The sequence below is a fragment of the Enterococcus sp. AZ109 genome (genome assembly GCF_051714625.1).
GTDB lineage: Bacteria > Bacillota > Bacilli > Lactobacillales > Enterococcaceae > Enterococcus_A.
Genome location: NZ_JBIOSF010000001.1, coordinates 986,201 through 1,043,871, shown reverse-complemented (window position 1 = coordinate 1,043,871; position 57,671 = coordinate 986,201). Strand labels below are relative to the sequence as shown.

General features: G+C 39.2%; 59 protein-coding genes, 1 tRNA gene and 1 other annotated feature (2 of these 61 running past the window's edge). Of the genes, 47 read left to right on the top strand and 13 right to left on the bottom strand.

Annotated elements, in window-relative coordinates; genetic code table 11:
- Positions 1-30, bottom strand: partial view of an FAD-dependent oxidoreductase gene (locus tag IGI42_RS05060; protein WP_438714676.1) — the beginning only. Its footprint begins 1,896 nt before the window's first position; only the first 30 of its 1,926 coding nucleotides appear in the window; it begins with the start codon at positions 28-30; its stop codon lies beyond the left edge, outside the window.
- A 662-nt stretch (positions 31-692) separates the two neighbouring features.
- Here IGI42_RS05060 and IGI42_RS05055 point away from each other — a divergent pair.
- The 16 genes from IGI42_RS05055 to dhaM all read left to right on the top strand — a co-directional run bounded on the left by IGI42_RS05055 (position 693) and on the right by dhaM (position 14,726).
- The gene (locus IGI42_RS05055; protein ID WP_438714674.1) at positions 693-1,736 is read left to right on the top strand and encodes an alcohol dehydrogenase catalytic domain-containing protein; all 1,044 of its coding nucleotides are present in this window, start codon (positions 693-695) and stop codon (positions 1,734-1,736) included.
- Between the two features lie 61 nt (positions 1,737-1,797).
- Entirely contained in the window at positions 1,798-2,274 is a 477-nt protein-coding gene (locus IGI42_RS05050; protein ID WP_438714672.1) for a nuclear transport factor 2 family protein, read from the top strand.
- A gap of 86 nt (positions 2,275-2,360) precedes the next feature.
- On the top strand, positions 2,361-3,116 hold the full coding sequence (locus tag IGI42_RS05045) for an SDR family NAD(P)-dependent oxidoreductase (protein WP_438714670.1): 756 nt from the start codon (positions 2,361-2,363) through the stop codon (positions 3,114-3,116).
- A gap of 64 nt (positions 3,117-3,180) precedes the next feature.
- Positions 3,181-3,648, top strand: a complete 468-nt coding sequence (locus IGI42_RS05040) for a nuclear transport factor 2 family protein (protein ID WP_438714668.1) — start codon at positions 3,181-3,183, stop codon at positions 3,646-3,648.
- Positions 3,649-3,661: 13 nt separating this feature from the next.
- The gene (locus IGI42_RS05035) at positions 3,662-4,123 is read left to right on the top strand and encodes a nuclear transport factor 2 family protein (RefSeq protein WP_438714666.1); all 462 of its coding nucleotides are present in this window, start codon (positions 3,662-3,664) and stop codon (positions 4,121-4,123) included.
- 206 nt (positions 4,124-4,329) lie between these two features.
- The gene (locus IGI42_RS05030) at positions 4,330-5,691 is read left to right on the top strand and encodes a Y-family DNA polymerase (protein WP_438714664.1); all 1,362 of its coding nucleotides are present in this window, start codon (positions 4,330-4,332) and stop codon (positions 5,689-5,691) included.
- Positions 5,684-6,226, top strand: a complete 543-nt coding sequence (locus IGI42_RS05025) for a hypothetical protein (protein ID WP_438714662.1) — start codon at positions 5,684-5,686, stop codon at positions 6,224-6,226. Before IGI42_RS05030 ends, IGI42_RS05025 begins: the two co-directional genes overlap by 8 nt.
- Positions 6,227-6,240: 14 nt before the next feature.
- Positions 6,241-6,810, top strand: a complete 570-nt coding sequence (locus IGI42_RS05020) for an SOS response-associated peptidase (RefSeq protein WP_438714661.1) — start codon at positions 6,241-6,243, stop codon at positions 6,808-6,810.
- Positions 6,811-7,048: 238 nt separating this feature from the next.
- Entirely contained in the window at positions 7,049-7,753 is a 705-nt protein-coding gene (yycF, locus tag IGI42_RS05015) for a response regulator YycF (protein ID WP_438714659.1), read from the top strand.
- A gap of 8 nt (positions 7,754-7,761) precedes the next feature.
- Positions 7,762-9,588 carry a cell wall metabolism sensor histidine kinase WalK gene (gene walK / locus IGI42_RS05010; protein ID WP_438714658.1) on the top strand — a complete coding sequence of 609 codons (1,827 nt, stop codon included), beginning with the start codon at positions 7,762-7,764 and terminating at the stop codon, positions 9,586-9,588.
- A complete protein-coding gene (locus IGI42_RS05005) occupies positions 9,585-10,910 on the top strand; it encodes a YycH family regulatory protein (protein ID WP_438714656.1) in 1,326 nt (441 codons plus the stop codon). Before walK ends, IGI42_RS05005 begins: the two co-directional genes overlap by 4 nt.
- Positions 10,911-11,759, top strand: a complete 849-nt coding sequence (locus tag IGI42_RS05000; protein WP_438714654.1) for a two-component system regulatory protein YycI — start codon at positions 10,911-10,913, stop codon at positions 11,757-11,759. It begins immediately after the preceding gene.
- Positions 11,760-11,807: 48 nt separating this feature from the next.
- Positions 11,808-12,617 carry an MBL fold metallo-hydrolase gene (locus tag IGI42_RS04995; RefSeq protein WP_438714652.1) on the top strand — a complete coding sequence of 270 codons (810 nt, stop codon included), beginning with the start codon at positions 11,808-11,810 and terminating at the stop codon, positions 12,615-12,617.
- Positions 12,618-12,763: 146 nt separating this feature from the next.
- Positions 12,764-13,747 (top strand): dihydroxyacetone kinase subunit DhaK, encoded by a 984-nt coding sequence (gene dhaK, locus IGI42_RS04990; RefSeq protein ID WP_438714651.1) that lies wholly within the window; start codon positions 12,764-12,766, stop codon positions 13,745-13,747.
- A 39-nt stretch (positions 13,748-13,786) separates the two neighbouring features.
- Entirely contained in the window at positions 13,787-14,365 is a 579-nt protein-coding gene (dhaL, locus tag IGI42_RS04985) for a dihydroxyacetone kinase subunit DhaL (protein WP_438714650.1), read from the top strand.
- A complete protein-coding gene (dhaM, locus tag IGI42_RS04980; protein WP_438714649.1) occupies positions 14,358-14,726 on the top strand; it encodes a dihydroxyacetone kinase phosphoryl donor subunit DhaM in 369 nt (122 codons plus the stop codon). Before dhaL ends, dhaM begins: the two co-directional genes overlap by 8 nt.
- A 121-nt stretch (positions 14,727-14,847) precedes the next feature.
- On the opposite strand, the gene IGI42_RS04975 is transcribed toward dhaM, so the two are convergent.
- Both IGI42_RS04975 and IGI42_RS04970 read right to left on the bottom strand, forming a co-directional pair.
- The gene (locus tag IGI42_RS04975) at positions 14,848-15,477 is read right to left on the bottom strand and encodes an NAD(P)-dependent oxidoreductase (RefSeq protein WP_438714648.1); all 630 of its coding nucleotides are present in this window, start codon (positions 15,475-15,477) and stop codon (positions 14,848-14,850) included.
- Between the two features lie 71 nt (positions 15,478-15,548).
- A complete protein-coding gene (locus tag IGI42_RS04970) occupies positions 15,549-16,193 on the bottom strand; it encodes a lysostaphin resistance A-like protein (RefSeq protein WP_438714647.1) in 645 nt (214 codons plus the stop codon).
- A gap of 199 nt (positions 16,194-16,392) precedes the next feature.
- On the opposite strand from IGI42_RS04970, the gene groES reads away from it, so the two are divergent.
- The 12 genes from groES (at position 16,393) to IGI42_RS04910 (ending at position 33,095) form a co-directional block, all read left to right on the top strand.
- Entirely contained in the window at positions 16,393-16,677 is a 285-nt protein-coding gene (gene groES, locus IGI42_RS04965) for a co-chaperone GroES (RefSeq protein WP_438714646.1), read from the top strand.
- Between the two features lie 22 nt (positions 16,678-16,699).
- Complete coding sequence (groL, locus tag IGI42_RS04960; RefSeq protein ID WP_438714645.1) at positions 16,700-18,325, top strand: chaperonin GroEL; 1,626 nt, start codon at positions 16,700-16,702, stop codon at positions 18,323-18,325.
- A gap of 385 nt (positions 18,326-18,710) precedes the next feature.
- On the top strand, positions 18,711-19,649 hold the full coding sequence (locus IGI42_RS04955; protein WP_438714644.1) for an FAD:protein FMN transferase: 939 nt from the start codon (positions 18,711-18,713) through the stop codon (positions 19,647-19,649).
- A 57-nt stretch (positions 19,650-19,706) separates the two neighbouring features.
- Positions 19,707-22,616, top strand: a complete 2,910-nt coding sequence (locus tag IGI42_RS04950; RefSeq protein WP_438714643.1) for an FAD-dependent oxidoreductase — start codon at positions 19,707-19,709, stop codon at positions 22,614-22,616.
- A gap of 345 nt (positions 22,617-22,961) precedes the next feature.
- A complete protein-coding gene (locus IGI42_RS04945) occupies positions 22,962-23,315 on the top strand; it encodes a DUF1827 family protein (RefSeq protein ID WP_438714642.1) in 354 nt (117 codons plus the stop codon).
- Positions 23,316-23,403: 88 nt separating this feature from the next.
- On the top strand, positions 23,404-24,873 hold the full coding sequence (locus IGI42_RS04940; RefSeq protein WP_438714640.1) for a nicotinate phosphoribosyltransferase: 1,470 nt from the start codon (positions 23,404-23,406) through the stop codon (positions 24,871-24,873).
- A gap of 1 nt (position 24,874) precedes the next feature.
- Positions 24,875-25,699, top strand: a complete 825-nt coding sequence (gene nadE, locus IGI42_RS04935) for an ammonia-dependent NAD(+) synthetase (protein ID WP_438714639.1) — start codon at positions 24,875-24,877, stop codon at positions 25,697-25,699.
- A 183-nt stretch (positions 25,700-25,882) separates the two neighbouring features.
- Positions 25,883-27,037, top strand: coding sequence for an NAD(P)-dependent oxidoreductase (locus IGI42_RS04930; protein WP_438714637.1), 1,155 nt, complete (start codon positions 25,883-25,885; stop codon positions 27,035-27,037).
- Positions 27,038-27,097: 60 nt separating this feature from the next.
- A complete protein-coding gene (locus tag IGI42_RS04925) occupies positions 27,098-28,930 on the top strand; it encodes an LTA synthase family protein (protein ID WP_438714635.1) in 1,833 nt (610 codons plus the stop codon).
- A gap of 2 nt (positions 28,931-28,932) precedes the next feature.
- Positions 28,933-29,697 carry a tRNA 2-thiocytidine biosynthesis TtcA family protein gene (locus tag IGI42_RS04920; RefSeq protein ID WP_438714633.1) on the top strand — a complete coding sequence of 255 codons (765 nt, stop codon included), beginning with the start codon at positions 28,933-28,935 and terminating at the stop codon, positions 29,695-29,697.
- A 232-nt stretch (positions 29,698-29,929) separates the two neighbouring features.
- Positions 29,930-32,602, top strand: coding sequence for a cation-translocating P-type ATPase (locus IGI42_RS04915; protein ID WP_438714632.1), 2,673 nt, complete (start codon positions 29,930-29,932; stop codon positions 32,600-32,602).
- 73 nt (positions 32,603-32,675) lie between these two features.
- Positions 32,676-33,095: a hypothetical protein gene (locus tag IGI42_RS04910; protein WP_438714630.1), complete on the top strand. Its 420-nt coding sequence runs from the start codon at positions 32,676-32,678 to the stop codon at positions 33,093-33,095.
- A 232-nt stretch (positions 33,096-33,327) separates the two neighbouring features.
- On the opposite strand, the gene IGI42_RS04905 is transcribed toward IGI42_RS04910, so the two are convergent.
- Both IGI42_RS04905 and IGI42_RS04900 read right to left on the bottom strand, forming a co-directional pair.
- A complete protein-coding gene (locus IGI42_RS04905; RefSeq protein ID WP_438714629.1) occupies positions 33,328-33,489 on the bottom strand; it encodes a hypothetical protein in 162 nt (53 codons plus the stop codon).
- A 15-nt stretch (positions 33,490-33,504) separates the two neighbouring features.
- Positions 33,505-34,524, bottom strand: a complete 1,020-nt coding sequence (locus tag IGI42_RS04900; protein ID WP_438714627.1) for a lactonase family protein — start codon at positions 34,522-34,524, stop codon at positions 33,505-33,507.
- A gap of 105 nt (positions 34,525-34,629) precedes the next feature.
- Here IGI42_RS04900 and IGI42_RS04895 point away from each other — a divergent pair, with 105 nt between their 5' ends.
- Both IGI42_RS04895 and IGI42_RS04890 read left to right on the top strand, forming a co-directional pair.
- The gene (locus tag IGI42_RS04895) at positions 34,630-34,974 is read left to right on the top strand and encodes a PTS glucitol/sorbitol transporter subunit IIA (RefSeq protein ID WP_438714626.1); all 345 of its coding nucleotides are present in this window, start codon (positions 34,630-34,632) and stop codon (positions 34,972-34,974) included.
- A gap of 11 nt (positions 34,975-34,985) precedes the next feature.
- A complete protein-coding gene (locus tag IGI42_RS04890) occupies positions 34,986-36,155 on the top strand; it encodes an AI-2E family transporter (RefSeq protein ID WP_438714625.1) in 1,170 nt (389 codons plus the stop codon).
- A 64-nt stretch (positions 36,156-36,219) separates the two neighbouring features.
- On the opposite strand, the gene IGI42_RS04885 is transcribed toward IGI42_RS04890, so the two are convergent.
- The 3 genes from IGI42_RS04885 to IGI42_RS04875 all read right to left on the bottom strand — a co-directional run bounded on the left by IGI42_RS04885 (position 36,220) and on the right by IGI42_RS04875 (position 38,006).
- Positions 36,220-36,840 (bottom strand): NAD(P)H-dependent oxidoreductase, encoded by a 621-nt coding sequence (locus tag IGI42_RS04885; RefSeq protein WP_438714624.1) that lies wholly within the window; start codon positions 36,838-36,840, stop codon positions 36,220-36,222.
- 148 nt (positions 36,841-36,988) lie between these two features.
- Positions 36,989-37,297 (bottom strand): rhodanese-like domain-containing protein, encoded by a 309-nt coding sequence (locus IGI42_RS04880; protein ID WP_438714623.1) that lies wholly within the window; start codon positions 37,295-37,297, stop codon positions 36,989-36,991.
- 319 nt (positions 37,298-37,616) lie between these two features.
- On the bottom strand, positions 37,617-38,006 hold the full coding sequence (locus tag IGI42_RS04875) for a DUF805 domain-containing protein (RefSeq protein WP_438714622.1): 390 nt from the start codon (positions 38,004-38,006) through the stop codon (positions 37,617-37,619).
- Between the two features lie 328 nt (positions 38,007-38,334).
- On the opposite strand from IGI42_RS04875, the gene IGI42_RS04870 reads away from it, so the two are divergent.
- The 3 genes from IGI42_RS04870 to manA all read left to right on the top strand — a co-directional run bounded on the left by IGI42_RS04870 (position 38,335) and on the right by manA (position 41,307).
- Entirely contained in the window at positions 38,335-39,156 is an 822-nt protein-coding gene (locus tag IGI42_RS04870; protein WP_438714620.1) for a VOC family protein, read from the top strand.
- A gap of 161 nt (positions 39,157-39,317) precedes the next feature.
- Positions 39,318-40,346: a serine hydrolase domain-containing protein gene (locus tag IGI42_RS04865; RefSeq protein ID WP_438714619.1), complete on the top strand. Its 1,029-nt coding sequence runs from the start codon at positions 39,318-39,320 to the stop codon at positions 40,344-40,346.
- Positions 40,347-40,359: 13 nt separating this feature from the next.
- Positions 40,360-41,307, top strand: a complete 948-nt coding sequence (gene manA / locus IGI42_RS04860) for a mannose-6-phosphate isomerase, class I (RefSeq protein ID WP_438714618.1) — start codon at positions 40,360-40,362, stop codon at positions 41,305-41,307.
- A 43-nt stretch (positions 41,308-41,350) separates the two neighbouring features.
- Here the strand turns inward: manA and IGI42_RS04855 are convergent, their stop codons facing one another.
- The 3 genes from IGI42_RS04855 to IGI42_RS04845 all read right to left on the bottom strand — a co-directional run bounded on the left by IGI42_RS04855 (position 41,351) and on the right by IGI42_RS04845 (position 44,904).
- Positions 41,351-42,043, bottom strand: a complete 693-nt coding sequence (locus IGI42_RS04855; RefSeq protein ID WP_438714617.1) for a type 1 glutamine amidotransferase — start codon at positions 42,041-42,043, stop codon at positions 41,351-41,353.
- Positions 42,036-43,388, bottom strand: coding sequence for a MurT ligase domain-containing protein (locus IGI42_RS04850; protein WP_438714616.1), 1,353 nt, complete (start codon positions 43,386-43,388; stop codon positions 42,036-42,038). Before IGI42_RS04850 ends, IGI42_RS04855 begins: the two co-directional genes overlap by 8 nt.
- A 118-nt stretch (positions 43,389-43,506) precedes the next feature.
- Positions 43,507-44,904 carry a TrkH family potassium uptake protein gene (locus tag IGI42_RS04845; RefSeq protein WP_438714615.1) on the bottom strand — a complete coding sequence of 466 codons (1,398 nt, stop codon included), beginning with the start codon at positions 44,902-44,904 and terminating at the stop codon, positions 43,507-43,509.
- A gap of 235 nt (positions 44,905-45,139) precedes the next feature.
- On the opposite strand from IGI42_RS04845, the gene IGI42_RS04840 reads away from it, so the two are divergent.
- From IGI42_RS04840 to upp, 6 genes are all read left to right on the top strand, one after another.
- Positions 45,140-45,721: a thymidine kinase gene (locus IGI42_RS04840; RefSeq protein ID WP_438714613.1), complete on the top strand. Its 582-nt coding sequence runs from the start codon at positions 45,140-45,142 to the stop codon at positions 45,719-45,721.
- Entirely contained in the window at positions 45,722-46,795 is a 1,074-nt protein-coding gene (gene prfA / locus IGI42_RS04835) for a peptide chain release factor 1 (protein WP_438714612.1), read from the top strand.
- Positions 46,788-47,618 carry a peptide chain release factor N(5)-glutamine methyltransferase gene (gene prmC / locus IGI42_RS04830; protein WP_438714611.1) on the top strand — a complete coding sequence of 277 codons (831 nt, stop codon included), beginning with the start codon at positions 46,788-46,790 and terminating at the stop codon, positions 47,616-47,618. The genes prfA and prmC overlap by 8 nt, the downstream gene beginning before the upstream one ends.
- Positions 47,619-47,815: 197 nt before the next feature.
- Positions 47,816-48,832, top strand: coding sequence for an L-threonylcarbamoyladenylate synthase (locus IGI42_RS04825; protein WP_438714609.1), 1,017 nt, complete (start codon positions 47,816-47,818; stop codon positions 48,830-48,832).
- A gap of 66 nt (positions 48,833-48,898) precedes the next feature.
- Positions 48,899-50,137, top strand: coding sequence for a serine hydroxymethyltransferase (gene glyA, locus IGI42_RS04820; RefSeq protein WP_438717012.1), 1,239 nt, complete (start codon positions 48,899-48,901; stop codon positions 50,135-50,137).
- 70 nt (positions 50,138-50,207) lie between these two features.
- Positions 50,208-50,837 (top strand): uracil phosphoribosyltransferase, encoded by a 630-nt coding sequence (gene upp / locus IGI42_RS04815; protein ID WP_438714607.1) that lies wholly within the window; start codon positions 50,208-50,210, stop codon positions 50,835-50,837.
- 23 nt (positions 50,838-50,860) lie between these two features.
- Here the strand turns inward: upp and IGI42_RS04810 are convergent, their stop codons facing one another.
- The gene (locus IGI42_RS04810; protein WP_438714605.1) at positions 50,861-51,100 is read right to left on the bottom strand and encodes a hypothetical protein; all 240 of its coding nucleotides are present in this window, start codon (positions 51,098-51,100) and stop codon (positions 50,861-50,863) included.
- Between the two features lie 134 nt (positions 51,101-51,234).
- Between IGI42_RS04810 and IGI42_RS04805 the strand changes: the two genes are divergently transcribed.
- From IGI42_RS04805 to IGI42_RS04770, 8 genes are all read left to right on the top strand, one after another.
- Positions 51,235-51,307, top strand: a tRNA-Thr gene (locus IGI42_RS04805).
- Positions 51,308-51,463: 156 nt separating this feature from the next.
- Entirely contained in the window at positions 51,464-52,090 is a 627-nt protein-coding gene (locus IGI42_RS04800; RefSeq protein WP_438714604.1) for a DUF1361 domain-containing protein, read from the top strand.
- Between the two features lie 88 nt (positions 52,091-52,178).
- A complete protein-coding gene (locus IGI42_RS04795) occupies positions 52,179-53,372 on the top strand; it encodes an FtsW/RodA/SpoVE family cell cycle protein (protein ID WP_438714603.1) in 1,194 nt (397 codons plus the stop codon).
- On the top strand, positions 53,365-53,721 hold the full coding sequence (locus IGI42_RS04790; RefSeq protein ID WP_438714601.1) for an arsenate reductase family protein: 357 nt from the start codon (positions 53,365-53,367) through the stop codon (positions 53,719-53,721). Before IGI42_RS04795 ends, IGI42_RS04790 begins: the two co-directional genes overlap by 8 nt.
- Before the next feature lies 1 nt (position 53,722).
- Positions 53,723-54,055 (top strand): glycine cleavage system protein H, encoded by a 333-nt coding sequence (locus IGI42_RS04785; RefSeq protein WP_438714599.1) that lies wholly within the window; start codon positions 53,723-53,725, stop codon positions 54,053-54,055.
- A 63-nt stretch (positions 54,056-54,118) separates the two neighbouring features.
- Positions 54,119-54,372 (top strand) — a binding site (T-box leader).
- 55 nt (positions 54,373-54,427) lie between these two features.
- The gene (locus IGI42_RS04780) at positions 54,428-55,462 is read left to right on the top strand and encodes a methionine ABC transporter ATP-binding protein (RefSeq protein ID WP_438714598.1); all 1,035 of its coding nucleotides are present in this window, start codon (positions 54,428-54,430) and stop codon (positions 55,460-55,462) included.
- The gene (locus IGI42_RS04775; RefSeq protein WP_438714597.1) at positions 55,455-56,141 is read left to right on the top strand and encodes a methionine ABC transporter permease; all 687 of its coding nucleotides are present in this window, start codon (positions 55,455-55,457) and stop codon (positions 56,139-56,141) included. The genes IGI42_RS04780 and IGI42_RS04775 overlap by 8 nt, the downstream gene beginning before the upstream one ends.
- A 22-nt stretch (positions 56,142-56,163) precedes the next feature.
- Positions 56,164-57,012, top strand: a complete 849-nt coding sequence (locus IGI42_RS04770) for a MetQ/NlpA family ABC transporter substrate-binding protein (protein ID WP_438714595.1) — start codon at positions 56,164-56,166, stop codon at positions 57,010-57,012.
- Positions 57,013-57,254: 242 nt separating this feature from the next.
- On the opposite strand, the gene IGI42_RS04765 is transcribed toward IGI42_RS04770, so the two are convergent.
- Positions 57,255-57,671, bottom strand: partial view of a DUF2922 domain-containing protein gene (locus IGI42_RS04765; RefSeq protein WP_438714593.1) — the 3' portion only. It continues 225 nt past the right edge of the window; the window shows 417 of its 642 coding nt (coding positions 226-642); the start codon falls outside the window, past its right edge — the gene reads right to left on this strand; its stop codon occupies positions 57,255-57,257.

Sequence of the window (57,671 nt, the reverse complement as noted above, 5' to 3'; positions counted from 1 at the left end):
TGCAAGTTCAGTTCGATCAAATAAATGCATGTGTACTACCTCCTGCTGTTTTGTTTATATAAAATAAATTTTTCTTCAAACCAGTTCTATTAGAAGCTGGAAATGGCTGAGGATCAATTTTATTTTTTAGTAGATGAAGAATCATAATTAGTGGATAGGTTAGCTAAGGTATATGTGAAACTAACTGTACATTTTAGTGTTTTTTTGTAGGTTAATGGTCAAAACTAGTGGTCATATTTAGATAGTTACAAATTTAATGAAAGTTGAGGTTGTAGTTTGATACGAGCACAGTCACTTATAAAATTGACTTTGAAAACTAACTGCTAGTGATAGTTTGATAAAAATAGATATAGCTGTATGAATATAGATTAATGGAAATAAATAGAGGGGTACCAAAGAACATTCTTTTTAGAAGTTTTTCTTGAAACATTTTTTTAAAAGTGTATGAATTAATAGGCGAGACATATTTACGTGTTCATTATAAAAAATAAATCGATATTATGCAAGGGTTTTCGTTTTACATTTTTTATATAAAAGAGTATATTAACAATGGATGAATAGTTTGGATCGATTATATTTTTATAAATAGAATTATTCGTGGGGAGTTCTTTTGTAAGCCTTTTCTGGGTAAAAGGAGGGATGAATTAACCTTTACATCTGGTTAAAGCTAGGAACAAGGAAGGGGTTTTTGAATGGAACAAGGACAAATGATGAAGGCATATCGGTTAAAGAAATTAGGCGAAATGCCGGTTATTGAAGAAGTTAAGGTGCCGGAACCTGGATTTGGTCAGGTGCTAATTAAGATGGCTGGTGCTGGACTGTGTCATACCGATTTATTAATGACGGATGAAGGCGTTGAATTGCAACCGTGGATTGGTGAATTTACTTTAGGCCATGAGAATGCTGGCTGGATAGAAAAAAAGGGTCCGGGAGTAAAGGATTTTGAGATTGGAGAATCAGTGGTTGTTTGTGCGACTGATTCATGTGGATACTGTGAGGCATGCTTAAGTGGCCATGATAACTTCTGCCTAAATGTAAATGCACGAGGCTGTCAAGCTGGAAGGGATGGCGGGCTTGCTGAATACATGGTAGCTCCTGCTAGACAGTTAGTCTCTTTAGGGAGTTTGAATCCAGCTCAATTTGCAGTATTGACAGATGCCGCTCTTTCACCCTATGCATCGATTGTAAATGCCAAAAATAATATTCCGGCAAATGGATATTGTGTCGTGTTGGGCGTTGGCGGTTTAGGAAGTTATGCCGTTCAGTTATTAAAGCTGACCACTTCAGCTAAGGTGATAGCAGTTGATATAAATCCTGAAAGAAGAGCGTTGGCTGAGCGGTTAGGAGCGGATTGCGTATTCGATTTTGACGAAAAATTAGTAGATAACATCATTGAATTTACTGAAAATAGAAAAGTGAATGCTTATTTTGATTTTGTTGGCAGCAGTGAAAGTATGAATGTGGGAGCTGCTGTTACAAAAGAATTAGGTATGATTACGGTCAATGGTTTAGCTGGAGGCACTATGGATTTTACTTGGGGGAAAGTACGACCAGGAGTAGATGTTCGTTTTAGTTCGAATGGAACAATTATTCAATTAGGCGAACTGGTAGACCTTGCCAAACGTGGGGACTTAATTATTGAAACACAAGAGTTTAGGTTTGATCAAGTTCCCGAGGCTTTGGATGAATTACGTCATGGAAGATTACGTGGCCGAGCATTGATCGTATTTGATTGATAGTGATTATGCGGCATAAAGTAGCCGATCTGCTTTTAAGCAAAAATTTAGGAGGATTATTATGGACGAAAAATTACAGGAATTACTGGATAAAAAAGAAATTGAAGAGTTGCAATATAAGTATGCACACGGTGTTGACCGTAAAGATTTTGAGCTGTTTGCTTCCTGTTTCACAGAGGTTATTTCAACGGATTTATCTAGCTATATGCCTGACCTAAAATTTACCGAAATGACTATTCCTGAATGGGTCGATATGGTTAAAAAATTAATTGGGCATACGAAAGCTACGCAGCATCAAATGACTAATATGCTAATTGACATCAATGGTGATACAGCAACTGCCAAAATTGCCTTACGGGCGCAACACTACGTTCCAAATGATTTTGGAGACAATTTCTTAGAATGCGGCTGTCATTATGATAACCAATATACGAAAGTAAATGGTAAGTGGAAAATTAGTGGTGTCAAGGTAACCTTTGATTTTTGGGATGGAAATCAGTATGTTCTTTCTCAATCTACTCAACAAGTACCTGACTAAAGAAAGTTGATGGGACAAAAATAGAGTAGAAGCTTTGAACGTATTCTGCTCTATTTTATCCAATCTATTGAAAAGGAGCATATGATTTGTTTGATTTAACCAACCAGATTGCCGTGGTTACCGGAGCATCCGGTGGATTAGGGAGACAATTTGCTTTAGCCTTAGCAAGACAAGGGGCAACTATTGCGATCTTAGCTAGAAGAAAAGAAAAAATGGTGCAGGTTGCTCAAGAAATTCAAGCGTTGGGAGTAGAATGCTTACCCATTACTTGTGATGTTACTAAACTAGCTGAAGTAGAAAAAGCTGCCGAAATGGTCATTGAAAAATATGGAAAAGTAGACATCCTCATAAATAATGCGGGTGGAGGAGCGAATGCACCTTTAGCTGAAATGACAGATGAAATGTGGCAGCATACCATTGATATTGACCTCACAGCGGTCTTTCGCTGCACTAAAATATTTGGACAGCATATGCTAAAAGCAAATTATGGGCGCATCATCAATATTTCTTCAATCATGGGAATGGTAGGAAGCAGCCAATTATCGGTAAGTGGCTACCAAGCTGCTAAAGCTGGAGTACTGAACTTTACCAGAGCAGCAGCAGCTGAATGGGCAAAATCAGGAATTACAGTGAACGCATTATGTCCGGGCTTCTTTCCTTCTGAAACAATTAATGAAGCGTATTTAAAGACATTAGAGCCGATAATCATTTCTAATACACCGATGGAAAGAGCTGGAAGAACGGGTGAATTGGATACAGCTATTTTGTTTTTAGCTGCGAAAGAATCCAGTTATGTAACTGGAATCGTCCTGCCGGTTGACGGTGGTTGGACTGCAATATAAGTGAAAAAGATCGCTTGAATAGTACCGATTATTGAGTTAAATAAAGGACTGGAGGGAATTATTCGTGGAAGAAGAATTAAGGAAACTGATTGAAGAAGATAAAATCAGGAAATTACAATACCGCTATGCCCGGGGTGTTGATATGCATGATTATGAATTATTGAGAAGTTGTTTTGCAGATACGATTGAGGTGGATTTTACTGATTATCTACCTGAAGCTAAATACAATAATTTGCCGGCCGAAAAATGGGTAGAAATGGTTCGTCAGTTGACAGAAACGATGGATGCTACACAACATACTATGACCAACATCGATGCAGAATTCAACGGGGATACAGCTAAAGCGGTTGTTTATTTAAGAGCTATGCATTATTTACCCAATAATCGAGGGGAAAATCATGCCGAATGTGGTGGGTACTACGAGAACACATACGAAAAGATAGCGGGTGAATGGAAAATAAAATCCATGAAACTAACCTATAGTTTTTGGCTGGGAAATCAATATGTAGCTACCATTAGTTCTCAAAAATAAAAGGAGAAAAAGTATGGATAAATTGCAGGAATTAGTCGCCATTGAAGAAATAAAACAAGTAAAAGCTAAATATTGGCGCTTAATTGACACTAAGGATTTTGATCAACTAAATACAGTTTTTACAGACGATGCAGTCTTTGACTCAGTGGAGGCAACGTATGATCCTGTTCTTGGACAAATGCCAGGAACCCAACCCGCTGAGATTTGGGAAACGAGACAAGGTATTGTGGAAGGAGTAAAGCAATCCATGCCTCCAGAAATGCAAAGTGTCCATATGGGTCATATACCCGAAGTGACAATTCTAGCTGAAAATAAGGCAACAGGCATCTTTCCCTTCAATGACCGAATTAAAATTCCTAATGGCTTGAGCTTCAATGGTTTTGGCTATTACCATGAGGAATATGAAAAAGATGATACGGGTTGGAAGATTAAAAGGAGTATCATTAAGCGATTACGTGTAGTTTTTGACGAATAGAAAAATAATCTGACAGAAGTTAAAGCATCCAGACGTAGCGTAAATCTCAAAACGAAAGTAAGCCAGAGGCGTTTAAACCCGCTTTTGGCTTATTTTTTTCGTTTGAAATACAACGGACAGTTCAATATAAAAAAAGTAGTTTGTTCCTCTTTACAAAAACAAACATACGTTCGTATAATGGTGTTGTAGAGATTGGAGCGATTAGTATGTATGAAACGGACTTAATCTTTGATATTAGAAAGGAACCCAGCCGAGACGTTTTGTGCCTGGACTGTATTAGTTTTTATGCCAGTGTCGAATGCATCGAACGAGGACTCAATCCTTTGGAAGCAAAATTGGTGGTAATGTCTTACCCTTCCGATGATCCGGCTTTACGCGGCAGCGGCTTGATTCTTGCCTCATCAAGGATGGCAAAAAAAGCTTATAACATCAGCAATGTTAGTCGAGCACGGGATTTGCCTTTTCCTTATCCACCAGATTTAACGGTTGCGGCACCTCGGATGCTGTTGTACATGAAAAAAAATCAAGAAATCAACAACATTTACAAAAAATATGCTGATGAAGCCAACCATCATGTCTATTCGGTGGATGAAAGCTTTTTAGATGTAACAAATTCAATCAAACTTTTCGGTTGTCAAAATGCGTATGAGTTGGCGTTGAAAATCCAAGAAGATGTTCGCAAGAGTACCGGTATTTACGTGACGATTGGGATAGGCGATAATCCCTTGTTAGCAAAATTAGCCTTAGATAATGCTGCCAAGCATACCAAAGACATGATCGCAGAATGGCGGTATGAAGATGTGCCGAACACACTTTGGAAGATAAAAAACATCACTGATTTTTGGGGAATCGGCAATAAAACGGCGATCCGACTCAATCGACTGGGGATTGAATCGGTTTACGATTTAGCTCATACAAACTATTACGTTCTCAAAGAGTACCTTGGAGTTATGGGAGCTCAGTTATATGCACACAGCTGGGGGATTGATCGCTCGTTTTTAGGGGATTCAGTTCAGCCTGTCTCCAAATCGATTGGAAATAGTCAAGTTTTGGACAAAGATTATACGTATCGCAGTGAAATTGAAATCGTTCTTTTAGAGATGGCTGACCAGGTAGCCACACGCCTCAGAAGAAGCGGTGCTAAAGCGCAAGTTGTCAGTCTGTTTTGTGGGTACAGTATTGGCTATCTCGATAAGGAGGGAAAACGGGGCTTTCATCAACAAATGAAGGTACCAGCAACAAATTCGTCTAAGGAAATCAACCAATATTTGCGGCAAATTTTCGACAAGCAGTATAAATATCAAGACATTCGTACTATCGGTGTAAATACAGGGGGCCTAATTTATACTGATGCGCTCCAACTAAATTTATTTGAAGATATCGAGGAACAAGTCGATCGAGCAAAGCTTGAACATGTGGTGGATACCATTCGTGATAAGTTTGGCTTTAAATCGATCGTTCATGCCGTAAGTCTGCTGGAAGGTGGTCGAGCGATTGCTCGTTCTTCATTAATTGCTGGTCACGCTGGAGGGATGGCGGGAATTGAAAGTGGTGAATCACATGGTTAAGCGTACTGAGAAAAAATTTAGCGACTACAACGATTATCACGATAGAGGATTTATGAAGTGGGTTACAGCTTTCGCAATGGATGAACTAATCAAAAGTATTGAACGCAACAAGGCAGAAGCGTTAAAAGATATTCCCCTCCTTCCACAAATGAGTCAGCAAGAAATCGATGAAGCTTTAACCGAAGCTTTTAACTTCAAAAAGCCTGTTTCTGTCCAATTAAATCGCAAAGACAAGTTCGGTCGGCAAACTGAATCGGTTCTGGGAGAGTTCAAAGGCTACTTGCGCGACGAAGAGCTGATGATTGGTGACGAATGGATTTTGTGGGATGAGATCCGTCATATTCACGTAGTTTACGACGAAAAGTGGTTCAATGTTGAATTGTTTAAGCGAGACCAAAAAAAAGCAGAAATGGACTATTACCAGAAAGAACGTGATCCATTTGAAATTTCCGAAGAAAAAGAGATTCGTTACTCGTTAGAATCAGACCTATCTTTTATAAATGATTTTGACCAAACAGCAAACTGGATTGAATAAGAGGAGGTATAATTATGTGCGGACGAATCAAGTTGACACTTCAAGAAGAAAAAGATTTACAAGCAATTATTAGAAACGTAGAAAAGAATGGTTATCAGTATAAACAAGAAGAAATTTTTCCTTCAGATGAAGCAGCGGTGTTAATTAATGACGGAACCAATAAAGTGAAAGCCATCAGCATGGTCTGGGGTTTCAAGATACCTAAGAAGAAGCAACTCTTGATTAATGCCCGTTCAGAGACCGTCCTAGAAAAGCCGCGCTTTGCGCAAGCCTTCAAAGAAAATCGTTGTGTCTTTCTTTCCACAGGATTTTACGAATGGGATCGCAAAAAACGAAGCATCTTGTTTAGGAGCAGAAATGGTGGCGCTCTCTATCTCGCAGGTTTTTACCAAAAGTTTGATGATGGGAACAGAGGCGTTGTCTTGACTACTCGAGGGAATGAATCGGTACTTTCAGTTCATGAAAGGATGCCGGTGATATTGAAGAAAGAACAAGTTCGAAATTGGCTAATCGATTACGTTTACTCCAGAGAATCACTTAGCCAAAAGATGCCAGACTTAATTGCTACGGTGAGTGAGGGATAGATACTTTACAACTATGATTAAAGTGGGGAGTTTCTGTAAATGTTTCTTTCAATAATTAACGCCTATTTATGGGTGGTTTTTTACGTCTAGATCAAAAATCTTTTTTTATTCTTATTCATTTTTTCATAAAAGAATCCCCAGAAAAGGTTGGAAAACATCGAGAGGATGAAACACATCCCGAAATAAGGTATAATGAAGAGGCATAGAAATTAGACGAAAAAGTTTGAGGTGACTCTTAGTGAAGAAAATTTTAGTTGTAGATGATGAAAAGCCGATTTCTGACATCGTTAAATTTAATTTAACGAAGGAAGGTTATGAGGTGTTTACCGCTTATGATGGTGAAGAAGCATTGGAAAGAGTCGAAGAAGTCCAGCCGGATTTGATTTTACTTGATTTAATGCTGCCAAAAAAAGACGGATTAGAAGTGGCGCGTGAGGTTCGTAAAACCCACGATATGCCTATCATTATGGTAACTGCCAAGGATTCTGAAATTGATAAGGTACTAGGCTTGGAATTAGGAGCCGACGATTATGTAACCAAACCTTTTTCCAATCGGGAGTTAGTTGCCCGGGTTAAAGCAAACCTGCGCCGTGGAGGACAACCACCGAAAGAAGAGGACGACATGACGCAAGGTGACTTGACGATTGGTGATCTAACTATTCATCCAGATGCTTATATGGTATCTAAACGGGGTGGGACCATCGAGTTGACTCACCGCGAATTTGAATTGCTGCATTATTTAGCAAAACACATTGGACAGGTTATGACGCGTGAGCATTTATTGCAAACCGTTTGGGGCTACGATTATTTTGGGGATGTACGTACAGTAGATGTAACTGTTCGTCGCCTAAGAGAAAAAATCGAAGACAACCCAAGCCATCCGACTTATCTAGTAACAAGAAGAGGCGTGGGCTATTACCTGCGTAACCCTGAACAGGAGTAATGAACTAAATGAAAAATAAAGTCCGTTTTTTTCAATCAGTGAATTTTAAGATTGCCTTTTCGTTTATCTTGATTCTATTGATTTCGATTGAAATTATTGGGGCGTACTTTATTCGTGGATTAGAAAAAGAAACCATTAATAACTTTACCAAAGATATGAATCAGCGCGTGTCTATTTTGGCGAACACCTTAGGGACTACAATGCAAGAAGCGGATAGTGGAGCTGAAGGGATTCAACGATTACTAGAAAATAATCGAGCTTCAGATATTCAAGAAATGCTTGTTGTTGACGATAAAGGTATCGTACTGGCAACGAATGATGTGGGTCGTAAGGACGCTATCGTTGGTAAGAAGAATGAGTACAATGATATTGATGATTTTTCTATGAAGCAATATGTCGCGCTTGATGACAATAATAAACGGGTATATATCAATATTCAGCCAATACAGTCCCCGACAGGCGATTCAGCCGTGATCGGGGCTCTTTATGTTCGAAGCGATATTGAGCAAAAATATACCGAAATAAGTAATACTGCCATCATTTTCTTCACCGCTTCTTTAATAGCGGGTATCATTTCGATGATTGTGGCGTTATTAGTGGCGCGCTCCATTACTAAACCGATTGAAGAAATGCGCCAGCAGGCAATTAAGATTGCCCAAGGAGATTATTCTGACAAGGTGGAAATCCACGGTCACGATGAGTTAAGTCAATTAGCGGAAACCTTCAATAAACTATCAGATCGAATTGAAGATGCCCAAGATACGATGGAAGCAGAACGAAATCGCCTAGATAGTGTCTTGACTCACATGACCGACGGCGTAATCGCAACGGATCGTCGAGGGAAAGTTATTACTATCAACGAAATGGCGATATCCCTGCTAGATGTAAAAAATGAAGATGCGATCGGTGAATCCATCTTAACCCTTTTAGATTTAGAAGAAGAGTACACGTTGCGTAAATTGTTGGAAGCACAAGAAGAACTTTTATTGGATCGATCAAAATCTGACTTGGAAGAAGATCGGATGATTTTGAGAGCTGATTTTGCAATGATCAGACGAGAATCTGGGTTTATCAGTGGATTGGTTGTAGTCTTGCATGATGTTACGGAACAAGAAAAGACTGCCGAAGAACGGCGTCAGTTCGTTTCGAATGTTTCTCATGAATTACGGACGCCATTAACCAGTGTGCGAAGTTATCTTGAGGCTTTAGATGAAGGGGCTTGGCAGGACGAAGAAGTTGCACCTGGATTCATTCAGGTAACGCTTGGGGAAACGGATCGAATGATTCGGATGATTAATGATCTATTGAATCTTTCCCGCATGGATTCTGGTAATCAGCAAATGGATCTTGAATTTGTAAACTTTAATGAGCTGGTGGATTATGTTTTAGATCGTTTTGATATGATGGTAACCAATCAGGAAAAAAAATATACGATTGTCCGAGATTTTACTGAACGGGATTTATGGGTAGAGATTGATACAGATAAAATTATGCAAGTGATCGACAATATTATGAACAATGCCATCAAGTATTCACCTGATGGGGGCAAAATTACAGTTCATTTGTTAGAAACCCATAACAATGTTGTATTGAGTATTACCGATGAAGGCTTAGGAATTCCTAAAAAGGATTTAGATAAAGTCTTCGAACGGTTTTATCGCGTAGACAGAGCGCGTGCTCGTAAACAAGGTGGTACTGGTTTAGGTTTAGCAATATCCAAAGAAGTTATCAAAGCCCATAAAGGATATATTTGGGTTGAAAGTGTTGAAGGTAAGGGATCGACCTTCTCCTTCTCCTTACCTTATGAACCTTATGAGGAGGACTGGTGGGAATGAGTTTTTCTGAAAAATTTATGCGGCTGATTTTAGCGGGATTAATCTTGTTAAGCTTGTTTTTCACCTACTCTATCTGGATCAGCCCTGCAGGTCGTACACCAAGTATAGACTCAAGCTCACAGGTGCTTAATAATGAACAAAACTATACAAAAGCAACGGATGCTTTTCTACCATTAAGAGGTATCTGGGATTTAGATGGTGGGCATTTTCAAACCAACAGTGAAAATCTGCTGGCAACGCTGCAGGCTCGTTTGACTGAAAGTACGTATGGGGAATTGAAAATAGTAGCTAATTCAGAAACTGAAGCGGCTGAGTATTATCAGCTGGCAAATGGCGTTGAATTGAATTATGAAGGTCCTTTTTCATTGGCTGAATATGTGAAGGTATTTGATATTCCTTTGGACTTAAGCGGAATTGACGACGAAGAAACGATTACCTTTGGGAAAATACAACTTGATTCGGATAATCAAAAAATTCGTTTCTTAGATTATCAGAAACATGTCGTTTATGAAGCGTCCATCTCAACTGATTTTCAGAAGATCCAAGAAATCTATCATCAAAATGCAGATCGTTATTTAACTATGACGCCGGAAAACCAATTGGTTCCGCGTTTAATGCAGACACAAGATACTGTTCGCTTAAAAAGATACAGTTATATACTGACTACTCAATCTTATTCGCTGTTTCGGAATGCGTTTTTCCAAGAGCCTGAGCAGGCCAGAGGGGAACAAGATGAGAGTAATTCACGATCGTTTGTCAGTGGTCATGAAGAATTAACGATGGATGACGAAGATCGTTTAGTAAAATTCTCTGGTGAATTACCAACAGAATTAGCAGATCAAAGCCTGTATACTCAAAGCTTTAGCTATGTAAGCCGCTTAGGAACAGCTGTTGGGAATCTTAGGTACTTTGATCGCCAAAACAATCAAGTGAATTACCGAATTTTTGTAGAAGGCTACCCTATTTTTAGCCAATCTTCAAAAGGTAAAATGAGTATATCGATTGATCCAGCCCAAAACGATCAACCGGATCAAGTCGAAATTGAAACCAGTATGGACACTGTCCAAGTACCAATTCCCTCTGAAGACGAGGTAGAATTGCCAAGTTCTAGTGGAATGGAAGGGCAGCTAATGGCAGCTGGTGTAGACCTTAGTTTAGTTCAAAGTTATATCATTGGTTACACTTGGCAAGATGTTGACAGTGGAAACGGTGTGTATCGCGTCGTAGCATTAACGCCAGAGTGGTATGTGAAATTTAATGACCAATGGTATACTTTCAACGAATTGCTGCAAGGAAACTTAGTAGAAATGGGGGCGAGCTAAGTGGATTTTCGCAAAATTGAATGGATTTTCTTAATCGCCTTTTTGGGAATCAATATTTTCTTGTTCAGTGTCTATTGGAATAGTCAGCATGAGCAAAGCTTGGTCACCAATTCTAACCAAAGAGAAGATATCACACAGCGCTTGCAAAATGATGACATTCATTACAAAGGAACGATTTCTGATCAGCATTTAGAAGGCTACTATTTAAGTGCGGAACAGGTTGATTTAAATGAGCAGTTGCAACAGCAAACTAACCCAGTCGTTTCTAATTCTTATTCGATAACAGATCGAATTTTAACAGTTATTCCGATTGAAAATCGGGAGTTTGACGTTAAGGACAGGAAGCAGAGTTTTGAAACGCTGATGAAAGATCCACAATTTATTCTGTCTGGTGATCAGTATACTTACGTGCCCAGCATCTCGCGAAATGATGACGAAGGGATAAAAATTGTGGGCGCCCAATCCTATGAAAGAATCCCTTTTATTGACGAAACGTCGCGGGTTACATTAGATGTTGACAGTTCGGATGACAGTGACCATTCTGTTACTAGGTACACGCAAACAATGTTAAAAGATATCGAACCTTTGCGGGAAAAGATGAATTTGTATTCTGAAAAAGAAATCCTGAATACTTTGTATATTAATAATAATATTCCAAGTGGTGCGACTATTCAGGAAATCTATTTAGGTTATTTCCGTACCTTGGAAGTTCGTGAAAAAAATGTGTATGTTCCCGTTTGGTTTGTCCGAATCGAAAGTGCGGATAAAGTAGTACAAGTGGAAAAAGTGAATGCCATCAGTAATCAGGTTATTTCTAATAATTTGGTGCCAAAGGTGGAAAATCCATAAAAAGGGTTGTATACTAAGAGCAGTTTTACTAAGAGAGGACAATCACTTATGTTGGAAATGAATCACGCCTTTCAAATTAGTGTTTTAGCCAGTGGCAGTACAGGCAATTCATTGTACTTAGAGAGCGCTGAAAAGAAGGTATTAGTGGATGCTGGATTAAGCGGTAAGAAAATAACTTCACTGCTGGCGGAAGTAAATCGCAAGCCAGAAGATCTGGACGCTATTCTAGTTACTCATGAACATCGTGATCATATTCATGGGGTAGGCGTTCTAGCACGAAAATATAAACTACCCGTGTATGCTAACGAAAAAACCTGGGAAGCAATGGACTCATTAATTGGTAATGTAAGTCTTGAACAAAGACACATTTTTGAAATGGGTAAAGTAATGACTTTTGGCGATATGGATATTGAAAGTTTCGGCGTATCACACGATGCGGCGGCGCCTCAATTTTATCGTTTTTACAAAGATGGACGTTCTTTTGTTATGCTGACAGATACTGGTTATGCCAGTGATCATGTGAGAGGAACGATTCGTAATGCGGATGCCTATCTGGTAGAAAGTAACCACGATTTGGAAATGCTGCGCATGGGGCCGTATCCTTGGAGCTTAAAGCAGCGGATCTTAGGAGACCGTGGTCATTTATCCAATGAAGATGGTGCACTAGTGATGACCGATATCATTGGTGACAATACAAAACGAATTTACTTAGGTCATTTAAGTAAAGAAAACAATATGAAGGAATTGGCTCATATGACGATGGAAGAAACCTTGACTCGTTATGATTTAGGTGTTAATTATCAATTTAATGTCTATGATACTGATCCTGAATGTTCAACTGAATTATTTGCAATCTAAAGATAAAGCCTATAAAATGACTTCAATCATTTTATAGGCTTATTTTGTTCAGTTGCACAATTTTGTTCAATGGTTTATTGCAACTTCTCGTTTAATCCGCTAAGTGATAGAATAAAAGATGTAAGATAATTAAAGGAGGAGTCAAAGTGAAAAAGATAATCAATCAAGCTAAAGATGTAGTAGATGAAATGGTTGCTGGTTTAGTAAGCGCTTACCCAGAGTATTTAGTTCAAGTACCCGAAACCTTGGTAGTTGCCCGTGCGGACGATTTCGATCAAGTGGCTTTAGTTAGTGGTGGTGGTAGTGGTCACGAACCTTCTCATGCTGGATTTGTTGGCGATGGAATGCTTAGTGCGGCAGTTTGTGGACAAGTCTTTACATCACCAACTCCCGATCAAATTTTTGAGGCAATCAAAGCTTCGGATAGAGGCAAAGGCACACTGATGATTGTTAAAAATTATTCAGGTGACGTCATGAATTTCGATATGGCAAAAGATTTAGCTGAGATGGAAGACATCGAAGTGGCTTCAGTTTTAGTAGATGACGATATTGCTGTAGAAGATAGTACTTATACTCAAGGGCGCAGAGGAGTTGCTGGAACCGTACTAGTTCATAAAGTTTTAGGTGCACTGGCTAGAGAGGGAAAAAGTGTGAGCGAACTTGCTGAGTATGGGAAAGCATTAGTTGCTGATATTAAAACAATTGGAGTTGCTTTATCTGGTGCAACCGTTCCAGAGGTAGGCAAACCAGGATTTGTTTTAGCTGATGACGAAATGGAATTTGGCGTGGGTATTCATGGTGAACCAGGTTATCGCCGTGAAAAAATCAAAACATCCCGTGAAATGGCCGAAGAAGTCGTTAGCAAGCTAAAAGCGGAATACAATTGGCAAGAGGGCGAAAGCTACGGGCTGTTTGTTAATGGCATGGGCGCAACACCATTAATGGAGTTATTCATTTACTTCAATGACGTAAAAACGCTATTAGCAGCTGATGGTATTCAAGTTGCGTTTTCAAAAGTTGGCAACTACATGACTTCATTGGACATGGCGGGTGCATCAGTAACATTAATTAAATTGGACGACGAACGTTTACGTTTGCTGAACGAACCAGTTCATACGATTGCGTGGTAAGCGAATTTACCAACAGCAATCTGTGATAGGAGGATGACGATGTTTACACCAGAGAATTTGAAGAAGGCTTTGCAATTGTTTAACGAAAAAATTCAAGCGAAGAAAGACTACTTGAGTGAACTAGATACACCCATTGGCGACGGCGACCATGGAAATAATATGGGTCGGGGCATGGATGCGGTTATGGCAGCGAACCTAGATGGCGACTTACCAGCTATATTTAAAGCTGCAGCAATGGCATTGATCAGTAAAGTTGGGGGAGCTTCTGGTCCACTTTATGGGACAGCCATGATGGAAATGATGAAAGCTAGTAAAACATCAGCTGATCCAAATGTCTTATTAGCAGCAGCAGCGGCAGGCATTGCTAAACGCGGGGATTCAACAGAAGGTCAAAAAACCATGCTGGATTTATGGTTCCCAGCGATTGAACAATTAAAAGAAGGTCCGTTGACTAAAGAGGAACTTCAAGTGTTAGCTGAAAAAACGAAGGATTTGAAAGCAACTAAGGGACGTGCTTCCTATGTCGGTGATCGTTCTATCGGTCATATCGATCCAGGAGCAATGTCATCTGCCTATCTTTTTGAGTCATTTTTAGAAGCAGGTGTATTTGATGACTAAAGGTGTTCTGTTGATTTCTCATACGTCAGAAATACCTGAAGGACTAAGGCGCCTGATTCGTGAAGTAGCACCAGATATTTCAATTACTACTGCCGGTGGTTTAGAGGCAGGAGCAATCGGCACTTCAATGGAGCGGATTTTAGCCGCTATTGAAGAAAATGAAAGTGATGAACTATTTGCTTTTTATGACCTTGGCAGTGCCAAAATGAATTTAGAAATGGCTATAGAATTCACTGATAAGAAGGTTGAACTGTTCGATGTTGCCATGGTAGAAGGTGCCTACACAGCAAGTGCTTTGTTGTCAGCAGGTGCTGGTGAGGAAGAAATTACGGCGCAATTAAAGGCGTTAACGATTAAATAAGAGCTGCTTTAGTTACACTGATTATATGGTTTTAAGTGGCTGTGACATAAAACGTCACAGCCACTTATTTTTTGCTTATCTTGGTATCTGAACCTGATTATAATTATTTGTGAAGCCCTTTTTATAAACTTACGACACTAAAATGTTGGTTAGCATGCTTGTTGCGCAAGGCTTCATCTACCATGGCAATAGCATAATCAGCCATACTGATTTCACTATTTCCCTGGCTGTTTGCTTTTAACCGATCATCGCTAAGTTGATAATGTCCTGTACGACGGCCATTAGGAACAAAGTTAGCTGCTGGACTTAAGTAACCCCAATATAGGTTTTTAGTTTTTGGCAATTCTAGGAAAGCTTGATACATATTATAGGCCGTTGGATAATAAGGTGCGTTCGGATTGGAAACATCAATCATTCGTTGTGTTTTTTGATCATCTAGATAAAGAGAAGAAGCACCACCTACAACCAATAATCGTGTGTCAGTTCCAGATAAAAGATCGATCAGATGCTGCAACGAAGTTTGATGAAGGTCCTCTTTTCCCATTGGTGGACGAAAAGCGTCAACGACTACATCAAATGGTGTAAGATCTTCTCGGGTTAGATCATACAAGTCTTTTTTTATATATGGAACGTCAACAACTAATTTTTCTGGACTGCGGACAATAGCTGTTACGTCCACCTGACGTTCCAAGGCTTCGTTCAAAATCAAAGAACCAGCTTGACCTGTAGCACCAATAATAGCTAATTTCATAAAAATTCCTCCTGACTAATTAACTTTAGTGTAGGAGGAATTTTAGGAAAAGGCAAAGATTAGGCCTTCAGCTAATTTACTGAAATAGCTAGCTGAGTTAAAACCACGAGCAAGTTCATACCTACATGCGTAATCATAGAAGTCCAAATTTTTCCTGTACGAGCAAATAGCCAGCAGAAAAAAAGTCCAAGACCACCGTACAGTAGATAATGGCCATCCTGATGAGCCAGAGCAAACAGGAAAGAGCTAATAATCGCAGGAAACAGAAAACCAAACCGCTCACTTAATTCACCGAATATCGCTCGCCGAAAGATCATTTCTTCCATTATCGGTCCGGCAATTGTCGTAGCAATAACGAAAACCGAATTTTCACGAATAAGCTGAATAATATCTTGCGTATTTTGTGACATTATCGGTTGGTTGGTTAGACGGATTTCAATTTGTAATAAAACCATTTGCAGCATCATAGATAAAAAAATGCCAGCAATTCCATACATAACAGCAATCGGAAAGCGGCGACTACTTTTCTCAAGTGATAAAGGCTGACTCTTTCTCCAATAAAAGATTAGCAATAGGGCACCGACAATATAAGAGTAGGTCGTGATTTGAATTAATTGCTGCTTATCTGATCCTACAAAGGGAGCAAATAATATCGGTGAAAATAATACTAGACCATAAGTAAAAATTGTAAGGAAAATATAATTCCTTGTTCTCATAGTGAATCCTTCCAATTAACAGATTTGTTAGTCATTATAGCATAAAAGGTAAGAAATCTTACTTTAGAAAATTTGAAAAAAAGAGAAGGTATGACTTGCAAAAGACATAAAAAATGGTATGATAAGAACTGTGAGTTAGCACTCTAAAGTTACGAGTGCTAACGACTTTATAATCATTACTATTTTGGAGGGATTTATCGTGTTAAAACCATTAGGTGATCGCGTCATTCTTGAAGTCGCTCAAGAAGAAGAAAAAACAGTAGGCGGTATCGTTTTAGCCTCTGCTGCTAAAGAAAAACCACAAACTGCGAAAGTTGTAGCTGTTGGTGAAGGCAACGTGTTAGACAACGGTGAAAAAAGTCCAATGCCCATAGCGGTTGGCGACACAGTAATGTTTGAAAAATATGCTGGAACAGAAGTGAAATATGACGGAACAGAATACTTAATTCTTTCTGCCAAAGATATTATGGCTATTGTAGAATAAAACAGATTGAGGTGGAGAAATTATGACAAAAGAAATCAAATTTTCAGAAGACGCACGCGCAGCAATGCTTCGTGGAGTTGATAAATTAGCAGATACAGTAAAAGTAACCTTAGGGCCTAAAGGTCGTAACGTTGTTTTAGAAAAATCTTACGGTTCACCATTGATTACCAATGACGGTGTAACAATTGCTAAAGATATTGAATTAGAAGATCATTTTGAAAACATGGGAGCAAAACTTGTTTCTGAAGTTGCTTCAAAAACAAATGATATTGCCGGTGACGGTACAACAACTGCAACAGTCCTAACTCAAGCAATTGTTCGCGAAGGCTTAAAAAATGTTACTGCTGGCGCTAACCCAATGGGTATCCGTCGTGGGATTGAATTAGCAACTAAAACAGCTGTAGAAGAATTGCACAGCATTTCAAAAGAGGTTGATTCTAAAGACTCAATCGCACAAGTTGCGGCTGTTTCTTCTGGTAGCGAAGAAGTTGGTAAATTAATCGCTGAAGCAATGGAAAAAGTTGGTAACGACGGTGTTATCACAATTGAAGAATCTAAAGGGATTGATACTGAACTAGATGTTGTAGAAGGTATGCAATTTGATCGTGGTTACTTGTCACAATACATGGTAACTGACAACGATAAAATGGAAGCAGCTTTAGACAATCCATATATTCTAATTACAGATAAAAAAATCTCTAACATTCAAGATATCTTGCCATTGTTGGAACAAGTACTACAACAATCTCGCTCATTACTAATCATTGCTGATGATGTTGATGGTGAAGCGTTACCAACATTGGTATTAAATAAAATTCGTGGAACATTTAATGTTGTGGCAGTTAAAGCTCCTGGTTTTGGCGATCGTCGTAAAGCAATGCTAGAAGATATCGCTGTTTTAACTGGTGCTACAGTAATCACTGAAGACCTTGGTTTAGAATTGAAAGATGCAACTGTTGAAAACTTAGGTTCTGCTGGTAAAGTTGTTGTTGATAAAGACAACACAACTATCGTAGAAGGTGCTGGAAGCAAAGAAAAATTACAAGAACGTGTGGAATTAATCAAACGTCAAATCGATGAAACAACTTCTGATTTCGACCGTGAAAAATTGCAAGAACGTTTGGCTAAATTAGCTGGTGGAGTCGCAGTTGTTAAAGTTGGTGCTGCTACTGAAACTGAGCTTAAAGAATTGAAACTACGCATTGAAGATGCCTTGAACTCAACCCGCGCAGCGGTTGAAGAAGGAATCGTTTCTGGTGGAGGAACTGCACTAGTTAACGTAATTAAAAAAGTGGCTGAACTAGAAGCTGAAGGCGATGCTGCAACTGGTATTAGTATCGTTGTTCGCGCACTAGAAGAACCGGTTCGTCAAATCGCTGAAAATGCTGGTTACGAAGGATCAGTTGTTATTGATAAATTAAAACATGCTGATCAAGGCGTTGGTTTTAACGCAGCGACTGGCGAATGGGTAAATATGATTGAAACGGGAATTGTTGACCCAACTAAAGTAACACGTTCAGCATTACAAAATGCAGCTTCTGTATCTGCTTTATTATTGACAACAGAAGCAGTTGTTGCTGACAAGCCTGCCGAAAATGGCCCTGCAGCTCCAGCGATGGATCCATCAATGATGGGCGGCATGATGTAAGAAACTATTAAGGAATCTCTTCGAATTTTGAAGAGATTTCTTTTTTTTGCATTTAAATAGGAAGAGTTTGGGAACGAACTTTGTCAACAAAGCTGTAAGCGCTAACCTTTACAGCCGATTGATAAATGTATTCTATCGATATCATTCAAATAAAGTATTAGATTTTATAGTTCCGGTCTTTTACAATAGGTCATGGAACAGCGAGAATGTTTTACATGTAAGTTTTGGCATGAACATAAAAGAAGACAATTACTAAAACTTCTGCAAAGTATTCAAATACATAGTGAGACATTACAGGTAAAAATTTCTTTTTTTAAAACTAAAAGTATTATTTTATTCTTGAATGCTCACAAAATAACAATCTTTCAAAAAGGGAGGTCTTTTATTGTCATTAAAGACCCGCGTATTAGAAATGATGGGAACAGTAATCACCCTATCCATTGAGCATCCACAAGCCCAACTGTTGTTGGATTACGCGCAAAGTATGTTAGAAGATTTTCAACAGCGTTTTAGTGCGAATCAAAATGATTCAGATTTAATGAAGGTTAATGCACAAGCAGGAATAAAACCGATTAAGGTGCTACCGGATTTATATGAATTGATCAAAAAAGGGCGGGATATGGGAATCTCTTCACATTCTAAGCTAAATATTGCAATAGGGCCTTTGATTAAACTATGGCATGTTGGTTTTCAAGATGCACGGGTTCCAACCGATAATGAAATTGCAGAGCGATTATCCCTCATCAACTTGGAGGATATCCAACTAGATGATGAGAACCAAACGGTTTTTTTGAAGAAAAAGGGTATGGAAATTGACTTGGGAGCATTGGCAAAAGGTTATTTTGCGGATGAGCTAAAACGGTATTTCAAAACACAAGGTGTCCGTTCAGGATTTATTGATTTGGGCGGTAATGTTCTGACACTCGGATCATCTTCAAAAAATCCAGAAGGTGTTTGGAATGTCGGGATTCAAAATCCGCTGAAAAAACGTGGAAATCTAGTTGCCGTTATCAAAAATTGCGACCAATCAGTGGTGACTTCGGGCATTTATGAACGGGTACTAAAAATAGGTGAAAAGCAATACCACCACATATTTGATTCACAGACAGGGTATCCTGTCGAAAATGATGTTGCCAGTCTGACAATCGTGTCTGATCAGTCGCTGGATGGAGAATTTTGGACCACAATTTTATTTCACGAATCATCTCGAAAGATTCTGAATTGGCTGAACCAAATGCCGCAAGTTGAAGGTTTGGTTATTACCCGTACGAACGAAATACTCATATCTGAAAAGCTGAAACCTTACGTTACTTTATTGGAGTAAATGTTTATTTATATAGTAGGAAGATAAATTAAAAGAATTCTAGGAGGAAAAACAACAATGGCAAGAGGTCTATTTGATGCAATTACTTTAAACTCAGGTGCTACATTTAAGAATCGTCTATTTATGTCACCGATGACTACACAATCTGCGTTCTACGATGGGGAAGTTACTCAACAACTTATTGATTACTATAAATTCCGTTCAGGGGATGCAGCAGCAGTCATCGTTGAAAGTTGCTTCGTTGAAGACAAGGGCCGCGGTTTCCCAGGTGCAGTTGGAGTAGACACTGATAAAAAAGTAGCAGGTTTGACTGAATTAGCATCAACTATCAAAGGTGAAGGTTCACAAGCAATCATGCAGATTTATCATGCCGGTCGTATGGCTTGGCCTGAATTAAATGGTGGTGCAGTTCCTATTTCTGCTAGTCCAGTTGCTGCATTGCGTCCAGGTGCTCCTGTGCCAAGAGAAATGACTGAAGAACAAATTGAAGAAATGATCAAGCTATTTGGGGATGCCACTCGCCGTGCGATTCAAGCAGGCTTTGACGGTGTGGAAATTCACGGAGCTAATACGTTCTTGCTGCAGCAGTTCTTCTCTCCACACTCTAATCGTCGTCAAGACAAATGGGGTGGCAGCCGTGAAAACCGTGCACTTTTCCCGATGGAAGTGATGAAAGAAGTTCAACGTGTCATTGAAGAACAAGGGGCAGAAAACTTCATCGTCGGTTATCGTTTCTCTCCAGAAGAATTAGAAGAACCAGGTATTCGCTTTGAAGATACTATGTATTTATTGAATACTTTAGCAACCTTGAAACCAGATTACTTCCACTTCTCAATGGGGGCTTATACACGTCCATCAATCGTTGAATCAAACGATCCGGAACCATTGATCACGAAATATTTGGCACAACGTTCCCCTGAATTGGCAACTATTCCAATCATGGGTGTTGGTTCTATTTTGCAGCGTGAAAATGCTGACGAAGCTTTACAACTAGGCTATGACTTATTAGCAGTTGGTAAAGGCTTCTTAGTTGAACCTAACTGGGTACAAATGATTAAAGACGGTCAACCTGTACCAGAATATGCGCACGTTGCTAAACAAAAAGAATTATTAATTCCAACGCCATTGTGGGACTTTATGGATTCAATGGTTATGGTTAAAGACCCTGAAGAAGAAAAACGTAAATATGAACGTTTGAAAGAATTGCAAAAAATGAAGCTAGAGTTCAAGCCAGGAACTTACACAGTTGCGGCTAAAGGACACAATAGCGAAATCGAAATGAAAGTAACCTTCTCAACTGAACGGATCGAAAGTATTGATATTGATTCTGGTGCAGAATCAGAAGGCTTGTCAGACCAAGTGTTTGAACGCTTGCCACAACAAATTATTGATGGTCAAACCTTGAATGTGGATGTTATCTCAGGTGCCTCTGCTTCAAGCCAAGGAGTTATTGACGGAATTGCTGAAGCGGTCGAATTAGCTGGCGCAAGCTCTGAAGTCTTGAAAGCTCGTCCGAAACCAACAGTTCAATGGTCGAAAGAAGTTGTTGAAGAAACAGCAGACGTTGTAATCGTAGGTTCTGGTGCTGCAGGAATCTCAGCGGCCTTAAGAGCAGATCAATTAGGGCTGAAAACAATTGTCGTTGAAAAAATGAGTTTCGTCGGTGGAGCAATCTCGATCAGTGGCGGGAACCAAGTTGTATTAGGCTCGAAGCTGCAAGCAGAAGCTGGTGTTACAGACGATACAGTTGAACTAATGGTTGAAGACTTCATGAAAAACGGTAGTGGCAAAAATGTTCCTGAACTGGTAACGTTGTTAGCTAAAAATGTTGGACCGACAACTGACTGGGTTCATGAGTATATGGGTGTAGACTACGACATGGAAGGCGGACTTCACGTCTTAGCTGAGTACCGTAAAAACCGTGAGTTGGCTTATAAAGATGGTGGACATGGATTTGCGGCAAGTGCTCGTAAAGCTTTGGACAACAGCAATGTGACAATTTATCTACAAACTAAAGCAGAAGAATTATTCACGGATGATAATGGAAAAGTAACGGGACTTAAAGCAGTAGAAGAAACAGGTAAAACCCACAATATTACCGCTAAAGCAGTTATCCTAACTACTGGTGGCTATGGAAACAATCCAAACCTATTAAGTAGAGAATTGAATAAGATTCTATTCTACGGAACGAAATCTTCTACTGGAGACGGCTTATTGATGGCAACAGCTCCAGGAGTTGATGCCGATACTCGCTTAATGGAATACGGAAAAATTTATCCAAATGGTGTGGAAGTTTCTAAAGGTTATGCGAAATCAACAATTGGCGGAAATATCGCTGTATTGAAAGAAAATGGTTTGCTAGTAAACATTGATGGAAAACGTGTGGTCAATGAACGTGCCAGCAACAAAGAAGTACTAGAAAAATTACTAGAACAAAATCCTCAAATGTTGTATATCTTGTTGGATCAAGAACATTTCGAGAAATTCAGTGATGCAGTTGCTGAAGGTGGGATTGCGCATGAAGATTTAGAGCGTTGGATTTCTAACAACGGTATGGGTAATCCGAAAGCCTTCCGTGCTGAATCCTTAACAGAATTAGCTGCAAAAGCTGGGATGCCGGGCAATAGCTTAGCTGAAACAGTGGCACTTTATAACGAATACGTTGAAAAAGGTGTCGATGAAGAATTTGGTCGTCAACCGGAGTTCCTACAAAAACCAGTAGGAGAAGGTCCTTACTACTTAATCGAACAAAAACCACGTTTTGCAACAACGATGGGTGGATTAGTAGCAAACGATCACTTAGAGGTGCTTAACAAAGCCGGTGAAGCGATTCAAGGCCTTTATGCAGCCGGTGAAGTAGTTGGTGGTGTAATGGGTACAGACTCACCGTCAGGAGCAAATAATGCATGGGCATTAACTTCAGGTAAGTTAGCAGCAGAAAGTGCAAAAGAAAGTGTTGAAAAATAAATAGCGTAGAAGCTAAAGACTGAAAATGGTCTTTAGCTTTTTTTGTAAAAGTAAGATTAGTCGATTCATTTTATGAATACTACAGACTTCCTAGTCATAACGTAAAACTCACTTCTAAATAGCTGTTTCCTTTTATTAAAATCGTAACTTTGTAAATGATGATGTTAATATTAGAAGAAAAGATTGTTGATTTAGAAATTGTCGCACAAGCTAATTATTGGGTTTTGCTCCAATAAAAATGTCAGACAACTGCGTATATTTAATCAAAGGGCTTATTTCATTGTTATTGAGAAAGGGCTTACTGGCATTCTTGTGCTACAATAGATGGGAAAGGGAGGGATAAGGATGAAATTAATCGAGACACCAATTACCAGCAATGTAAATCTTGAAGCACTGTATCCCGAATTGTCCAAGCTAGCTTTTGCTAATCAGCAAGCAATCAAACTATATAAATTATTTGCCTATGATCGGACAAAGATTGTTTACTTGGATCGGTTTGATACAATCACATTATTGTTGTTGAACCGCCATCGCAAAATAAAGCATGATGAAGTAGAGACGATTATTCATCGTATCTTAAAAGTGGATCGCAATGCAGTTGAAGTAAATGTAGGATACAAAAAGCAGATCCTAGACGCTGGGATTCGTCCACGCCATAACTACAAAGATATTATTCTTATCGAGTACAAAGTAAAGTAGAATATGTGATAAAAGAGGAAAAGCAATACGCTTTTCCTTTTTTTTGATATAATAGAACCATTGAATTTACAAAAAAGGGAGTTTGATTATGAAAAAGCTATACGAGGATGACAGTTTAACGTTGCATACAGATTTGTATCAAATCAATATGATGAAGACATATTGGGAAACAGGACGGGCAAATCTGCATGCGGTTTTCGAATGCTACTTCCGCAATATGCCATTTGAGAATGGTTATGTCATCTTTGCAGGCCTAGAGCGCTTAGTAAACTATTTGGAAGAGTTGACCTTCAGTGAGAGTGATCTGGCTTATCTAGCTGAAGTAGAAGAGTATCCTGAAGCGTTTATTGACTATTTACGAAATTTTAAGCTTGCGTGTACAGTCCGTTCAGCAGTTGAAGGAGAGTTAGTGTTTAATAATGAACCAATCATCCAAATTGAGGGACCTTTGTTACATTGCCAACTGGTTGAAACAGCATTGTTAAACATCGTTAATTTCCAAACATTAATTGCAACTAAAGCGGCAAGAATTAAATCAGTGATTGGTGATGATCCATTATTAGAATTTGGGACCCGTCGAGCACAGGAATTAGATGCGGCGATTTGGGGAACGCGAGCGGCTTACATCGGTGGAGCAGATGCGACTAGTAATGTACGAGCGGGTAAGATCTTTGGTATTCCTGATAGTGGGACGCATGCACATTCATTAGTCCAATCTTACGGCAATGATTATGAAGCGTTCATGGCCTATGCTCAAACCCATAAAGATTGTGTGTTCCTTGTTGATACGTATGATACATTGAATTCAGGCGTACCTAGTGCCATTCGTGTTGCTCATGAAATGGGCGATAAAATCAATTTTATGGGTGTTCGAATTGATAGCGGTGATATGGCCTATATTTCCAAACGAGTTCGTCAGCAGCTGGATGAAGCAGGCTTTCCAGATGCTAAAATTTATGCTTCCAATGACTTAGACGAAAGCACGATTCAAAACTTAAAAATGCAGCATGCTAAAATTGATGTTTGGGGAGTAGGTACGAAGTTAATTACAGCCTATGACCAACCAGCTTTAGGAGCAGTCTTCAAGCTAGTGTCTATTGAGAATGAAGAAGGCAAAATGATTGATACGATTAAACTATCCAGTAACGCAGAAAAAGTAACTACTCCAGGCAAGAAACAAGTATGGCGCATCACTCGTAATTCTGATGGTAAATCAGAAGGTGATTACGTAACCTTATGGGATGAAGATCCTCGTGAAGAAGACGAAATTTTCATGTTCCATCCGGTGTATACGTACATTAACAAGACAGTGCGCAACTTTACAGCACGACCAATCTTACAAGATATTTTTGTCGATGGACAGCGTGTTTATGAAATGCCGACAATTGAAGAAGTCAAACAAACAGCAAAAGACAACTTGGATTCATTATGGGAAGAGTATAAACGTGATCTAAACCCGCAAAAATACCCCGTGGATCTATCCCAAGACTGCTGGGATCATAAAAATCGCATCATGGATGAAGTTCGAAAATCTGTGGCAAAGATGAAGGAGCGGTAAAATGACATTACAAAATGAAATCATTAAGGAATTAGGCGTTAAACCAACAATTGATCCAAAGGCTGAAATTTTGAAAAGCATTAACTTTTTGAAAGCCTATTTGAAAGCATACCCTTTTTTGAAATCGTTGGTTTTAGGAATTAGTGGCGGGCAAGATTCGTCATTAGCTGGACGTATTGCGCAATTGACAATGGAAGAAATGCGTCAAGAAACTGGAGATAATTCATACCAATTCATTGCTATTCGTTTACCTTATGGGGAACAATCAGATGAGGCAGATGCACAACGTGCGTTGAACTTCATTAAGCCAGATGTTAGCCTGCGAGTAAACATTAAGCCAGCTGTGGATGCACAAGTAGCAGCTTTGGAAGAAGCAGGTGTGACTGTTAGTGATTTTAACAAAGGCAATATAAAAGCTCGGCAACGGATGATTACGCAATATGGCGTTGCTGGCGATAATAATGGAGCGGTTATCGGTACTGACCATGCAGCTGAAAATATTACAGGTTTCTTTACTAAATTTGGTGATGGCGGTGCGGATATTCTGCCACTTTTCCGTTTGAACAAACGCCAAGGAAAAATGTTGCTGAAGGAATTAGGGGCTGAAGAAGCAATCTACTTAAAAACACCAACAGCAGATTTAGAAGATGGCAAACCGTTAATTGCTGACGAAGTAGCTTTAGGCGTTACTTATGATGATATTGATGATTACTTAGAAGGCAAAGAGATCAGCAAAAAAGCGCGTGAAACGATTGAAAATTGGTGGAACAAGACAGAACATAAACGTCACTTACCAATCACAATTTTTGACGATTTTTGGAAATAATTCATTTTAGAAAACTGGGAGCGAAAACTTCCAGTTTCTTTTTTTAATAGGTGGAATGAGTAACGTTTTAATTTTTGTAAAATCTATATTAAGACAATAGTTACAATATTCGGCTTCACAAGCTAATTTTAGGATCTCAAAGCTAAAGAAGTTTGCGAAGCCTATCTTAAAAGAGGTGAGAAAATGTATAAAATTCAATTATTGGCCGAATTTGAAAATGAACAGTTGAAGGCACTGGATGAAAAACATTTTCAGCTAACTGACAAAGCACCGGATGCTTTACTGGTTCGTAGCGGTGAAGTCGAAAGTGATTTGCTGAAAGCTGAAACGTTAGCAGTTGCTCGAGCAGGTGTGGGTGTAAACACGATCGATGTGTCAGCAGCTAGTCAAAATGGGACGATTGTCATGAATACACCAGGGCAAAATGCCAATGCAGTCAAAGAATTAGTTTTAGCCAGTCTATTGTTAACAGCCCGTCCTATTTTCCAAGCTGCTGAAATGGTGGAACGACTTAAAAGTGAGGATCTTTTGACGACAGCAGAAGAAAAGCGCTCAGATTATGTTGGACAGGAATTGCAGGGCAAGACGATCGGACTTTTAGGTATCGGAGCAATCGGTTCTTTAGTGGCTGAAAGCTGTTATGAGCTAGGAATGGACGTCTTAGGCTATGCTCGCAATGACCCTGAAAGTGATAGTATGGAATTTGCGTCGTTGGATCTGATCTTAAAGGAAGCTGACTATATTGTCGTTCTGCTGCCGTTGTCAGAAAATACTCAGCATTTACTATCAGATCGAGAATTTAAACAAATGAAAGACACTGCTTATGTGTTAAATTTTGGTCGAGGAGAAATCGTGGATAGTTCAGCGGTGTTAAAGGCGATCGCAAATGAGCAGTTAGCTGGCTATATTACTGATTTCCCTGAAGAGAAGCTGCAAGGTCAGGAAAAAGTTTTGCAATTACCCCATATTGGTGGAACGACAGAAGAAGCGCTTAGTGGGAGCGGAGAAGCAGCAGCCAAGGGACTTAGGGCTTTTCTATTGTACGGGACAGTGAAAGATTCAGTCAATTTTCCGACAGCAAAGCTACCTTTTAGAGGGGATTTGCGCTTTACGCTGTATTACGAGAATCAACCGAAAATGTGGCAGGAAATTATTGGCATCTTCTACAAGTATGAATTAGCAATTGTTGATATGATCAGTAATCGAAAACAGGAGTTTATTTATGTAATTATTGATGTTGAAACGGCAGCTTCAGAAACACTAGAAGCTGCAGCAAACGAATTACAACAGTTAGAAGCCATGAAGCGCGTGCGTGTGCTAAATAACCCGCATCGCTAAGGGCAGCTTTACTTTTAGTTGATTTCTAGCTAAAATAATCCATGATTGAATTAGTAGGAGTTGACTTATATTAATAAATTGCGCAAACATAAAAAATTGATCAAAATCATTGGTAGTATTTTAGCAGTAATCTTGTTAATTATTATCTCCAATCTCTTCTTACAATTAGCCCAGAATGACTTTTCTTTTGATCTAGCTTTTAAATTTGCTTTTTCTTGGCATACAGAGAAGTTTTTCTTAGGCTGCTTAGTTTTATTGCTGCTCTACCTATTTTTAACAAGTATTATGGGGTCTTTTTTATTCGGCAGCTTATTTTATACGTTCTTGATTGTGGGGATTGGTATCGCCGATTTTCTTAAAATGAAATACCGCTCTGAACCAATTTATCCCGATGACTTAAAGATGATTGCTGAATTTGGAATGATTCGCGATATTGTTGGCGGGCCCCTGTTTGCTGGTTTTTTGATACTATTAGGCGCAGGCGTAGCAATCACCATTTTCAGTATTTATAGAGGTAGGAAATTGACTAAACGGACCCAAATCGTTCGGTTGATGATATTGGTTATCAGCAGCTTGTCTCTGGTTTATATTAGTCATTTTAACAGCCCGGACAATTTACTGCGTAAAGCCTACAATAAAACGGCTTTGTGGATTCCCTATAGTCAAGAAATGAATTATTATAATACGGGTTTCATGGGCGGTTTTTTGTACAATTTACGGGTAGAGCCGATGGAAGAACCAGAGGGCTATTCACAAGAAGCTGTCAAAGAGATCGTTGATAAGTATAATTTAGAAGTTGACCAAGCAACTTCTGAGGAAACGCCGAACATTGTTTATATTATGAACGAGAGTTTTTCCGATCCTAGTCGTTTAGCGGGGATCGAGATTAATGGCGGCGATCCGCTAGCCGGTTATCGAACGATTGCTGACAATACTTACAGTGGTCAAATGCTTTCGCAAAACTATGGTGGAGGCACAGCCAATATTGAATTTGAAGCATTGACTAGTTTTTCAATGGAACTATTTAATCCACAGATGACGACTCCTTATACTATGCTAGTGCCTAAAATGGAAAAAATACCTTCGCTGGTTTCTTTGTTAAAGGAAAGAAATTATCAAACTACGGCTATCCATCCTTACAATACATCGATGTACAAGCGTAAGGATGTATACGAGGTTTTGGGGTTTGATCAATTTTTGGATGAAGATACGATGGAGTATACGGATAAACAAGAAAACAACCCGTACATTTCTGACGCCTCAGCCTATGAAGAGATTTGGAATCTGCTTGCACAAAATGGTCCGCAGTTTATTCACTTGGTAACGATGCAGACACATTTGCCGTATGATGGAAAATATAATGACCTTGATTTTCAGGCAATTGGCAACAATACGTCTTCAATGAATAACTATTTACAAGATATCTATTACGCCAGTGAATCTTTGAAGGCTTTTCTTGAAAGACTAGATAGTTTGGATCAACGAACATTGGTGGTTTTCTGGGGAGACCATCTGCCAGGGATATACAATGATACCATTCAAGCAGAGAATGCCGGTCATACATTACATGAAACGGAATTTTTCTTATATGACAACAAACATCAGTTGTCAAATCAAGATCAGCAAGGGGTTGTTACCAGTCCCTTCTACTTTACGGCGGATTTATTTAATCAAGCGGGTATGCCAACAACGGGATTTCATCAATTATTGTTAGCCTTGCAAGAGGATATTCCAGCATTTGAAAAAGGCATGTATTACCAGGCTGGACAGTGGCAGAAAACGGCACGCTTGAACCAGTCGCAAGAAAAAGTGTATCAAGATTATCAAATGATTCAATACGATATTACAGCGGGTGAACAATATAGCCTGCGAGAAAATTTTTTTGAGGAGTAATTATGAGCTTTAAGAAAAAAGACAATCAAACCTATTATAATCCGATGCGACGGGCGATTTTGAATCACCGAATGATCGAGCCAGGCGACAAGGTTGCTGTGGGCATGAGTGGTGGTAAGGACAGCACTTCCTTATTTTACTTATTGGAACAAATTCGTAGTCAAGGCCGTTTAGGTTTTGACTTTGAATTAGTTCCGATCTGTTTGGACATGGGATTTGAAGGCTGTGATATTTCTCCCATGCAGCAATTTGTAGAAAAGCTTGGTTACCAGCTGGAGGTAGTTCCTACTAATATTGCAAAAGTTGTATTTGACATTCGTAAAGAGCGTTCACCTTGTTCACTGTGTGCCAAACTGCGACGAGGAATTTTATACAATCGTGCCAAAGAATTAGGCTGTCAAAAGGTAGCTCTAGGGCATCATTTAGACGATGCAATTGAAACTTACTTCATGAATTTTTTGTTTCACGGTCGCTTAAATAGCTTTGAACCTAAGAGCTATTTGACGAAAACAGGTGTAACTTTGATTCGTCCACTGATTTATATAGAAGAAAAGCAATTGATCCGTTTTGTGAAGCGTGAAGAAATCCCTGTCGTTTTTAATCCCTGTCCAGTAGACAAGCAAACCAAGCGTGAAGAGATAAAGCAGCTGGTTACAGCACTCTCAAAAGACTACAGTGATGTGCGGGAAAAGTTCATCATGGGCATGGAACAAGGCAATGAACAGGATTTTTGGACAAAAAGTTTAGATAAAAGCCTTTTATCTTAAAAGAAAGATTGAATTCTTACGATTCATCGTGTTATAATTCTCTTTGTATTAGTCATGAGGGAGTAACTAGCAGCTAAAGCTGTGGCAACGCCACCAACAAGAAAGAAATTTCTGGTGTTGTCTTAAATAGTGAGACTTATGTATGTTTTTAAGCATACACAAGTCTATTTTTTTTCCTTTTTCTCAGGAACTAAGGTAGACTAGTGTTGCAAAATAATAAAGGAGGAAGAACATGTCAGAGGAGAAAAAGAAGCAATTGTCCCATCCTTTTTACGCTGAAGACACAGAAACTGTCTTAAACCAGTTGCAATCAACAGAGGAAGGCTTGTCTTCAAGCGAGGCTCAAAAAAGAATCGAAGAATACGGTACAAACGAGCTAGATGAAGGCGAAAAGAAAAGTATGGCCGCTCGATTCTTCGAACAATTTAAAGACATGATGATCATCGTGTTGATTTTTGCGGCGATTATTTCAGCCGTTGTTTCCCATGAAGTAGTGGATTCAATCATTATTTTAGCAGTTGTAATCATTAATGCAGTAATGGGTGTACTGCAAGAATCCAAGGCGGAGCAAGCGATCGAAGCGCTTCGGGAAATGTCTACTCCAAATGCGAATGTTCTACGGGACAATCATGTAAAATCAATTAAATCAACAGAATTAGTTCCCGGAGACGTTGTCATGTTGGAAGCCGGAGACGTAGTTCCAGCTGATTTGCGTTTATTAGAAGCTGCTTCCTTGAAAATTGAAGAAGCTGCTTTAACCGGAGAATCTGTTCCCGTTGAAAAAGAAATGGTTGTTATCGATCAGCAGGATGTAGGTATTGGCGATCGAATCAATATGGCTTTTTCTAACAGTAACGTAACTTATGGCCGCGGCCGTGGTGTCGTAGTTAGTACAGGGATGAACACTGAAGTTGGTAAAATTGCTGACATGCTCGCACAGGCTGACGAAACGGAAACACCATTGAAAAACAATTTGAATCAGCTTGGGAAATTCTTAACGATCGCAATTATTGTCATTGCGGCAATTATGTTTGTCGTAGGGATTGCAATCAATGGAACTTCTTGGGATGAAATGTTCTTAACATCGATTTCACTAGCAGTTGCGGCTATTCCAGAAGGACTGCCTGCGATTGTTACAATTATTTTGGCTTTAGGTACTCAAGTAATGGCCAAACGGAACTCAGTGATTCGTAAATTACCTGCAGTTGAAACATTAGGTTCGACTGATATTATCGCGTCAGATAAAACAGGGACGTTAACTTTAAACCAAATGACGGTTGAAAAACTATATGTTAACAACCAGCAAATTGGTGCAAAAGAAGAGATGCCGAAGGATTTAATGGCGATTAAAGTGATGAACTTTGCCAATGATACGAAATTCAGTCAAGAAGGCAATTTAATTGGTGATCCGACTGAAACGGCTTTGGTTCAATTTGGTTTAGATCGCGGCTTTGATGTTCGTGAAGAAACGAAAAAAGAAAAGCGGGTAGCGGAACTACCATTTGATTCTGATCGTAAGCTAATGAGTACCATCCACGAACAAGCGAACGGCAAGTATTTAGTAGCTGTTAAAGGTGCACCAGATGTATTATTAACTCGTGCAACTGGCGTACTGATAAACGATAAAGTTATCCCAATGACTGAAAAAGAAAAAAATGATATTTTGACTAATAATACTGACTTAGCACAACAAGCTTTGCGTGTGTTAGGTATGGCTTATAAGATGGTTGATCAAATTCCAACTGAAATGGAATCAGAAATCATTGAAAATGATCTAATCTTTGCTGGACTTGTGGGGATGATCGATCCTGAGCGGGCTGAAGCAGCTGAAGCGGTTCGTGTAGCTAAATCAGCGGGCGTTCGTCCAATCATGATCACAGGTGACCACAAGGACACTGCTGAAGCAATTGCAGTTCGTTTAGGAATTGTCGAAAAAGGCAATGATGCAGCTGTTTTAACGGGAGCAGAATTAAATGAAATGAGTGACGAAGAATTTGCTCAAAAAGTGACGAACTATTCTGTCTATGCTCGAGTATCACCGGAACATAAGGTTCGTATCGTAAAAGCTTGGCAAACAGAAGGCAAAGTAGTAGCTATGACTGGTGACGGTGTCAATGATGCGCCTGCCTTGAAACAAGCTGATATTGGTATTGGTATGGGTATCACCGGAACTGAAGTATCTAAAGGTGCTTCTGACATGGTCTTAGCCGATGACAACTTTGCAACAATCGTTGTAGCAGTTGAAGAAGGACGTAAAGTCTTCTCAAATATTCAAAAATCTGTTCAGTATTTATTGGCAGCTAACTTAGGTGAAGTATTGACCTTGTTCTTAGCAACCTTGTTTGGTTGGGATACATTACTACCAATTCACTTGTTGTGGATTAACTTAGTAACGGATACCTTCCCAGCTATTGCTCTAGGAATGGAACCTGCTGAAAAAGACTTAATGCTGCATAAACCACGTGGACGTAACTCTAACCTATTCTCAGGTGGCGTATTCTCTAGTATTATCTACCAAGGGATCTTAGAAGGTGCAACGGTGTTGTTTGTTTATTGGTCAGCGATTCAATGGCCAGTTCACAATACCTATGATGCAATCCATTCTGATGCTTTGACGATGGCGTTTGCGACATTAGGCTTGATGCAACTGTTCCATGCCTTTAACGTAAAATCAGTGCATCAATCGATCTTTAAAGTCGGACCATTCCGCAACAAAACCTTCAACTGGGCAATCTTGCTGTCATTTGTCTTAATGATGGTTATCATCGTGGTTCCCGGACTGAATGATATCTTTAGGGTAGCTCATCTTGATCTATATCAATGGGGTACAGTATTAGGTGCATCCTTTGCGATTATTCCAATTGTAGAAATTGTGAAGTTCTTTCAACGCAAAACGATGAATTAAGGTATAATAGCTAGTAGGAAAGCTGTCGCTTTGCGGCAGCTTTTTTTTAATAATTTATATGAGGAGAGATTTTATGCGTCCAAACGTAGGATTTTATGCTGGAGAAATTAATGCACTTATAAAAAATACCGAAGAAATGGGTGAAAAGCTGCACCCTAGTTACGAAGAAATTCGGACAGCAATTGATGAGAAGAAAGAACTCGATTCTGAAAGAGTTTCTGAAATCCATGAGCTATTTGCGGAAGGAACTAAATTTTATCAATTGAATCTTGAAAAAATCAAGTTGTTAAAACCACCTGCAAAAGTAATGGGAAATCACAAGAAATTTGAAAAAGCGTATACTGAGTACGTAGCTGGTTGTCAGGAAATGACCGACAGCTTAGTACCAGAAGTCAATGTTGAAGCCTTCGATGCAGCAGAACAAAAGCAAGACAATGCAACGGACGTTATTTACAAAACTATTCAAAAAATTACGAATCTTTTGCTTAAATAAGAGCTGGTAGCAGACATAACAAATGTTTTCTAATTCTAATGTAATTGTACTTTAAATACAAAGAAGGTTGTCTAGGTTATAGTATATTCATACCTAAACAACCTTTTCTTTTCATTACGTAAGTATTTTCTCCTTAAATATTTACTCCTTTTCCACCGATCCCCAGTCGGTGGTTTTTTGTACCTTGAAAAAAACCTGCGAAAGCTGTAACTAGCTTTTGCAGGTTCTTCCATTAGTTCTCAATATTTCTTACATAGTTTTCAAAATAATTATTTAAATCATTTTTTAGTTTTTGGTATTCTTCTTCAGTAAATTCTTTGTCTTCAATTTTTCCAGTGAAGCGTGGAATTCCTAAATCTTTGCTAAGACGTTCAATTACTTCTTCTTTGTCCATTTCGCAAAACCCTTTCTAGTCAAAGTATACGCAAACACATTCTGGCGCATAAATATTTTTTTGCACCAACTCTAATAAGCCGGTAGCAGAATCACGGCGATACAAGGTTAGATTGTCGGTAGATTGATTGCCGCAAACAACGTAATCATTTTCAGGTGTCAAATTAAAGTCTCTTGGACCATCGCCTTCGGTAGAGATGAATTGAATCGTTTCTAGGGATGTTCCATCTTCTGAAACTTGGTAGACAACGATTGAATTATGTCCCCGATTGGAAGCATAGAGGAACTTCCCATCGTTGGAGATACGAATGGCTGCTCCGGCACTTTCGCCTGTGAAATCTTCCGGTAAGGTAGAAAGTGTTTGTAAAGGAGAAAAGCTGCTGTCTTCACGCTGATAAGCAAGAACAGTAACTGTATTATTCAATTCACCGAACAAGTAGGCGATGTCTTTTTCTGGATGAAAAACTAAATGACGTGGTCCACAGCCTGCTTGGCTTAAGTATTTAGCTACTTCTTTTATTTGACCTGATGCGTCTACATCATAGGTATATACATAGTCTGTTCCAAGATCGCAAACGACTAAACGATTGTCTGGTGTCAAATCGGTGTAGTGGACGTGTGCGGTATTTTGATTTTCGTGGGGGCCCGTTTCTTCCTCGTGATAAACAGCGGCTGCTGCCTCTAATGAACCGTCCTCTTTAATACGATACACATTCACTTCGCCTTTATGATAATTAGCACCATAGACGAGTTGGCGTTCTTCATCAACGGCTACGTAGCACAATGGTGCGCCTTCTTCAGTAACGGCATTTAAGAAAGTCATTTGAGCATCGTAGCTAGATGCACCGCCTTCTTCATTTTTCGTAGTTACAGAGTAAAGATTGCCTGCGTTGCTTTTAGTTAAATAGGTAGGGCTGACTTCTTTGGTAACCAAAGTTAAGTTATCTAAAGTTCCTTTGTCAGTATCTAATTGAATTTGGTAGATTCCTTCACTTTTGTTCCGTGTATAAGTTCCTAAAAGAATAGTTTTAAGCATAATGTCCTCCTTTATTTGTTGTCTATATTTTACCAGTATGTAGAGGGCTTGGATAGCTAGAAGTTTATGATATAATTGAAAAGAAACTAGAAAAGGGCGTGAACCATGACAAAAACAGAGATTATACGAGTTGGAGAACAAGCGATCAACGATGAACCGATTCTAATTCTTTTTGGCGAATCGGTAACACCTGAACTGGCTGTTCATTCAATCGTTCAGCGAAAGAAAGACCAACAGAAAATTGAGTTGAAAATTGGCAGCGAAGTTTGTTTTGGCGATCAGGTTTATCAGGTGACTGCACTCGGCCATTTAGCCAACCAAAATTTGAATGAACTTGCTCATGCGACGGTGTTCTTTAAGAAAAGTGAAAATGAGAGTGCGAATGGTATTTATTTAGAACCAGAAGTAGTACCAACTATTGAAGTAGGAATGGAAATTAGCTTCTCGTAGGAGTGAATGCTTTGGATAAAAAGAAATTTACAGAAAAAACTTCCTGGTTTTGGAAGTGGTTTTTAAATAATCAGGTGATTGTGGGCTTGATTATAACTTTACTCTTACTTTTAATTCTGCTAGTGTTCACAAAGGTTTCGTATCTTTTTGAACCAATTGGTCAATTCTTTGCAATTGTCGGTTTGCCAATGGTTTTAGCAGGTATTCTTTTTTACCTCATGAATCCGGTAGTGAATTATCTAGAAAAAAAGGGGATAAAGCGGCAGTACGGCATCATCTTGCTGTTTATAGTTGTACTAGCACTGCTGATCTGGGGAGTTGTCGTAATTGTACCAGAAATTCGTCAGCAGATTCAGTCTTTAATCCGCAGCTTTCCTGGCTACATTGATACGATTGAAGCTAAAGCTGATCAGATCTTTAAAGACCCTTCATTTCGTTCGGTGCAGGAATATATTGAAAACAGTGCCCAACGTATTTTGGAGTCAGTTACTGCTTTAACACAGGATCTTTCAAGAGTGACGTTACAGGGGTTAGGGAGTGTTGTTTCAGTTGTCACAAATATTGTGATCGCACTATTCACTGCACCAATCATCCTGTTCTTTCTATTAAAAGATGGGAAACGATTAGGACCTTATTTGGTTTCATTTCTACCAAACAGAATGCGCCGCCCGACGTACCGAGTATTAAGCGAAATGAATCAACAACTGGCATCGTATATTCGCGGGCAGTTGACCGTAGCTTTTGCTGTAGCCGTTATGTTTATGATCGGTTTTTCAGTAGTAGGTTTGAATTACAGTATCTTGTTAGGCGTTTTAGCCGGTTTCTTAAATTTGATTCCGTACCTTGGCTCTTTTTTAGCAATGATTCCGGTGATATTTATCGCGATCGTAACAGGGCCAGTCATGCTATTAAAGGTTATTATTGTCTTTGCGATTGAGCAAATGATTGAAGGTCGAATCGTTTCGCCATTAGTCTTGGGAAGTCAATTGGAAATTCATCCGGTAACGATCATGTTTGTTTTGCTAACAGCCGGAAAAATATTTGGCTTAGCGGGGATTATTTTAGGGATTCCTTTCTATGCAGTAGCAAAAGTTATTGCTAGTCATGTCTTTGAATGGTATAAAAGTGTTTCAACTTTATACAATGACGAAGAGGTGGAAGAAGAACCCAATGATACGTAATAAAAAAGTGGTTCACAACTCCTTCCTTAACTGGAAGAGAGAAGTGAACCACTTTTATTATTTACTAAAAGTTTTTGGCAATTTCCGCTGCTTTTTCTTTCGCCGCATCGACAATCGCAACTCGTTGGTTTGGATCGTAGTCAGCACCTTCGATATAAACAGAAGAAAAATCAGTAATACCGACAAATTTCAGCATTTCTCTCACATACATAGCGGAAAAATCTTTCCCATCGTAAACACCGCCACTAGATTGAATGTGGAGCGCTTTTTTACCTTCTGTTAAGCCTACTGGGCCTTCAGCAGTGTATTTAAAAGTTTTGCCTGCTACATTAACAGTGTCAAACCAAGCTTTTAAGCGGGTTGGAATGTTTAAATTCCACAAGGCATTGGCAACAACAATTTTATCACTTGCTAAAAATTGTTCCGTGAAATCATTGAACAATCGGACTTTCTCCTGTTGGTCAGAAGTTAATGCGGTGTATTCTTTGCCTTGACTCAATTCTTTCCAAGCCATTAACAAATCTTGATCGATTTCCGGCAAATTGACTTGAAACAAGTCAACGATTTCCATCGTGTCCTCTGGATGGGCAGATTGATAAGTAGAAATAAATGCATCTAACACAGTAAGTGTTTGTGAATCATCATTTGTGAGCGGGTGCGCTTTCACAACGAGTACTTTTGACATTAAGATACTTCCCTTCATTCGTTATAACCTTATAGTATCTAAATTCTGCAAAATTCTCAATTTATTTGCTTACAAAAAGTACTAATAAAATGTAATACACCCTCCAAGCCTAGTATAACAGGTTTGGAGGGTGTATTTATTTTACTGTTTAACTGGCAAGATAGCTTGAAAAAGCTGTTGCTCCGCCAATGACGTTTACTACCTTGTAGCCTTTATCTCGTAAAAACTGTGCCATTGTTTCAGAATAATCACCGAACTGACTAAACAGATAATAGGTTTTGTCTTTATCCAATTGAGTAAATTGGTTCACTAACTGGGTTAGTGGGATTTGCGTTACATGAGTAAAACCTTTCAATTCAGCCGTATCATAAAATTCTGGATCTCTGAGATCAATCACATTTAATGGTTGAGTAGCTGCAAGGGATAAAAATTCTAGAGTAGTTACAGAAAGATTCATGAATTTATCCACCTCTTTTTTCATTTTTGTCTAAGTCCAGATACTAATACAGAAGGTGAACAATTACAAGTATTATGGAAAGCTTCTTAAAATAGAATAAGTATCTTTAAGGAAAGATTCACAATTTAGGCAAATTTTAAGGGTGATCATGAAAGTGGCTGTGACATAAACCGTCACAGCCACTGAAAATTGCATAATCGGTATAACTGAAGTAGCTCTTTTGTAAGTAAGCCCAATAAGCGCAAAAATATGAGCAGCTATTTTCGGTTTATTTCTCGGAGCTGAACACTTTTGTCATAACCTCAAGTAAAGACTGATTCTAGTAGCGTTCTGATTGATTTTGTGACCAACGTGAAAAAGCAGAGGATGGTAAGATTAGCAGAACAAACATGATAATTGGTCCTAAAATAGGGATAATATACAATAGTATCCACCAGTTGCTTTTATTTGTATCATGGAGTCTTCTAGCACGAACGGTAAAGTTAGCTAACCAAATTAGAATAGATAAGATTAAGAAAACAACCACACGAATGTTCATCTCTTTCACCGATTCAGTTGCAAAGTCATAATACCTTGGCAAGTTCGTTAGCCAGCTGTATAAAAACAGTGCGAAATAGTTCACTACTTGCGGCCACCAGTATTGCCCTCGCGTTGCTCGAGCGTTCATCACCGTAATATTTTTCCAGTATTCCTTATAAGCTTGAATCATAGCACTCACTCCTTAATATAGTTAGTAGTCTCTCGTTAAATTGGTTATTAGTCAAACAATCGGCTTTTATTGAAGAAAATAGGTGTGGAGAATTAAATGTTAGAAGCTATTTGGCTATGATAAGATTATTGAAATTGGGAATCACAAGGTAGTGAGAGAGAAAAGAGATTATATGCGGAGTTGTATCACAGCTATTTTTCAGAAAACACAGCTTAATTAGTTGAAAAAGAAAAATACTTTTCGGTAATCGCCTTTTTTTAATGGCTTTCGCTTGCGGTATTTCCTTGCTATAGGTAAAATTAGTATGAATATGGAGGGATTAGATAAAATGGGGAAATTCAATTTGGGTGATCTGTCACTAAAGACCATTGCGGTTCGAGTGAAAGATCGCGATTTGATGATTCATTTTTACCGGGATATTATTGGCTTTCATTTATTGCGGGAAGAAAATGAACTAGCAATTTTAGGCTATAAAGAACCAATGACCGAATTACTATGGCTAGAAGAAAGTCCAAGAGCAAAAGAACACAAGGGTGAAATAAAAAAAATGCAGCGCTTTTCATTAGCTGTGCCTAATGAAGAAGAGTTGGCCAATGTTGCGTACCGAGCACAAAAAAATGAATATCCAGTAAAGGATGCACTGAAAACAGACAAAGAAAAAGGTCTTTTATTAGTCGATCCGGAAGGCAACGAAATTGAAGTCTTTTATGCGCCCGATGAAAAAAGCTCGACTGAACAAGCGAATCACATGGACGTAGATGCGCTAGCGGCGGAAGCAACTGAAAAGAAAAAAATTCATCAATCGTATTTTGGACGTGTTCATCTTAACGTTAGTGATGTTGAGAAACAAGAAGCTTTTCTTTCTGACATTTTAGGTTTAAAGGTACACGAAGAAAACGGTAAGCTGCGCATCCTGAATCGTGGGGACTTTCACGTGGGATTAACGCAAGCTAGCGGCGGAACGATCGATGAACCAACAGACAAAGTATTAGGATTAGATTTTTTACAATTTATCATTAGCAAAGAAGATTTAGTTGCGTTAGTTGATCACCTGAATGAAAACAATAAGGAATTTTTTGTTGATAAGAAACAATCGTTGATCACTATTTATGATTCTGTAGGGATTGAATGGTGGTTTGTTTTAAAATAGCAAAACTGCCGCGTGAAAACGCGGTTTTTTTGAGATGTAAAAAAGTATGGGTTTTCAAAATTGAAAGCTACAGCTATGTTAACGATGTCCGGCTTCGCAAATTAGCTTTGCCGGTACTAAACGTAAACGAGTTTGTGAAGCCTTTCTTAAGGGGGAAGCTTATGTACCCAAATACAACTAAGATAATTGAAGAAAAGCAACAGCAAGGTGTATTTCCGGGAGTAGTTTATTCATTTATTGGTGGGCGTAAGCAGCAAACAACTACTTTGGGATTAGCACAAATAGAACCAATTACTCGTCAAATGGAGGAAGATGCGCTATTTGACGTAGCTTCTTTGACTAAGGTCATCTGTACAACAACGATGATGCTAAAGCTATGGGAAGAAAACAAAATTGAGTGGGATCAGCCTTTGAAGGAGTTGCTTCCTGAATTTCGAGATGGACGTATTACTTTGCGTCATTTACTGACTCATACATCGGATATTCAAACCTTTATTCCGCAACGTGATAAATTAAATGCCCAAGAATTGCGGGCGGCATATTTGACGTTGCAATCGGGAGAAAATTTAGGTGAGCAGGTGAAGTACACGGATGCAGGAACAATTCTTTTAGGCTTTATGCTAGAGGAATTGTATCAAGAAAAACTAGTCAGCATTTTTCGCAAAGAAATATTGGAACCCTTAAAAATGACCGACAGCTGTTTTCTGCCAAATCCGAATGACGAACGAATCGTACCTACTGAAAAGTTAGTAAATGGTGAGGTACTAAGAGGGATTACCCATGATCCGAAGGCTAGAGTGCTAGCTGAACATGCCGGAAATGCGGGATTGTTTACAAATATGAGCGATTTAAAGAAATTTACCGAAATGTATTTGAATTTTGGTAGCGTTAACGGTAAGATTTACTTGCAAGAAAGTACCATTGCATTTTTATTGTCTGATCAGACACCAACAGGCAGTGGTGGGCGGAGTCTTGGTTGGGATTTGCGAGGAGATTCAAATCAGCAACCATTACTTTTTCATACAGGCTACACAGGTACATTTATGCTGTTGGACCCCAGCAAGCACTCGGCATTTCTTTTCTTATCTAACCGTGTGCACCCGCAGGATCATCGCCAAGAATACTTGCACCAGCGGGATGAAATTCTAGCTGTTTATCTGGCTGAACAGGCAGCACTATATCACAAATAGAGGAGTAGTAGACGTGGAACCATTATTTTTAAAACCAGTATTTCAAGAGAAGATTTGGGGAGGCGATCGCCTTCATACCGTTTTTGGTTTTGATTTGCCTAACGACAGCATCGGCGAGGATTGGGCGATTAGTGGGCACCCTCACGGCGTTAGTATCGTTGAAAACGGACCATATAAAGGGTGGCAATTAGACCAGCTTTGGACTGAACATCGGGAATTATTTGACAATGCAGCAGGAGATGTCTTTCCATTATTAACAAAAATTTTAGATGCCGAGGATGACTTGTCAGTACAGGTTCACCCAGATGATTCTTATGGGTTGAAGCACGAAGGCGAACTAGGAAAAACCGAATGCTGGTACATTATTGATGCCAAACCAGGTGCGGAAATCGTTTACGGTCACACTGCTCAAACACGAGAAGAATTGGCTGAAATGATTGAAAATGGCCAGTGGGAACGTTTATTACACCGAGTACCTGTTAAAAAAGGTGACTTTTTCTATGTACCTAGTGGCACCATCCATGCAATTGGTCGAGGAATTTTGATCTTAGAAACGCAACAAAGTTCGGATACCACTTATCGGGTGTATGATTATGACCGTAAAGACGATCAGGGGAACAAGCGGGAGCTTCACGTGCAGCAATCAGTGGAGGTAACTACAGTTCCTGCGATTAGTCCGGAATTGGAAGTGCAAGAAACCAAACATGGCGCATCTTCTATTATTAATTATCTAAAGACTGATTTTTTCAATATCTATGAATGGGATGTTGCTGGTCAGCTTTCACTTAACAAAGAGGGTGCTTATACATTGATGACAGTTGTTGAAGGCTATGGCAATCTGATTGTTGACGGACAAACTTATGAAATGCAACCAGGAACCAGCTGTATTTTACCGTCAGCTATTCAAACTTGGATCTTAGAAGGCGAAATGAAAATTATTGCTTCTACGCCAGGTAAATAAAAAAAGACTTGATTCTCTGATCATCGAGAATCAAGTCTTTTTACTATTCAGCAGGTAATTCCGGTAAGATAATATCTTCACCATATTTATTTTTTAAGGCAGTATAAAGTAGTCTGACTGCTAAAGCTTTGTTGCGGGAAAGGATCGGTCCGTGGAAGTAGGTTCCATAAACATTTTTATAAATGACACCTTCCCCTTCATCTTCACCATTGTTGCCTTTACCCTGCACGACTTTTCCTAATGGGCGTTCCTCTTTACCTAAGAAGGTCCGGCCATTATGGTTTTCAAAGCCATAGTAGGTTTCGTCAAATTCCTCATTATGAATGATGATATCACCAATGAAACGATTATTGTCTTGGCTTAAGGTGTAATGATCTAAAGCACCAATGCCATTGATTTTTTCACCGTTCGCGCCAATATAATAGTGCCCAAGTAACTGATAACCACCGCAGACTGCGAGAATCACCCCATCGTTTTCGATATATTCAGTCAACGCTTCTTTTTTATCTTGAATATCTTTAGAGACGATGACCTGTTCATAATCTTGTCCGCCACCAATAAAGACTAAGTCATACTTTTGCGGATCAAATGCTTGATGAATGCTGACAATTTCTGTGTTTAATTCAATCCCCATTTGTTTGGCGTAATAGTGAAACATTAATAAATTCCCGTTGTCACCATAAGTATTTAAAAGATTTCCATATAAATGAGCCATTGTTAATTGATAATTAGCCACGATCCATTCCCCCATCAATGTAGCCCTTTTGTGCAAGCTCTTTACGTAATTGTAAAACGGCTGTGTAAGTAGCAAGGATATAGACATGTTCAGTCGGCACCGTTTTAATGGCCTCGATCACATCTGTTAAGTTTTCTTTCTCCGTCAGTCGTTCTGGAGCAATTCCAGCAACCTTCAAACGGAGTGCCATGTCGGTATGACGATCTCCACCAGCAATTACGGCTGGGATATCCATCTCGGCGAACGCTTCATGATTCCCATCCCAAATCCAGCTAACATCAATGCCATCAGCATAGTTGGCATTTAGTAAAGAGACTAATGAAAAAGGATAAGGAGCTAACCCGATCATGTCAATGACTTGATTTAAGCCTACTGGATTTTTAACTAAGACTAAGGTACATTTTTTGTCGCCGATAGCAAATTCTTCCTGACGACCGAAAACTTTCTCGTCATAACCTAAGCCTTGGCGGATTTTTTCCGGCGAGACGTTAAAATACTCCGCTACCGCAGTTGCAGCCAATGCATTGTAGACATTGTACATGCCACCAACTTCGATTTTGTACTCTTGATTATCAATCACAAAAGCAGAAGAAGTATTGTCCATACCTAACATTTTGGTTAATTTATAATCCAGCTCCGGACGATGGAAACCGCAGTTTGGACAGAAATATTTACCCAAATTGGCATAGGTAATCATTTGGTAGCGTAAAATGTGCTGACATCTTGGGCACAACAAACCATCTGTATTGTAGTGAGCTTCTTGTTCCTGATCAGGTAAATGGTCAAAGCCGTAATATTTGCGAGGATTTAACGTATCCAAGGAATTAAAGATCGGCGAATCCCCATTACAAATAATGGGTGCATTTGGTGACTTTGCAGCACCTTCTACAATCATTTTATAAGTGGTATAGATTTCGCCGTAACGATCCATCTGATCACGGAAAATATTGGTAAATAAGAAAAGTTCAGGCTTAATGTATTCTGTTACTTTACTTAAACTAGCCTCGTCAATTTCCAGCACAGCAAATTTCTTGGCGCCTTTTTTTCCTTTAGCTTGTAAAAAAGTTGAAACAATCCCTTGCGCCATGTTGGCACCCGTTGGATTAGTCACGACTTGATCAAATTCCTGTTTTAAAATATTCACAGTCAGCGCCGTTGTTAAGGTTTTTCCGTTGGTTCCGGTAACTACAACTACACTATAATCTTTAGCCAGTGTATCTAAAATATGTGGATCAAGTTTTAAAGCTAATTGTCCAGGATAACTGGAACCACCTTTAAAAAAGGTTTTTAATACCCATTGGGAGGTCTTGCCGGCAGCAATTGCCAGATGACTTCGTAACCCCATTACACATCCTCCATGTCTGTAAACAAATTTAGTTTATCTTATCATACTTGAAAAAAAAGTTTAAATAGCTTTTCTCATTCTTAATGATTCTACAAAAAAAGCAGGAGCTGCAAGGCTCCTACCCAATAATAATCTTTTCTTCCGGATATTCATACCCTAAGTCACGAGTTTCTTTAGGTACAAACAGCAATAATGTGTACAACATGCCGATTCGACCAATAAACATCAAAATAGCAATCATAATTTTACCAGTGGCTGACAGATCGTCCGTTATACCTAAAGACAAACCAGTTGTTCCAAAAGCTGAAGTCACTTCGACAATAATTGAAATCAGCGAATGGTCCTCAGTAGCAGTTAAAAATAGGATACTAAAAAAGCACATCCCCATCGAAAGCATAAAAACCACCACCGATTTTCGTACGTCATTTTGGGGAATCCGGCGATTGAAAATATTAATGTCTTCTTCGTTTTTTAAGAAAGAGTATAAATACAAGCCAATAATGGCTATCGTAGTGGTTCGAATGCCGCCACCGACTGAGCTAGGAGAACATCCAATAAACATCAACATTGAGAAAATAATCAAGGTAGTATTTTGGAATTGATTCAAGTCGTGAATCTGTAGACCAGCGTTCCGCGTAGTCATAGAATAAAATGCTGAATTGAGCCATTGATCCCAAGTAGATAAGTGACTAAAGCTGTGATTTTTCTCCAATAGCCAAATAATAATGGTTCCGCCTACAAATAAGACAACAAAAGCCAGTAAGGCAATCTTAGAAAACAAACTAAAGCGAAAAGGAATCTTGGAAGCTGAGCGGCGGTGAGTCACCCAACCATAAAAATCCATTAGCACGGGAAAGCCGATGCCGCCAATAAAAATCAAAAACATAATGATGATCAAAAATAAATGATCATTTGCCAAAGGAATAATAGAGTTACCTGTGACATCAAAGCCTGAATTTGTCACGGCTGAGATAGACTGATAAAAGCCATAAAAAATGGCTTCACCAGCAGTTGCATAGTAGTCCATAAAATAGAAATAAATCGAAAACACCGTGCCAAAGATCAGTTCCGTACATAAAAGCATGGTTAAGGTAATCTTGATCAATAAAACGACGCCACTCAACCGCGGTTGATTCATATCCGTCATGATTAGTTGCCGCTGCTTCAAAGAAATCCTTCGTTTAGAAACAATGAAAAAGAAGGTACTGATCATCATAATACCTAGACCACCAACATGGAACAAAATTTCTAACAAGACAACACCAGTCTCATTAAAAACAGTATTGATATCAAAAGTAGTTAACCCAGTTACCGATACGGTGGAAATAGCCATAAAAACCATATCTAAAAAAGAGGCGTGAGAATTAGGCTGACGAAAAACAGGTAAATAAAATAAAAACAAAGATAACAGTGTCATGATCAAATAATAAAAAACGATTATTTGAATCGATGAAAAACGATTGTCCAGCCTACGGAGACTTCGCTTGACGAAGTTCAGGCGACGTGAAAAGTTCATGGGAACAATAGACTCCTTCTGCCAATAATTATCACTAGTATATCACGCATCAAAATAGAAGGAAGAAAAATTCTGCAGTTAATTTATTCTGTGCGGATTTCCTTAAATTTTTTACTAAAAACTGTAAGAAATATCCATCATCTTTAGAGAATAAGGAGAGAATAGAAATTATGACTGTAAAAAATACTTCTTTTCGGCTATAATACGATAGGAATGAAGTGAAAGGTGACAAGAGATGGCACAGCTTTTTTTTAAATATGGCGCAATGAACAGTGGAAAGACAATCGAAATTCTGAAGGTCGCCCACAATTATGAAGAGCAAAATAAACCAGTTGTTTTGATGACCAGTGGCTTAGACACTCGAGACGGTGTAGGAGTGATTGCTAGTCGCATCGGACTGAAACGACCAGCGATGCCCATTTTCGCTGAAACGAATGTCTATGATACGATTAAGGCACTTGATTATAAGCCTTATTGTGTACTAGTAGATGAATCACAATTTTTGTTGAAACACCATGTGATTGAATTTGCTAAAGTAGTCGATGAACTAGGTATCCCAGTTATGGCCTTTGGTTTGAAAAATGATTTTCGAAATGAACTATTTGAAGGATCAAAATATCTGCTGTTGTATGCAGATAAATTAGAAGAATTAAAAACAATTTGCTGGTTCTGTCACAAAAAGGCAACAATGAACCTGCATTTTATTGATGGCAAGCCCGTTTATGAGGGTGATCAGGTACAAATTGGTGGGAATGAAGCCTATTATCCTGTTTGTCGCAAGCACTATTTGCACCCGGAAATTAAGGAGGATGAATAAATGTACGATCAGTTACAAAGCATGGAGGATCGTTACGAAGAGCTTGGTGAATTACTTAGTGATCCGGAGGTAGTTACCGATACCCAACGATTCATGAGACTTTCCAAAGAAGAAGCCAGCATTCGTGAAACAGTTGAAACTTATCGCCGCTACAAAAAAGTCTTAGAAGGAATCGCTGAAGCCGAAGAATTATTAGGTGAAAACCTAGAAGCTGATATGGCCGAAATGGCTAAGGAAGAATTAAATGAGTTAAAGAAAGAAAAAGAAGTCTTAGAAGAAGACATCAAGATCCTACTATTGCCAAAGGACCCGAATGATGACAAAAACATCATCATGGAAATCCGTGGTGCAGCTGGCGGGGATGAAGCTGCCTTGTTTGCAGGGGACTTGTTTAACATGTACCAACGCTATGCGGAAGCTCAAGGCTGGAAGACGGAAGTGATGGATGCCAATGTTACTGGTATTGGCGGATACAAAGAAGTTATTATGATGATTACCGGCGACAATGTCTTTTCAAAATTGAAATACGAGAGTGGCGCTCACCGTGTCCAACGAGTGCCATCTACCGAATCACAAGGACGGATCCATACTTCCACTGCAACAGTTGTGGTTATGCCAGAAGCAGAAGAAGTCGAAATTGACATCGCTGAAAAAGATATCCGTACCGATATCTATCACGCATCTGGTGCTGGTGGACAGCACGTCAATAAGACGGCCTCTGCGGTACGCTTGACTCATATTCCAACCGGTGTAGTTGTAGCAATGCAAGACGAACGTTCTCAGTTGAAAAACCGGGAAAAGGCGATGAAAGTTTTACGTGCCCGTGTGTATGACAAAATTTCACAAGAAGCACAGTCTGAATATGATGCAAGTCGAAAATCAGCTGTCGGAACCGGAGATCGCTCCGAACGTATCCGTACCTATAATTTTCCACAAAACCGCGTAACCGATCATCGTATCGGCTTAACGATTCAAAAATTAGATCAAATTCTAACTGGAAAATTAGATGAAATTATCGATGCACTGATTCTATTTGACCAAACGAAGAAGCTGGAAGAGATGCAAAATGGGTAAAACCTACGTAGAAGTCCTTTCAAGGGCTTCTTCTTTTTTAGAAGAAGCAGGCCTAGAAGGCTATGCAATTGAGTACCTTTTTCTTGAACGCAAAGGCTGGAATAAAACACAGTGGCTGTTACACATGCGCGAAGAAATTTCTATAGAAGAAGAAGCCATCATTCAAGCAGATCTCAAAAAATTGCTCGAACATTTTCCGCCCCAGTATATTTTAGGCTATAGTGATTTTTTAGGTCGTCGTTTTAAAGTTACAGAAGGAACGCTAATCCCACGACCAGAGACAGAAGAGCTGGTTATGTTATGTTTGGAAAAGAACCAACAAGCAAATCTAAAGGTAGTGGATATCGGTACAGGAACTGGGGCAATTGCGATTACTTTAAAACTGATTCGTCCAAGTTGGCAGGTAACCGCGGTAGATATTTCTGAAGAGGCTTTAGCAGTTGCCAAAGAAAATGCGAGTGAAAATATAGCAGAGATAGATTTTCTTTTAGGTGATACACTGTCGGTGATTAAAGAGCCGCAAGATATTATTATTAGTAATCCGCCTTATATCAGCTCCGCTGAATGGGAATTAATGGATGAGAGTGTTCGTACTTTTGAACCTAAGCAGGCATTATTTGCGGAAAACGATGGCTTAGCCATCTATCAAAAGATCGCACAGGAAAGCCCGAAATGGTTAAAACCAACTGGTATGCTGCTGTTGGAAATTGGGTTTCAGCAAGGAAAAGCAGTCAGCCAGATAATGCAACAAGCTTTTCCTGATAAGCATGTAGAAGTTAGAAAAGATCTTTCTGGAAACGATCGAATCGTTCGAGTATTTTAATTGTTCAACATGGGGACAAAAAATATTTTGACTACGTATATGATAAAAAAACATTGATTTATCAAGCTGTAAAGCAGTCAGAAAGTTATCAACAGGGTTATGCACACTTGACAAATTCATTATCCACAGTGTGTGGATATCTCTGAATGAAAACAGGATAGCTTAGGAAATCGGAAAAAAGGAGCTGTGGAAAAGCTGTGGAAACGAAAATATTTCAAATTGAAGAATTGGACGATGCGGCAGAACTGCTAAAGCGTGGGGAGTTAGTGGCATTCCCGACTGAAACGGTCTACGGATTGGGCGCTGATGCGCTTTTGCCAGAGTCTGTTAAACAGGTTTTTCAGGTCAAAGGACGTCCCAGTGATAACCCGCTAATCGTTCACGTGGCAGACTTCAAAATGACAGAACACTTTGTGGACAAATACCATCCGTTGACGGAAAAAATTGTTCAGCATTTTTGGCCAGGTCCCTTGACGTTGATTTTTCCTATTAAAAAAAACAGTCTGAGCCCCGTGGTAACCGGTGGCTTATCCACAGCTGCCTTTAGAATGCCAGACAATAAAAAAACACTTGAGTTGATTAAAAAAACGGGAGCTCCACTGGTGGGCCCCAGTGCAAATACTTCCGGTAAGCCAAGTCCTACAACTGCTGAGCACGTCTATCATGATTTAAAAGGAAAAATTGCGGGTATCTTAGATGATGGCGCGACCCAGATTGGGGTGGAATCTACGGTGTTAGATTTAAGCGGAAGTATCCCTATTATTTTACGTCCGGGTGCGGTAACTAAGAAACAATTGGAGGAAGTTCTCCAGACAGAAGTTCTCCTAGACAAACACCTAGTCAAAGAAAGCGAAACACCCAAGTCACCGGGCATGAAGTATAAGCATTATTCTCCTGATACACCAGTAGTGATGGTAAGAGACAATGATTGGGAATCGGCAATCCAATGGGCTGAGCAAAATCAGAAAGCAGTCGGCTTGTTGGTCGGTCCCATGATTGGTAACAAGTTCCAAAGTGCGGATCGGTATATTTTCCAAGATGATACGGTGGAAGCGGCAACTCGTGGTTTGTATAGTGGCTTGCGCGCTTTAGATGAAGCCGATCATAGTGATGTAATTTTAACACAAATTTTTGAAGAGAATGAACTGGGGGCAGCTTACATGAATCGCTTGAAAAAAGCCGCAGGGCAAAAATATTTTGAAAAAAATAGCTAAAACATTCGATTATATGGCAATCTTTGCGTATACTAGATACAACAATCAGGAAAGGTGAGGATGTATTTGAATTATCAAGCAGTAGATCCCGATTTGTGGGAAGCCATAGCAAAAGAGGCACAACGTCAGCAAAACAATGTGGAGCTGATTGCTTCGGAGAATATCGTCTCTGAGGCTGTTCAAGCAGCACAAGGCAGCATCTTAACGAATAAGTACGCAGAAGGTTATCCTGGGCGTCGTTACTACGGAGGATGCGAATTCGTTGATATTGTCGAAAGCTTAGCCATTGATCGTGCGAAAGAATTATTTGGGGCGAAATATGCCAATGTTCAAGCGCATTCCGGTTCTCAAGCAAATCAGGCAGGTTACCTTTCCCTAATTGAAGCTGGCGATACAGTTTTAGGTATGGATTTAGCTGCAGGGGGGCACTTAACCCATGGTTCTCCAGTAAACTTTAGTGGGAAAACTTATAACTTTGTGGCGTATGGTGTTGACCCTACAACTGAAGCGATCGATTATGAAGTGGTACGTATTTTAGCCCGCAAGCATCAGCCTAAACTAATCATTGCTGGTGCCAGTGCGTATAGTCGTGTGATTGACTTTGCCCGTTTCCGAGAAATTGCGGATGAGGTGGGTGCAAAATTGATGGTGGATATGGCTCATATTGCTGGTTTAGTCGCTACAGGTCTTCATCCTAATCCTGTTCCGTATGCCGATATCGTGACTTCAACGACCCATAAAACGTTGCGTGGTCCACGAGGCGGATTGATTTTAACCAATGACGAAGCATTAGCGAAGAAAATTAATAGTGCGGTATTTCCTGGAATACAAGGTGGTCCTTTAGAGCACGTAGTAGCTGCAAAAGCTGTAGCTTTGAAAGAAGCGATGTCTGAAGACTTTAAAACCTATCAGCAGCAAGTTTTAGATAATATCCAAGCAATGGTGAAGGTCTTTAATCAGGCTCCAGAAAGTCGGGTGATTTCTGGTGGAAGTGATAATCATTTGATTTTGTTGGATGTAACTGGTTTTGAAATGACTGGTAAAGAGGCGGAACATTTATTGGATAGTGTTCATATCACAGTTAATAAGAATTCCATTCCCTTTGAAACAAAGAGTCCATTCCAGACAAGTGGTATCCGTATCGGAACACCAGCAATTACTAGTCGTGGTTTTAAAGAAGAAGACAGCAAGAAAATCGCAGAATTAATCTTGGAAACCTTGCGCTCTAAAGGCGACCAAAGCCGCTTAGATGCAGTGAAAAAAGCGATACTAGAATTAACTGACGCACATCCACTAAATGACTAGGATTATGACTAGTTTTCTATAGAGGATTGCCTTATAATAAGAGTAAATTATAGATGAGGAGCTATTCATTATGGGAAAGTTTCAAGTAATTGATCATCCATTGATTCAACACAAATTAACAATTATCCGCGATAAGGATTGCGGAACCAAAGTATTTCGTGAGGTTGTTGGTGAAATTGCCAACTTGATGGCTTATGAAGTATCACGAGACATGCCTTTAGAAGATATTGAAATTGAAACACCGATGCAAAAATCAGTACAAAAGACATTATCTGGTAAAAAAGTAGCGATTGTTCCTATTTTACGTGCAGGTATTGGTATGGTAGATGGAATTTTAGAATTGATTCCAGCAGCTAAAGTGGGCCATATCGGTTTATTCCGCGATGAAGAAACTTTAGAGCCACATGAATATTTCTTCAAAATGCCTGAGGATATTGATAATCGTCAATTGTTTATCGTTGATCCGATGCTGGCAACCGGTGGATCAGCTATTATGGCAATCGATTCATTGAAAAAACGCGGCGCTTCAAACATGAAATTTGTCTGCTTAGTTGCTGCTCCAGAGGGTGTTAAGGCGCTACAAGATGCCCATCCAGATGTAGATATTTATACTGCTGCATTAGACGATCACTTAAATGAACATGGCTATATTGTTCCAGGTCTAGGTGATGCAGGGGACCGTTTATTTGGTACCAGATAAAAAAATTCAGTGATCCAAACGGATCACTGAATTTTTTTCATTTGCTTATAGTTGATAACTACAACCCCGTTGGATTGATTAATTAGTTCGGCGTTTTTCGTATTTTCGTCTATTTCTACAACAGCGGCATTTTTCAGCTGCTTGGTCACTACGCCAGTTTGGGGCTGATTGCGAACAGTGAACATTACACGTGTCTGAACAGGAAAATCTTTTCCTGCTTCTGAAGGGTCAATCTGCGTTGTCATTTTACCAAATGTTGCCATGTAAAAAATTCCCCCTTTTGTTCTAACACGCTTATTATAGCATATTTCGTTGAAATTTTCATGTAACCGCTTTTGACAGACGTTGGGGCTTTACATTTTGTTAAAAGTTTTCTATAATTTCATTTGTATCATTCGCCAGCTTAGCTCAGTTGGTAGAGCAACGCACTCGTAACGCGTAGGTCACAGGTTCGATCCCTGCAGCTGGCATTAAAATTAGCCCTAAATCCTTAACATCTGAGGATTTAGGGCTTTGCTTGTGCTAAACTAGTTTATCTTATCAGCTTTATTAGTCGGTAGCCTAATAGAACCAGGTTATCGACTTTATTGTACATTTATACCAGAATAAATTAGGAGTGGTTGAGAATGAAAAGCAGGAAATCCATCTTTTATCGGCTGTTTCTGCTAGTTTATATTATTGCTATGTGGACCTTTAAAAATCCTTTTTCGTTCATGAGTTTAAATGTCTTTTTGGCCTGGGTACCGATTGAATTTGGAATTCTTTTTGGTTGTCTGCGTAATAAGTGGCAGTATCTCTTTGGTGGACTTTGGTTATTATTTTTCCCGAATATTCCGTATTTACTCACAGATTTTTTTCATTTACAAGCGCTAGACATTTATCAGAAACAGGGACTGTTTCGGTCCGACAGCTATTATTGGTTTTTGTATCTTTTGTTGATTCTACCGATTTTTATTATGGTGTTGGTGGGAATGAAGCAGGCGTTAGAGCTCACCAAAAGAATTCCTTACCTAAGAAATTATCCAAGACTGAGCTTGCTAGCACTAGCGTTTTTATCAGGAATCGCAATATACATTGGTCGTTTTGAGCGCATTCACTCGATTGAACTAGTTTTACATCCACTATCAACTTTCGTATTACTCGTTGGCAGCTGGTCAGTGGAAAAGCTACAATTTGTACTAATCTTTATGATCATTCAATGTACGATTTGGTTTTTACTAAATGAATTGAAGATAGTTAAAATAGAAGACTAAATTTTTTTCAAAGTAACAGATGCTCGCTTTTATTTGCCGCAAGAAGCGTCTATAATAAGCAGATATATCGTTGGAAAAGGGATGAGACATGGATACGCTTAAAAGAAATAAAGAAAATCGGATCGATTATGGAGTAATTCTACCTGTCTTTCTGCTTTGTCTAATTGGTTTACTTTCCCTCTATGTGGCCTTGACTCACGATCCGCGAGATCCAAATATTTTTCGCGGCATTGTAATGCAAAGCTTGTGGTATATATTGGGTGCTTTAGTTGTAGTTATTATTATGCATTTGGATGCTAAATGGTTGTGGCGCTTAACCCCGTTTTTGTACGTGATTGGCTTAGCCGTAATGTTGGCTTTATTGAGGTACTATGATCCAGAATTACAAGTATCCACTGGATCAAAAAACTGGTTTAGAGTTGGAACCATGACCTTTCAACCTTCAGAGCTGATGAAAATTGCCTATATTTTGATGATGGCTCTTATTATTACGCAGCACAATTTGAAAAATAAGTTACGAACTTTAAAAGGGGATTTGTGGTTGATTGGCAAACTTCTTTTAGTTACAATCCCCGTTCTAGTTCTAGTTATGCTGCAGGATGATTTTGGAACGATGCTCGTCTTTCTAGCTATTTTTGCAGGCATGTTCTTAATGTCGGGAATTTCCTGGCTAATTGTGGTACCCGCAATTCTACTTGTTGCGGTAACAGGTACCACAATCATTTTGCTAGTGACCACAGATTCTGGACGTGAATTGTTAACAGCCATTGGGTTTAAGAGTTATCAATTTGCTCGGATTGATTCTTGGCTGGACCCTTTTCATGATCCTCAAGGTCAAAGTTTCCAGCTTGCTCATGCGTTAATGGCGATTGGCTCAGGTGGAATGTTTGGGACTGGTTATAATATTAGTAACGTGTACGTGCCTGTTCGTGAATCTGATATGATCTTCAGTGTGATTGGTGAGAACTTTGGTTTTATCGGCGGAGCATTTGTGATTGTGTTGTACTTCTTATTGATTTATCGCATGATTCGTGTATGCTTTGATATGAATAATGAATTCTATGCTTATATCGCAACCGGCATTATCATGATGATTTTGTTTCATGTATTCGAAAATATCGGTGCCAATATTGGGCTATTACCATTGACAGGGATTCCATTGCCATTTATTAGCCAAGGGGGCTCCTCTATCTTAGGCAACATGATGGGGATTGGCTTGATCCTTTCGATGCGTTACCAAACTGCGAAGAAGCTAGAAACTAGGAGGACTCGTCGTGTATAAATTTTATGAGTATGCCAAATGCTCCACTTGTAAAAAAGCGAAGGCTTGGCTAAAAGCTGAAGGCGTAGAATTTGAAGTCATCGATTTAATCAGTCAAACACCTTCCGCCGAAGAATTTGAAACATGGATGGAAAATGCAGATATTCCGATACGCCGCTTCTTTAACACAAGTGGAATGAAATACCGGGAGCTAAATCTTAAAGATCAAGTAAAAGACTTGACGATTGTTGAAGCAAGTCGTATATTGTCTAGCGACGGGATGTTGGTGAAACGACCAATGTTAGTCAAGGATGAACAGTTCATCATTAATGGCTTCAAGGAAGAAGCGTATAAAGGAGTATTCGAATAAAATGGCACATTTAAAGAAAAAAGACGGATTATGGGTTTTGCATAATGACAAAGATTTTTGTACAGGATTGACTAAAGAGATGCAAGAAGAATTAGGCGAAGTATCATTTGTCTCTTTTCCTAAAGTTGGTCAAACAGTTAAAGCTGGCGAACCATTTTTGGAAGTTGAAGCGGAAAAAGCAGTGAGTGAGTTTAAAAGTCCTGTAACTGGTGTCGTTGCTTCAATCAATGAAAAGGCTGAGAAGGACCCAGCTGTTTTGAATACAGATGACGAATTGGACGCTTGGTTATTGTCATTTAGACAAGTAGAAGTAGAAGAATTTGAAACACTTTAAGAAAATCGATAAAATCAATTGACAGACAAATTTTAGATTTGTTATAATTCACTCATATCATATGAGAAAGCAATGAAAAGAAGAGTACATCTGATGAACGTTTTAAGAGAGTCCCATTAGGCTGAGAAGGGATAACGAGAATGAGATGGAAGATGGTCTTTGAGCAGAATTGACGAGCGTAAGTAAGTCAGTTACGGGAGTGCCCGTTACAGCACCACAGTATGCGAAGAACAACATTCAAGTACTGGATGAGGTGATTGTCGCGAGGCATTCATAAACATAGGTGGTAACACGAAAGTATAGCTTTCGTCCTAAGTGTACGTATGTACATTTAAGACGGAAGCTTTTTTTATTTATCAAGGGGGAAGATGAATGGCATTGATCGAATTACGCCAAGTGGAAAAAACATTTTCAGGTAAAACAGGCCAGATCCATGCAGTAAATGGTGTCGATTTGACGGTAGAACCAAAAGACGTTTATGGTATTGTCGGCTATTCTGGCGCAGGAAAAAGTACACTGGTTCGTTTACTAAATGGTTTAGAAACTGCTACCAAAGGTGATGTAACAATTAAAGGTGAAAATGTAGCAAAACTTCAAGGAGCCCAGCTACGTGATTTTCGTAAGAAAGTAGGAATGATTTTCCAGCACTTCAATTTATTATGGTCTCGCACGGTTCGTGAAAATATTCAATTACCGTTAGAATTAGCTGGAGTTGCGAAAGATCAGCGGAAACAAAAAGTCGATGAATTAATCAAGTTAGTTGGTTTGGAAGGTCGGGGAGATGCCTATCCAGCACAACTGTCTGGCGGACAAAAGCAAAGAGTAGGGATTGCTCGTGCCTTAGCCAATGATCCCGATATCCTGCTTTGTGATGAAGCAACTAGCGCCTTGGATCCACAAACAACAGAAGAAGTACTGGATTTGTTGGCGGATATCAATGCGAAGTTAGGATTAACAATCGTATTGATTACGCATGAAATGAATGTAATCCGAAAAATATGCAACAAAGTGGCAGTAATGGAGCAAGGTAAAATTGTCGAAGAAGGATTGGTGAAGGATGTGTTCCGCCATCCGGTGCAAGAGGTAACGAAGCTTTTCGTTCAACAGGAACTAGAACCTAGAGCTGATACAACTGAATTGGTACAGGAATTCCTGAAAGAAAATCCTAACGGTACCTTAGTAACACTGCACTTTTTAGAAAATAATGCAGGCGAACCAGTTGTTTCTCAAGCGATCCGCAAGTTTCAAGTAGATATCAGCATTGTCTACGGCAATATTGAACGAGCAGATGGAAATTCTTTTGGGACATTAACGGTTCAAATAACCGGAGCAGAAAAAGAAATTGATCAGGCATTGGCCTTTATCAGAAGTCAAAATGTTGAGGCGGAGGTGATCCATCGTGGATAAAAGCTTTAGTGAAACGTATTTGAATTTTCAACAGGTGGACCCAGAAACATTAAAACAAGCGATCGTTGATACCTTATTCATGACGATTTCATCAATGGTGTTAGTTTTCATTATCGGATTGCTGTTAGGGTTAGCTCTTTATACTTTAGGTAGAAAGAAAACCGGCGGGAAGAGTTTGTTGTATGGAATTGTATCGGTGATCGGCAATATTTTTCGTTCTACACCGTTCATGATTTTAATGGTATTGATTATACCTTTTACTAAACTATTAGTGGGAACGATGTTAGGAGCAAAAGCGGCTATTCCAGCCTTGGTTCTTTCAGCAGCGCCTTTTTATGCGCGTCTAGTAGAGATTGCTTTTCGTGAAGTGGATAGCGGTGTATTAGAAGCCGCTGATTCAATGGGCGCCAGCTATTTAGAGATCATTTATAAAGTATTAATTCCTGAAAGTTTGCCAGCTTTAGTATCTGGGATTACCGTAACAACGATTACCATGATCGGTTTTACCGCTATGGCCGGTGCGATTGGGGCTGGTGGACTGGGAGCGTTAGCTTGGCAAGAAGGGTATCAACGAGGAAACTACACCGTGACTCTTTTAGCGACTGTCATCATTTTAATTATTGTGTTTATCGTTCAAGGAGTCGGTGACTTTTTGACGAAGAAAACAGATAAACGATAAAATTTATTAGGAGGAAAATAGGATGAAAAAGAAATTATTAGGATTAACAGCAATTGCATTAATTACAGTTGGTTTAGCAGCATGTGGAAATGGGGGGAATGAGACGACAGACAGCACTGGAGGCGGAAGCTCTAGCAATGATACTTTAGTCGTTGGTGCTTCACCAACACCTCACGCTGAAATTTTGGAGCATGTTAAACCGTTACTTGAAGAAGAAGGCATCAATTTAGAAATTAAGAAGTTTGATGATTATGTATTACCTAATAAATCATTAGCTGAAGGAGAATTGGATGCCAACTACTTCCAGCACAAACCTTTCTTTGAAAAAGCTGTGTCTGAAAACGACTACGATTTTGCCGATGTTGGGGCGATTCATATTGAACCAATGGGCTTATATTCTAAGAAAATTACCGATATCAAAGACTTAGAAGATGGGGCAACTATTATCTGTTCAAATTCTGTATCTGACTGGGGTCGAGTTATTTCGATTTTAGAGGAAGCTGATCTAGTAACAGTTAACGATGGTGTTGATATCGAAACGGCTACCTTTGATGATATTCGTGACAATCCGAAAGAATTGAAATTTAATCATACTGTTAATCCAGAGTTATTAGCGTCTACTTACAATAATGATGAAGGTGATTTAGTAGCTATTAACGCAAACTTTGCTTATGGTGCGGGCTTAAATCCGATTAATGATTCGATCTTGCTGGAAAGCGATAATTCTCCTTACGTAAATATCATCGCAACTCGTTCAGAGGATAAGGACGACGAACGTATCCAAAAATTATTAGAGGTATTACACAGTGAAGATGTGCAAGCTTGGATTCTTGAAAACTGGGATGGTTCAGTAAAACCAGTCAATGAATAGTACCTGACTCACCAAATACTCTTAACAGCTTAGTACAATCTAGCTGTTAAGAGTATTTTTTCGTCATGGAAGAAGGTAAAAGTTTTTCACATGTTAACGATGTTCGGCTTCACAAATTAGTGTTGTTGTCACTGAGCGAGTTTATGAAGCCTTTCTTACGTGACTGAAGTTCAAATTTTGAAAATTAAGCTAAATGTCACTCCGATCGTAATTACCTTGAGGGCATAAGCGATTTAAAAAGATTAGCGTTTCTTCTTTTTTCGCTTTTTCTTTTTCTTGTTGGTTTCGTGATAGATACGCAGTCGATCTAAGCGCTCTTTTCGTGAATGTGCCGATTCCTTAGTTCGTTCAGGGGTTGGCGTAGGTTCTTGGACTGCCGTTTCACTTATTGAAAGTTCCGCTTTTTGTGTAGGTATCGATTCAGCGCTGTCGTCTGTTTTTCCCATATCGATGGGTAGAGCAATACTTTCTTCCAGGAGTTCTTCTAAGTTGGGCGTCTCTTCTATAGCAAGGTGGACTTCCATTTCTGGCTGTTCAATTGCCTCAGCCACTTCTATTGGAGTTACTTTAGGCTGTTCTTGGTTCTCACTTTGGCTTAAATCTTCGGTGATTATCTGCGGCGCAAAAGAATTGTTTAGATTTTGTACATTGGTTGATTC

Bases quoted from the DNA above. Each gene is read 5' to 3' on its own strand.
- prfA (WP_438714612.1), top strand. From the start codon at position 45,722: ATGTACGATCAGTTACAAAGCATGGAGGATCGTTACGAAGAGCTTGGT.
- upp (WP_438714607.1), top strand. From the start codon at position 50,208: ATGGGAAAGTTTCAAGTAATTGATCATCCATTGATTCAACACAAATTA.
- IGI42_RS04870 (WP_438714620.1), top strand. From the start codon at position 38,335: ATGGGGAAATTCAATTTGGGTGATCTGTCACTAAAGACCATTGCGGTT.
- IGI42_RS04885 (WP_438714624.1), bottom strand. From the start codon at position 36,840: ATGTCAAAAGTACTCGTTGTGAAAGCGCACCCGCTCACAAATGATGAT.
- IGI42_RS04945 (WP_438714642.1), top strand. From the start codon at position 22,962: ATGAAATTAATCGAGACACCAATTACCAGCAATGTAAATCTTGAAGCA.
- IGI42_RS05035 (WP_438714666.1), top strand. From the start codon at position 3,662: ATGGATAAATTGCAGGAATTAGTCGCCATTGAAGAAATAAAACAAGTA.
- dhaM (WP_438714649.1), top strand. From the start codon at position 14,358: ATGACTAAAGGTGTTCTGTTGATTTCTCATACGTCAGAAATACCTGAA.
- IGI42_RS04930 (WP_438714637.1), top strand. From the start codon at position 25,883: ATGTATAAAATTCAATTATTGGCCGAATTTGAAAATGAACAGTTGAAG.
- IGI42_RS04785 (WP_438714599.1), top strand. From the start codon at position 53,723: ATGGCACATTTAAAGAAAAAAGACGGATTATGGGTTTTGCATAATGAC.
- IGI42_RS05050 (WP_438714672.1), top strand. From the start codon at position 1,798: ATGGACGAAAAATTACAGGAATTACTGGATAAAAAAGAAATTGAAGAG.
- IGI42_RS04780 (WP_438714598.1), top strand. From the start codon at position 54,428: ATGGCATTGATCGAATTACGCCAAGTGGAAAAAACATTTTCAGGTAAA.
- IGI42_RS04900 (WP_438714627.1), bottom strand. From the start codon at position 34,524: ATGCTTAAAACTATTCTTTTAGGAACTTATACACGGAACAAAAGTGAA.
- IGI42_RS04770 (WP_438714595.1), top strand. From the start codon at position 56,164: ATGAAAAAGAAATTATTAGGATTAACAGCAATTGCATTAATTACAGTT.
- IGI42_RS04995 (WP_438714652.1), top strand. From the start codon at position 11,808: ATGTTGGAAATGAATCACGCCTTTCAAATTAGTGTTTTAGCCAGTGGC.
- IGI42_RS05055 (WP_438714674.1), top strand. From the start codon at position 693: ATGGAACAAGGACAAATGATGAAGGCATATCGGTTAAAGAAATTAGGC.
- IGI42_RS04970 (WP_438714647.1), bottom strand. From the start codon at position 16,193: ATGAGAACAAGGAATTATATTTTCCTTACAATTTTTACTTATGGTCTA.
- IGI42_RS05020 (WP_438714661.1), top strand. From the start codon at position 6,241: ATGTGCGGACGAATCAAGTTGACACTTCAAGAAGAAAAAGATTTACAA.
- IGI42_RS04845 (WP_438714615.1), bottom strand. From the start codon at position 44,904: ATGAACTTTTCACGTCGCCTGAACTTCGTCAAGCGAAGTCTCCGTAGG.
- IGI42_RS05025 (WP_438714662.1), top strand. From the start codon at position 5,684: ATGGTTAAGCGTACTGAGAAAAAATTTAGCGACTACAACGATTATCAC.
- IGI42_RS04800 (WP_438714604.1), top strand. From the start codon at position 51,464: ATGAAAAGCAGGAAATCCATCTTTTATCGGCTGTTTCTGCTAGTTTAT.
- IGI42_RS04875 (WP_438714622.1), bottom strand. From the start codon at position 38,006: ATGATTCAAGCTTATAAGGAATACTGGAAAAATATTACGGTGATGAAC.
- IGI42_RS04840 (WP_438714613.1), top strand. From the start codon at position 45,140: ATGGCACAGCTTTTTTTTAAATATGGCGCAATGAACAGTGGAAAGACA.
- IGI42_RS04915 (WP_438714632.1), top strand. From the start codon at position 29,930: ATGTCAGAGGAGAAAAAGAAGCAATTGTCCCATCCTTTTTACGCTGAA.
- IGI42_RS05030 (WP_438714664.1), top strand. From the start codon at position 4,330: ATGTATGAAACGGACTTAATCTTTGATATTAGAAAGGAACCCAGCCGA.
- IGI42_RS04920 (WP_438714633.1), top strand. From the start codon at position 28,933: ATGAGCTTTAAGAAAAAAGACAATCAAACCTATTATAATCCGATGCGA.
- IGI42_RS04975 (WP_438714648.1), bottom strand. From the start codon at position 15,477: ATGAAATTAGCTATTATTGGTGCTACAGGTCAAGCTGGTTCTTTGATT.
- IGI42_RS04810 (WP_438714605.1), bottom strand. From the start codon at position 51,100: ATGGCAACATTTGGTAAAATGACAACGCAGATTGACCCTTCAGAAGCA.
- IGI42_RS04910 (WP_438714630.1), top strand. From the start codon at position 32,676: ATGCGTCCAAACGTAGGATTTTATGCTGGAGAAATTAATGCACTTATA.
- IGI42_RS04795 (WP_438714603.1), top strand. From the start codon at position 52,179: ATGGATACGCTTAAAAGAAATAAAGAAAATCGGATCGATTATGGAGTA.
- IGI42_RS04905 (WP_438714629.1), bottom strand. From the start codon at position 33,489: ATGGACAAAGAAGAAGTAATTGAACGTCTTAGCAAAGATTTAGGAATT.
- IGI42_RS04895 (WP_438714626.1), top strand. From the start codon at position 34,630: ATGACAAAAACAGAGATTATACGAGTTGGAGAACAAGCGATCAACGAT.
- IGI42_RS04880 (WP_438714623.1), bottom strand. From the start codon at position 37,297: ATGAATCTTTCTGTAACTACTCTAGAATTTTTATCCCTTGCAGCTACT.
- IGI42_RS04940 (WP_438714640.1), top strand. From the start codon at position 23,404: ATGAAAAAGCTATACGAGGATGACAGTTTAACGTTGCATACAGATTTG.
- IGI42_RS04865 (WP_438714619.1), top strand. From the start codon at position 39,318: ATGTACCCAAATACAACTAAGATAATTGAAGAAAAGCAACAGCAAGGT.
- prmC (WP_438714611.1), top strand. From the start codon at position 46,788: ATGGGTAAAACCTACGTAGAAGTCCTTTCAAGGGCTTCTTCTTTTTTA.
- walK (WP_438714658.1), top strand. From the start codon at position 7,762: ATGAAAAATAAAGTCCGTTTTTTTCAATCAGTGAATTTTAAGATTGCC.
- IGI42_RS04850 (WP_438714616.1), bottom strand. From the start codon at position 43,388: ATGGGGTTACGAAGTCATCTGGCAATTGCTGCCGGCAAGACCTCCCAA.
- dhaL (WP_438714650.1), top strand. From the start codon at position 13,787: ATGTTTACACCAGAGAATTTGAAGAAGGCTTTGCAATTGTTTAACGAA.
- groL (WP_438714645.1), top strand. From the start codon at position 16,700: ATGACAAAAGAAATCAAATTTTCAGAAGACGCACGCGCAGCAATGCTT.
- nadE (WP_438714639.1), top strand. From the start codon at position 24,875: ATGACATTACAAAATGAAATCATTAAGGAATTAGGCGTTAAACCAACA.
- IGI42_RS04950 (WP_438714643.1), top strand. From the start codon at position 19,707: ATGGCAAGAGGTCTATTTGATGCAATTACTTTAAACTCAGGTGCTACA.
- IGI42_RS05005 (WP_438714656.1), top strand. From the start codon at position 9,585: ATGAGTTTTTCTGAAAAATTTATGCGGCTGATTTTAGCGGGATTAATC.